The 57,671-nt window shown below is 71.5% G+C and carries 48 protein-coding genes (1 of these 48 running past the window's edge); 32 read left to right on the top strand and 16 right to left on the bottom strand.

Annotation, left to right across the window (positions count from 1 at the left end; translation table 11 throughout):
- Positions 1-401: the 3' portion of a YdeI/OmpD-associated family protein gene (locus VMV22_08700; protein ID HUY22408.1), read on the top strand. It extends 628 nt beyond the left edge of the window; 401 of the gene's 1,029 nt are visible here — the last part of the coding sequence; the start codon falls outside the window, past its left edge; it ends in the stop codon at positions 399-401.
- Between the two features lie 300 nt (positions 402-701).
- Here VMV22_08700 and VMV22_08695 read toward each other — a convergent pair whose 3' ends face one another.
- On the bottom strand, positions 702-2,147 hold the full coding sequence (locus tag VMV22_08695) for an alkaline phosphatase family protein (GenBank protein ID HUY22407.1): 1,446 nt from the start codon (positions 2,145-2,147) through the stop codon (positions 702-704).
- Between the two features lie 1,624 nt (positions 2,148-3,771).
- On the opposite strand from VMV22_08695, the gene VMV22_08690 reads away from it, so the two are divergent.
- Together VMV22_08690 and VMV22_08685 are read left to right on the top strand one after the other, a co-directional pair.
- A complete protein-coding gene (locus tag VMV22_08690) occupies positions 3,772-4,731 on the top strand; it encodes a G1 family glutamic endopeptidase (protein HUY22406.1) in 960 nt (319 codons plus the stop codon).
- 469 nt (positions 4,732-5,200) lie between these two features.
- Positions 5,201-5,482 (top strand): 2TM domain-containing protein, encoded by a 282-nt coding sequence (locus VMV22_08685; protein ID HUY22405.1) that lies wholly within the window; start codon positions 5,201-5,203, stop codon positions 5,480-5,482.
- Between the two features lie 4 nt (positions 5,483-5,486).
- Here the strand turns inward: VMV22_08685 and VMV22_08680 are convergent, their stop codons facing one another.
- Positions 5,487-5,735: a DUF4177 domain-containing protein gene (locus VMV22_08680; GenBank protein HUY22404.1), complete on the bottom strand. Its 249-nt coding sequence runs from the start codon at positions 5,733-5,735 to the stop codon at positions 5,487-5,489.
- Positions 5,736-5,775: 40 nt separating this feature from the next.
- A complete protein-coding gene (locus tag VMV22_08675) occupies positions 5,776-5,934 on the bottom strand; it encodes a hypothetical protein (protein HUY22403.1) in 159 nt (52 codons plus the stop codon).
- A gap of 136 nt (positions 5,935-6,070) precedes the next feature.
- Here VMV22_08675 and VMV22_08670 point away from each other — a divergent pair, with 136 nt between their 5' ends.
- The 8 genes from VMV22_08670 (at position 6,071) to VMV22_08635 (ending at position 12,723) form a co-directional block, all read left to right on the top strand.
- Entirely contained in the window at positions 6,071-7,057 is a 987-nt protein-coding gene (locus VMV22_08670; protein ID HUY22402.1) for an alpha/beta fold hydrolase, read from the top strand.
- Between the two features lie 93 nt (positions 7,058-7,150).
- Positions 7,151-7,297, top strand: coding sequence for a hypothetical protein (locus tag VMV22_08665; GenBank protein HUY22401.1), 147 nt, complete (start codon positions 7,151-7,153; stop codon positions 7,295-7,297).
- The gene (locus tag VMV22_08660) at positions 7,294-7,383 is read left to right on the top strand and encodes a potassium-transporting ATPase subunit F (GenBank protein HUY22400.1); all 90 of its coding nucleotides are present in this window, start codon (positions 7,294-7,296) and stop codon (positions 7,381-7,383) included. The genes VMV22_08665 and VMV22_08660 overlap by 4 nt, the downstream gene beginning before the upstream one ends.
- The gene (gene kdpA, locus VMV22_08655) at positions 7,383-9,077 is read left to right on the top strand and encodes a potassium-transporting ATPase subunit KdpA (GenBank protein ID HUY22399.1); all 1,695 of its coding nucleotides are present in this window, start codon (positions 7,383-7,385) and stop codon (positions 9,075-9,077) included. Before VMV22_08660 ends, kdpA begins: the two co-directional genes overlap by 1 nt.
- Positions 9,078-9,085: 8 nt before the next feature.
- Positions 9,086-11,164 carry a potassium-transporting ATPase subunit KdpB gene (gene kdpB, locus VMV22_08650; protein ID HUY22398.1) on the top strand — a complete coding sequence of 693 codons (2,079 nt, stop codon included), beginning with the start codon at positions 9,086-9,088 and terminating at the stop codon, positions 11,162-11,164.
- Positions 11,164-11,715 carry a potassium-transporting ATPase subunit C gene (locus VMV22_08645; GenBank protein HUY22397.1) on the top strand — a complete coding sequence of 184 codons (552 nt, stop codon included), beginning with the start codon at positions 11,164-11,166 and terminating at the stop codon, positions 11,713-11,715. The genes kdpB and VMV22_08645 overlap by 1 nt, the downstream gene beginning before the upstream one ends.
- Positions 11,712-12,026, top strand: a complete 315-nt coding sequence (locus tag VMV22_08640) for a hypothetical protein (GenBank protein HUY22396.1) — start codon at positions 11,712-11,714, stop codon at positions 12,024-12,026. The genes VMV22_08645 and VMV22_08640 overlap by 4 nt, the downstream gene beginning before the upstream one ends.
- A 1-nt stretch (position 12,027) precedes the next feature.
- On the top strand, positions 12,028-12,723 hold the full coding sequence (locus VMV22_08635; GenBank protein HUY22395.1) for a hypothetical protein: 696 nt from the start codon (positions 12,028-12,030) through the stop codon (positions 12,721-12,723).
- Positions 12,724-12,828: 105 nt separating this feature from the next.
- Here VMV22_08635 and VMV22_08630 read toward each other — a convergent pair whose 3' ends face one another.
- Together VMV22_08630 and VMV22_08625 are read right to left on the bottom strand one after the other, a co-directional pair.
- Positions 12,829-13,515: a response regulator transcription factor gene (locus VMV22_08630; protein ID HUY22394.1), complete on the bottom strand. Its 687-nt coding sequence runs from the start codon at positions 13,513-13,515 to the stop codon at positions 12,829-12,831.
- A complete protein-coding gene (locus VMV22_08625) occupies positions 13,516-15,003 on the bottom strand; it encodes an ATP-binding protein (protein ID HUY22393.1) in 1,488 nt (495 codons plus the stop codon).
- Positions 15,004-15,180: 177 nt separating this feature from the next.
- On the opposite strand from VMV22_08625, the gene VMV22_08620 reads away from it, so the two are divergent.
- Positions 15,181-16,374: a universal stress protein gene (locus tag VMV22_08620; GenBank protein HUY22392.1), complete on the top strand. Its 1,194-nt coding sequence runs from the start codon at positions 15,181-15,183 to the stop codon at positions 16,372-16,374.
- 46 nt (positions 16,375-16,420) lie between these two features.
- On the opposite strand, the gene VMV22_08615 is transcribed toward VMV22_08620, so the two are convergent.
- Positions 16,421-18,352: a PAS domain S-box protein gene (locus tag VMV22_08615; GenBank protein HUY22391.1), complete on the bottom strand. Its 1,932-nt coding sequence runs from the start codon at positions 18,350-18,352 to the stop codon at positions 16,421-16,423.
- A 94-nt stretch (positions 18,353-18,446) separates the two neighbouring features.
- The gene (locus VMV22_08610) at positions 18,447-21,185 is read right to left on the bottom strand and encodes a bifunctional [glutamine synthetase] adenylyltransferase/[glutamine synthetase]-adenylyl-L-tyrosine phosphorylase (protein ID HUY22390.1); all 2,739 of its coding nucleotides are present in this window, start codon (positions 21,183-21,185) and stop codon (positions 18,447-18,449) included.
- Between the two features lie 103 nt (positions 21,186-21,288).
- Between VMV22_08610 and VMV22_08605 the strand changes: the two genes are divergently transcribed.
- From VMV22_08605 to VMV22_08595, 3 genes are all read left to right on the top strand, one after another.
- Entirely contained in the window at positions 21,289-23,175 is a 1,887-nt protein-coding gene (locus VMV22_08605) for an NAD+ synthase (GenBank protein ID HUY22389.1), read from the top strand.
- Complete coding sequence (locus tag VMV22_08600) at positions 23,168-23,914, top strand: hypothetical protein (GenBank protein HUY22388.1); 747 nt, start codon at positions 23,168-23,170, stop codon at positions 23,912-23,914. The genes VMV22_08605 and VMV22_08600 overlap by 8 nt, the downstream gene beginning before the upstream one ends.
- Before the next feature lie 197 nt (positions 23,915-24,111).
- Positions 24,112-25,050 carry a sigma-70 family RNA polymerase sigma factor gene (locus VMV22_08595; GenBank protein ID HUY22387.1) on the top strand — a complete coding sequence of 313 codons (939 nt, stop codon included), beginning with the start codon at positions 24,112-24,114 and terminating at the stop codon, positions 25,048-25,050.
- A gap of 153 nt (positions 25,051-25,203) precedes the next feature.
- Here the strand turns inward: VMV22_08595 and VMV22_08590 are convergent, their stop codons facing one another.
- Genes VMV22_08590 through VMV22_08580 form a run of 3 tightly spaced genes read right to left on the bottom strand, consistent with a single transcriptional unit; the run spans position 25,204 to position 27,394 of the window.
- Positions 25,204-26,001 carry an HAD-IB family hydrolase gene (locus VMV22_08590; GenBank protein HUY22386.1) on the bottom strand — a complete coding sequence of 266 codons (798 nt, stop codon included), beginning with the start codon at positions 25,999-26,001 and terminating at the stop codon, positions 25,204-25,206.
- Positions 26,002-26,048: 47 nt separating this feature from the next.
- Positions 26,049-26,711, bottom strand: a complete 663-nt coding sequence (locus VMV22_08585; protein HUY22385.1) for an NAD-binding protein — start codon at positions 26,709-26,711, stop codon at positions 26,049-26,051.
- Positions 26,708-27,394 carry a TrkA family potassium uptake protein gene (locus VMV22_08580; protein HUY22384.1) on the bottom strand — a complete coding sequence of 229 codons (687 nt, stop codon included), beginning with the start codon at positions 27,392-27,394 and terminating at the stop codon, positions 26,708-26,710. Before VMV22_08580 ends, VMV22_08585 begins: the two co-directional genes overlap by 4 nt.
- Before the next feature lie 130 nt (positions 27,395-27,524).
- Here VMV22_08580 and VMV22_08575 point away from each other — a divergent pair, with 130 nt between their 5' ends.
- From VMV22_08575 to VMV22_08545, 7 genes are all read left to right on the top strand, one after another.
- Positions 27,525-29,942 (top strand): amino acid permease, encoded by a 2,418-nt coding sequence (locus tag VMV22_08575; protein ID HUY22383.1) that lies wholly within the window; start codon positions 27,525-27,527, stop codon positions 29,940-29,942.
- 196 nt (positions 29,943-30,138) lie between these two features.
- Entirely contained in the window at positions 30,139-32,487 is a 2,349-nt protein-coding gene (locus tag VMV22_08570; GenBank protein HUY22382.1) for a sodium-translocating pyrophosphatase, read from the top strand.
- A gap of 120 nt (positions 32,488-32,607) precedes the next feature.
- Positions 32,608-35,550: a type I DNA topoisomerase gene (gene topA, locus VMV22_08565; GenBank protein HUY22381.1), complete on the top strand. Its 2,943-nt coding sequence runs from the start codon at positions 32,608-32,610 to the stop codon at positions 35,548-35,550.
- Entirely contained in the window at positions 35,547-36,209 is a 663-nt protein-coding gene (gene tmk / locus VMV22_08560; GenBank protein HUY22380.1) for a dTMP kinase, read from the top strand. Before topA ends, tmk begins: the two co-directional genes overlap by 4 nt.
- On the top strand, positions 36,179-37,330 hold the full coding sequence (locus VMV22_08555; protein HUY22379.1) for a hypothetical protein: 1,152 nt from the start codon (positions 36,179-36,181) through the stop codon (positions 37,328-37,330). Before tmk ends, VMV22_08555 begins: the two co-directional genes overlap by 31 nt.
- A gap of 394 nt (positions 37,331-37,724) precedes the next feature.
- The gene (locus tag VMV22_08550) at positions 37,725-38,117 is read left to right on the top strand and encodes a hypothetical protein (GenBank protein ID HUY22378.1); all 393 of its coding nucleotides are present in this window, start codon (positions 37,725-37,727) and stop codon (positions 38,115-38,117) included.
- Positions 38,118-38,228: 111 nt separating this feature from the next.
- Positions 38,229-39,980: a signal peptidase I gene (locus tag VMV22_08545; protein ID HUY22377.1), complete on the top strand. Its 1,752-nt coding sequence runs from the start codon at positions 38,229-38,231 to the stop codon at positions 39,978-39,980.
- A 45-nt stretch (positions 39,981-40,025) separates the two neighbouring features.
- On the opposite strand, the gene VMV22_08540 is transcribed toward VMV22_08545, so the two are convergent.
- The 5 genes from VMV22_08540 to VMV22_08520 all read right to left on the bottom strand — a co-directional run bounded on the left by VMV22_08540 (position 40,026) and on the right by VMV22_08520 (position 48,724).
- Complete coding sequence (locus VMV22_08540) at positions 40,026-40,331, bottom strand: flagellar FlbD family protein (GenBank protein HUY22376.1); 306 nt, start codon at positions 40,329-40,331, stop codon at positions 40,026-40,028.
- Complete coding sequence (locus tag VMV22_08535; protein HUY22375.1) at positions 40,328-40,624, bottom strand: hypothetical protein; 297 nt, start codon at positions 40,622-40,624, stop codon at positions 40,328-40,330. Before VMV22_08535 ends, VMV22_08540 begins: the two co-directional genes overlap by 4 nt.
- A complete protein-coding gene (locus tag VMV22_08530) occupies positions 40,615-42,060 on the bottom strand; it encodes a hypothetical protein (protein ID HUY22374.1) in 1,446 nt (481 codons plus the stop codon). Before VMV22_08530 ends, VMV22_08535 begins: the two co-directional genes overlap by 10 nt.
- On the bottom strand, positions 42,035-44,101 hold the full coding sequence (locus VMV22_08525) for a flagellar biosynthesis protein FlhA (protein HUY22373.1): 2,067 nt from the start codon (positions 44,099-44,101) through the stop codon (positions 42,035-42,037). Before VMV22_08525 ends, VMV22_08530 begins: the two co-directional genes overlap by 26 nt.
- A gap of 246 nt (positions 44,102-44,347) precedes the next feature.
- Entirely contained in the window at positions 44,348-48,724 is a 4,377-nt protein-coding gene (locus VMV22_08520) for a glycosyltransferase (protein ID HUY22372.1), read from the bottom strand.
- Between the two features lie 291 nt (positions 48,725-49,015).
- Here VMV22_08520 and VMV22_08515 point away from each other — a divergent pair, with 291 nt between their 5' ends.
- Genes VMV22_08515 through VMV22_08475 form a run of 9 tightly spaced genes read left to right on the top strand, consistent with a single transcriptional unit; the run spans position 49,016 to position 56,193 of the window.
- Positions 49,016-49,360: a flagellar basal body protein gene (locus VMV22_08515; protein HUY22371.1), complete on the top strand. Its 345-nt coding sequence runs from the start codon at positions 49,016-49,018 to the stop codon at positions 49,358-49,360.
- A complete protein-coding gene (gene flgC, locus VMV22_08510) occupies positions 49,357-49,761 on the top strand; it encodes a flagellar basal body rod protein FlgC (protein HUY22370.1) in 405 nt (134 codons plus the stop codon). The genes VMV22_08515 and flgC overlap by 4 nt, the downstream gene beginning before the upstream one ends.
- Positions 49,762-49,766: 5 nt before the next feature.
- On the top strand, positions 49,767-50,054 hold the full coding sequence (fliE, locus tag VMV22_08505; GenBank protein HUY22369.1) for a flagellar hook-basal body complex protein FliE: 288 nt from the start codon (positions 49,767-49,769) through the stop codon (positions 50,052-50,054).
- Positions 50,055-50,079: 25 nt separating this feature from the next.
- Positions 50,080-51,675, top strand: coding sequence for a flagellar basal-body MS-ring/collar protein FliF (fliF, locus tag VMV22_08500; protein ID HUY22368.1), 1,596 nt, complete (start codon positions 50,080-50,082; stop codon positions 51,673-51,675).
- A gap of 2 nt (positions 51,676-51,677) precedes the next feature.
- Complete coding sequence (gene fliG / locus VMV22_08495) at positions 51,678-52,682, top strand: flagellar motor switch protein FliG (protein HUY22367.1); 1,005 nt, start codon at positions 51,678-51,680, stop codon at positions 52,680-52,682.
- A 16-nt stretch (positions 52,683-52,698) separates the two neighbouring features.
- A complete protein-coding gene (locus VMV22_08490) occupies positions 52,699-53,316 on the top strand; it encodes a FliH/SctL family protein (protein HUY22366.1) in 618 nt (205 codons plus the stop codon).
- Positions 53,313-54,647 (top strand): FliI/YscN family ATPase, encoded by a 1,335-nt coding sequence (locus VMV22_08485; protein HUY22365.1) that lies wholly within the window; start codon positions 53,313-53,315, stop codon positions 54,645-54,647. The genes VMV22_08490 and VMV22_08485 overlap by 4 nt, the downstream gene beginning before the upstream one ends.
- Positions 54,644-55,111 carry a flagellar FliJ family protein gene (locus VMV22_08480; protein ID HUY22364.1) on the top strand — a complete coding sequence of 156 codons (468 nt, stop codon included), beginning with the start codon at positions 54,644-54,646 and terminating at the stop codon, positions 55,109-55,111. The genes VMV22_08485 and VMV22_08480 overlap by 4 nt, the downstream gene beginning before the upstream one ends.
- Entirely contained in the window at positions 55,108-56,193 is a 1,086-nt protein-coding gene (locus VMV22_08475) for an NlpC/P60 family protein (protein ID HUY22363.1), read from the top strand. Before VMV22_08480 ends, VMV22_08475 begins: the two co-directional genes overlap by 4 nt.
- A gap of 97 nt (positions 56,194-56,290) precedes the next feature.
- On the opposite strand, the gene VMV22_08470 is transcribed toward VMV22_08475, so the two are convergent.
- Entirely contained in the window at positions 56,291-56,545 is a 255-nt protein-coding gene (locus VMV22_08470; GenBank protein ID HUY22362.1) for a hypothetical protein, read from the bottom strand.
- A gap of 310 nt (positions 56,546-56,855) precedes the next feature.
- On the opposite strand from VMV22_08470, the gene VMV22_08465 reads away from it, so the two are divergent.
- A partial coding sequence (locus VMV22_08465) for a heparin lyase I family protein (GenBank protein ID HUY22361.1) occupies positions 56,856-57,671 on the top strand: 816 nt, incomplete at its 3' end.

Genomic DNA, 57,671 nt, shown 5'->3' with positions numbered 1-57,671 from the left:
GACATTTGGATACACGTCATGACCGACATCAACAGTTCTCGGTGGCATCGACTTCTGTTCGCGGGTGCCCCCGAACGGCAATCGGGGCCGCTTGGATGGTGATAGGGCTCGCCCTGACCCGATACCGTGGCCTCGTGAGCAGCCCGCGAGTGCCCGGTGGGGTGGTGCACGAACTTCCAGGAGATCTGCGCATGGCGCTGATCGCCAATCCCACGGCACTCGATGCCTGGAAGGACATCACGCCTCTGGCCCGCAACGAGTTCATCTGCTGGGTGGAGGATGCCAAGCAGGAGATGACCCGAGAACGCCGCATTCGCCGGACCCAGGAGGAGCTGGAGGAAGGCCAGCGTCGGCCCTGCTGCTGGCCAGGGTGCAAGCACCGCGAGCGCACCGGCAGATAGCAGTCGACTGGGTGCCCCCTACTGCCGGTCTGTGCGCTCCCCCTTGGGGCGGTCTACACCGCCCGATAGCGCGCTCTGAGGCCCATCCACCGCCGGAGATCGACGGGCCGTCAGACCTTGAGCGGCAAGTGCACGGACACGGAGGCGAAGGGGCACCAGCCTGGTGGCCACCTCACCAGGATTTTCCGCCCGCCACCTGGGGTCCCTCTCGCTCATTGCGTACTCCTCTGGGGCCCTCGACACGACCGCGGGCGCGACGAGGGGGTCTCTCGTCGCCTCCACGCGGCTTGCCCGACGTGTTCATCGAGGCGAGCCGGTGAGGGTGGTCCGTGGATGGACGGACAACATGATCGGAGGCCGAGGTGTCTGGGCAAAGTTGAAGTCGCTGACGACGTCGCCAAGTATCGCCACGTTCTCACGCACTGTCGGCCGAGGGTCCGGGCGCCCGTCGGTGCGCGGATCGAGTCGCTGGCCGTGGAGGAAATCATCTTCGATGAACTTGTCGTAAGCGTCGAAGCTCAGCACTTGGTGGTCGATGTAGCCTTTCTTGGCATACGGACTGATGACCATTCCGGGCACGCGTAGTCCGTACCCGTTGGCGTCGACTGTCGGAGGGACGACGTTGTCGTAGAATCCTCCCCAGTCGTCCCACGCCAGGAAGATGGCTGAGGAACCCCAGTTCTTGCTCCGCATGACGGCGTCGATGAGGCTCGTCACATAGGATTGACCGGCGCTCACGGCACCCGGGGGATGCTCGCTCACGGCTCCCGAAGGCACTACCCACGACACGGCCGGAAGGGTGCCGCTGCGAGCCCTGGCGTAGAAGTTGTCGACCGATTGGATGTTGCCGAGCTGGCCGTCCGCCTTGACCGTGTCGAAGAACGGGAGCGGATTCCAGATGCCGGGCGTGTTGGCATTCTGGTTGACCGGGCCGCACGACAGGGCCGAGTCGTTCTCACAGTCCGGCTCCGTGCCCGACACGAGGTAGTACCCCCAAGAGACGTGCCGCTTGTAGAGCAGGTATGTGAGATCAGTCCAAGCGTAGATGGGCTCTTGACGCGTGGCGCCGTTGTACATCGCCGGGCCCGCTGGGGGTGTCGTCGGGGCTCGCACTTCGTTGACGCAGCTGCCGGGATTGCCGTGCTGGGTGCAATACGCCGACCACTCCGAGACCATGAAGAGGTGTGCGGGAAGGCTCCACGAGGCGTCGGGCTCGAACATGTGGTCCTGGAGCACGAAATCCTTGGCGTAGGTCCAGTAGTTGGGAATGTCGCTCTGGGTGTGGTAGCTCATCGCGTCCGGTTCTTGGGTGGGTTTGAGAATGCTCGCGCAAGCGGGGTCGGTCACGGCAGTACACCCGTGTTGCGCCGTGAGGACCTGATCGACGAAACCGTTCATGTTGCCGCCGGCAATGTCGGCGACGGCGTTTGCCTGGCCATGCGGTCCCCCACCGTTGACGTCGGCATGGTCGACGAAGGGAACCACACACTTTCCGTTGCGCTGGTCAGGCGAACATACCGTGGGAACCCCGTTCTTCATGGGAATCCCGTCGGCACCTGGGAAGGTGCCGAAGTACGTGTCAAAGGACCGGTTCTCCTGCATGATGATGATCACGTGGCGGATCTTGTGGATACCCGCCGCCACCAGGTACGTGCCGTTCGGTCCTCCGGATACCTTTTCCGTCGGCGCGGCCTGCGGTGATGCCCCGCACGACACGAGTAGTGCCAAAAGGATGGAACCGGTCACATGAGGTAGCAAATGTCGCCTAGAGAGTCTTGGACGCACTGTCCTCCCTTCGCAAGCTGGTGGGCTCCCGTCGCGTCAGCCTATTTCTGTTGGTTTCGTCCGGCTCCCCGTCGGCTCGGCGCCTCTCCCTTCCGAGCGCACATCACCTGAGTGGCGTTCCGGTACTCGAACCCACGCCCCCCAGCCTCACACTCGCACCACGCGTTCCAGACCCCGGTCCTGCCAGTCGGACCGAGGATATGCCGGTTGTGCTCGGGGCGAGGATGAGACCCGACCAGGTCCAAGCGCTCGGAATTCTCCGACCCGGCGATAACGGGTGAGCGGCCCGAGTCCGGGGCGCCCCACCACGGCTCGTTCCGCCCGGCCCACTTTGTTCCATGAATCAGTACGAATGAGACGGATACTGGCGTCTCAGAGCCCTCGTCGGTTCGGGCCCCAAGGCCCCAGAGTCGAGGAGACAGTGTCAGCGTCCGAGCAGCCACCGAGCACACCGCACGGTGTAACGGGCTATCCGGATACCCAATGACCGCGCCCTGACGGTCAAGCGCCATTCGTCTCCCTCCGGGCCAACGCCTGCCATCGTCTTGCCGGTGCGAGGGTAGGCAGAGGTCATGACCCTCTGCGGTGTCGGCTCGTCCTCGGAGCGTTCTCTCCTGTCGGACATGACGTATAGGTGGTGGTCCGTGTCGACCTCACTACCGGGCGCGTGCCTCGGATCCATCGTGCGTGCGAGCGATTGTGGACTCGGCTTCGGGTGGACTGGAGTTCCAGTCACTTTCGGTGTTTGTGGCCGTGACGACCGCGATGACCGCGATGACCGCGATGGGCCGAATGCCCGGTGCGGTGAACTGGATGTGCGGGCGTCGTCACAGGGGTGGACGTCGGAGTAGAGGTCGTGACCTTCTGCGTTGGGATCGATCTGGGCACGGTTGTCGTCGGCAGGAGAACCCCCGCGGGCGGCGGCGGTGCAGCCCCCGTGGTCGTCGGAACTCGGATCGGCGCGGCCACCCGCGTGGTCGTCGTGAGTGCGTCAATGGTCGGTTTCGTAGCGAGTCTCGGAAGCGGCTGCGGTATGGCGGGAACGTGTGATCTGAAAGCCGTCGTCTTGTGTTTCGTCGTGGTCCCGGTGGGCGAGCATCCGAGCAGGAGAAGGGACGATCCGCCCAAGACCGCTCCGAGGACGAGAGCTTTCCGCAGTTGCATGCCCACCACTTCAACTCCCTGGACTCTCAGAAAGGGGTCCGTTTGGTTGACCCGAGCCTCGCAGGATCGGGGATGACCCACCTGGCGCCGCGTTACCTGTCGCCGTCCAGGCGGACGTCGGCCGTTCCGATGACCTGCGGAATCACCTCCTGCGATCCGCGCCGGAGGATTCGGTAGCCCTCGTCCAGGACCTCCGCTATCTGGTACCCGTGGGCCCACTGACCCGCCTGATACCGGGTACGGACTTCCACATTGTCTCCGGCAACGACCCGGGGACGTGCCGGAGTCGACTCCCTCGAGCCGTTCTGCACCATCCGACCTCCTCGCGTTGATGACGAATCGTGGGCCGGTCGCCGCCGCCCCTGTGTCGAGCGCGGAGCCCCTGTTGCCAATCATCTAAGCGGTCGAACCTGAAGAGACGATGAAGGTGCTTCTGACGGTCCGGCCTGGCGAATCTGCCTTCAGCGGACCCAGCCGGGATTCGTGGCGCAGTCCCGCCTACGATGTCGGCCACCAGGATGTCCGTCGATCGAGGAATCCCTCTGGGGGGACGAACATGAGGCAAAGAGCATGCCGTGCCGTTGCAGCTGGCGCAGTTGCCCTCGTCGGGACCGTTGCCCTGGGTGGTGCGGCCACCGGTTCCCCGACAGGAGGCGCGTCTGGTCTTCGAGAGGCGCACGCTCCTCGCATTCCGGGTCCGGCTCCGAAGGCGGTGCCCGGTGCGGCGGCAGTCAAGGAGTGGACGTCGAGGAACTGGTCTGGGTATGCCGTCACCGGTACCGGGTTCACCAGCGTGACGGGCAACTGGCATGTTCCGCAGGCTCAGGCGCCGACCAAGAAGCGCCACTACCGGAGGGGCACGTTTTCGTCGTCTTGGGTCGGGATCGATGGCTACAACAACAGCAGCCTGATCCAAGCAGGCACCGAACAGGACTGGCTGAACGGGCACGCCTTCTATCGGGCGTGGTGGGAGATCTTGCCTGCCCCAGAGACGCCGATACGCTCGTTGGCCGTCAATCCCGGCGACGGCATCACGGTGTCGATCACCCAGGGCGCTCCCGACTGGACGATCACCGTCACCGACACGACCACCAACCGGAGCTTCACGACGACGCAGCTCTATGTCGGGCCAATGACCTCCGCGGAATGGATTCAAGAGGCGCCGACCATCGGACGGCACGTGGTGACACTGACCCCTGACAGCACGGTGGTGTTCGATTCCGGCACCGTCGACGGAGGGAACCCGGGCCTGCTGGCCTCGGAGTCAGGTGCGATGTTCAAGGGTCGACACCGAATCTCGACCCCGTCTCTGCCCGACACCGACACTGACGGTTTCGCAATCGCCTACGGCAGCGCGGCCCCGGGTCCCCCGGGTTCGTAGGCAGGTCGTCGCTCGTGGGCTTCATCGTGCGAAAGTTCCTCGCCATGCTCCGAGTGCGACGGGAGCAACGGAGAAGGGCGCGCGGTCAATAGGGCGGGCATCGCGGAGGCCTTGGCTACCGACTACCCGGGTGTGGCCGTTTTCGAGCGCGGTCCACGAGCGCAGTCCACGATGCGCTGTCCACGGACGGGCGTAGAGCCAGATGTCCGTCCTACCCAGTGAGGATGCGGCCAAGGGTTGCACCAACGGCTCGATCCCGGTCCGGACGACCATCGGGCTCCTCGCTCGTGGCGCGTACGCGTGTCCTGGTCAGGGCACAGAGGTCGAATTCAGTCCGTTCGGCCCTGGCGGGCGCCCGCTCCGGAGATCCACGGTGACGGTAGGAGCAGTGCTGCGAGCCAACGTGCGGTGCTGCCTGGCCATGAAGGGAGGGCCGATGACGGATCTGCAGGGAGCCGAGAGAGCACCTGTGGCCGAGTCCGCACCTCACACGGCAGCGCCGTCGCCGGAGCGGGACGAGGCACGCAAGCGGCTCGAGGCCCGGCGCGACCTGTTCGGGCACGTGGTCGCCTACCTGGTGATCAACGCGTTCCTCGTGGCGGTGTGGGCGTTCACGGGGGCCGGGTACTTCTGGCCGGGATGGGTGCTCGCCGGCTGGGGTGTCGGCCTCGTCTTCCACATCTGGGACTACTTCCGCCGGCCGATCACCGAAGCGGACGTCGACGCTGAGTTGCGCCGCCGTCAGCGCTGATGCGCTACTCGGTCGGGCGCTTGAAGATGAACTGCCAGCCCGTCACGTAGGCGTTGCCGCCGGTGCCGGTGGCCACGCGGTCGACCAGCTCCCAGCCGTCCTTGCCGAGCTCGTTCAGGATCTCGCTGATCCAGGCGACGCCGCCGGCGGTCCGCTTCTCGAGTTCGTGACCGGGGACGCGCATCGTCAGGGCCCAGAGCTGGGAATTGCCGTCGAAGCCGGCCGAGATGTGGGCGTACTCCCAGGGTGTCACCGGCTCAGCGCTCGCTTCCGCGGTCGGGCATCGGATGGGTTCAGAGGAGGAGCAGGATGGTCGCGCTCGTGTCCTGCGCCGCGGGGTCCTCGGGATGGCCGTCGTCGGGCTCGCGGTGGGCGTCGTCCCCGGCCGCGCCGACCGGCAGGTCCATGCGCCTCGCCGATGCGGCGAGGACCTTTCCGAGCGTCGATTTCATTGGCAGCTCCCCCCCGAGATGCCTTGCGTGAATTCTCAGGCTACCGGAACCCCATTCGTTACGGAATGGCGGGTGGAGATGCCCCCGGGGACCTTCGACCCTGGGCGCAGTGCGGCCCGAGCGCCAGGGTGGACGTATGGCTGGGGCACGGACCGTTGCCGGCGACGTGGGCGGGGGTGGCCTCCACGATCGGTACCAGGAAGGCCGTGAGGCCTTCTGGCTGTCGTGGAAGGACGTCGAGGTGGCCGGGCGACCGGCTGCCTACGGCGAGGCCGGCGAGGGCACCCCCGTGGTCTTCCTGCACGGCTGGGGCCTCGACCACCGGGTCTACAAGCGGGCCCTGGCCCGCCTCGTGGCCGCCGGTGTGCGTGTCGTCGCGCCCGCCCTGCCGGGCTTCGGAGGCACGGCCTCGCTACGGGCGCGGTCGTGGTCGCTGGCCGGCTTCGCCTCGTGGCTGGCGGAATTCCTCGACGCCGTCGGCGTCACCGAGCCTGCGCTGATCGTGGGACACTCCTTCGGCGGCGGCGTCGGGATCGTGTTCGCCCACGACCATCCCGAGCGCGTCCGGGGCCTCGTGCTCATCAACTCCATCGGGGCCTCGGCGTGGGCCGGGCGGGGCCACACGGCGCGCACCATGGCCCAGCGGCCCCTGTGGGACTGGGGCCTGCACTTCCCCGGCGACCTCTGGCCCCTCGCCCAGGCACGGCGCGTCCTGCCCGTCATCCTCGCCGAGGCGGTGCCGAACCTCGTCCGCGATCCCCGGGCCTTCTGGCGCGTGGCCGCCCTGGCCCGCGACGCCGATCTCACGGGCGAGCTCGAGGAGCTGAAGAGCCGGCGGCTCCCCGTCGTCGTGCTGTGGGGGAAGCGGGACCGGATCATCACCCGCGACGCCTTCGAGGAGATGTGCGAGGTGCTCGGCGGACCCCACTCGTTCACGGTGGAAGGGTCGCACGCCTGGCTCATCGCCGACCCCGACACCTTCGGCGAGGTGATGACCAACGTCGTCGACATCGCCATGCGCTCCCGCAGGCTGGGCCGCAAGGGCCGCCCCGTCAGGGAGCTGCCCACCTTGGTGGGCCGCCTCGGCCGGCCGCGACCGGCGGCGGGGCGATCGACGACGTGAGCCGCCCGGCGACCTGAGGCACGCTGGGACCCGAGGGACGCGTCACGCGTCCCAGGTCGGGAGTCCGGGGTGCGTCCGGGGTGCGTTCACATCTTGTTCACGCCCGGGAGGTCGCGTTCACAGCACGTTCACCCCGTCCGGCCGGACGCTCTCCCCATGGGTGACTTCATGGCTGTGCTCGGCATCGTCCTCTTCGTGGCGGCCATGCTCGGGCTGATCTGGGGGCTCGAGCACGTATGAGCGCCGTCCAGGTCATCCTGCTGGCAGTCTCCATCGTCGTCTTCATCTACCTGGGCGTGGCGCTGTTCAAGCCCGAGTGGTTCTGATGGGCTACTTCTGGACGATCACCGCCCTGGTGGTGACCCTCGGCCTGGCCTGGCGCTACCTCGGCTCCTACATGGTGGGCGTGTTCGAGGGCCGGGTGACGTTCCTGGCATGGGCCGAGCGCCCCGTGTACCGCGCCCTCGGGGTCGACCCCGAGGCCGAGCAGTCCTGGCAACGCTACGCCGGCGCCCTGGTCGTCTTCTCGGGCGTGGCGATCCTCTTCACCTACGTCATCCAGCGCATCCAGGGGAGCCTCCCCTTCAACCCGCAGCACCTCGGCGCCGTGGCCCCGGCGCTGTCGTGGAACACAGCGGTGTCGTTCGTCACCAACACCAACTGGCAGAACTACGCCGGCGAGTCGACGATGTCGTACTTCTCGCAGATGGCCGCGCTCACCGTGCAGAACTTCGCCAGCGCCGCGGTCGGCATCGCCGTGGCCGTCGCCATGATCCGCGGGTTCGCCCGCAAGGGGTCGCCCACCATCGGCAATTTCTGGGTCGACCTGGTCCGCTGCATCTTCTACATCCTGATCCCCATCGCCTTCGTCGCCGGCCTGATCTTCGTGGGCCAGGGAGCCATCCAGACCCTGGCGGGGCCGGCGACGATCCACAACGCCCTCACCGGCACGACGCAGGTCGTCGCCCGGGGCCCCTTCGGGTTCCAGGAGGCCATCAAGCAGCTGGGGACCAACGGCGGCGGGCCCCTGAACGCCAACGGGGCCCATCCATTCGAGGACCCGACCGGCGCCACCCACTTCCTGTCGTACTTCCTGCTGCTGTGCATCCCGTTCGCGCTCACGTACACGTTCGGGAGGATGGTCGGCAGCGTGCGCCAGGGCGTGGCCGTGCTCATGGCCATGGTCATCATCTTCGGCGCCTGGGTGGGCTTCTCCTCCTACGCGGAGTCCCAGCCCAATCCGGCGGTGGCCGCCGCCCACGTCGTGGCCCAGCCCCAGGGGAACATGGAGGGCAAGGAGGTCCGCTTCGGGGTCCTGCCCACGACGCTCTACAACGTCGCCTCCACCCAGACCTCCACCGGGAGCGTCTCGGGCGCCAACGACTCGTTCACCCCCATGGGGGGCTTCGGGCTGCTCACCGGCATGATGCTGGGCGAGGTGTCGCCGGGAGGAACCGGCAGCGGCCTCTACACCATCCTGCTCTTCGCCCTCATCACCGTGTTCATCGGCGGGCTGATGGTGGGCCGGACGCCGGAGTACCTGGGCAAGAAGATCCAGTCGCGGGAGGTGAAGCTGGCAGCCTTCGGCGTCCTCGTGATGCCCGTCACGGTGCTCGTCGTCACGGCGGTGGCGGTGTCGATCCATGCCGGGCGGGTGGCGCCCGGGAACGGGGGTCCCCACGGGTTCACCGAGATCCTGTACGCCTTCACCTCGCAGGGCAACAACAACGGCTCGGCCTTCGGCGGGCTCTCGGGCGACACCGCCTTCTACAACGTCATGGGCTCGGTGGCCATGCTGCTGGGGCGCTTCGTCATCATCATCCCGGTGCTCGCCCTCGCCGGGGCCCTGGCCGAGAAGAAGATCGTGCCCGCCGGCGAGGGCACCTTCCACACCGACTCGCCGCTGTTCGTCGGCCTGCTCATCGGCGTGATCCTCATCGTGGGTGGGCTGACGTTCTTCCCCGCCGTGTCCCTCGGCCCCATCGCCGAACAACTCCTGCACGGAAAGCTCTTCCGATGACGACCGTCATGGCACAGCCGCAGCCGCCGTCGCCCACCGGGGCGCGCGGTGTCGCCCAGGCCCGCAGCCTGTTCGACACCGAGATCCTGGGGCAGGCCCTGGTGGGCTCGCTCGAGAAGCTCGACCCCCGGGTGCAGGTCAGGAACCCCGTCATGTTCGTCGTCCTCGTGGGCACGGTGGTGACGCTCTTCGAGGCCATCGCCCACCCCGGCATCTTCACGTGGAGCATCACCATCTGGCTGTTCCTGACGGTGATCTTCGCCAACTTCGCCGAGGCCATGGCCGAGGGCCGGGGCAAGGCCCAGGCGGCCACGCTGCGGCGCATGCGAGCCGAGACCGAGGCGCGCCGGTTGCGCCCCGACGGCGCCGAGGAGCGGGTGGCGGCGTCCGCGCTGGCCAGGGGCGACCTCGTGGTGTGCGAGGCCGGCGACGCCATCCCCTCCGACGGCGAGATCACCGAGGGCGTGGCGTCGGTCGACGAGTCCGCCATCACCGGCGAGTCGGCCCCGGTCATCCGCGAGTCCGGGGGGGACCGCTCGGCGGTCACGGGCGGCACCAAGGTCCTGTCCGACCGCATCGTCGTGCGGATCACCGCCGAGCGCGGCCACACCTTCCTCGACCGCATGATCGCCCTCGTCGAGGGGGCCAACCGGCAGAAGACTCCCAACGAGATCGCCCTCACCATCCTGCTCGCCGCGCTCACCCTCGTCTTCCTGCCGGTGGTGGTCGTGCTGCAGCCCTTCGGCCTGTTCTCGGGCCTGGTGTCCGGTCACGGCCGCATCGGCGCGGTCGACGTGGTCATCCTGGTGTCGCTGCTCGTGTGCCTCATCCCCACCACCATCGGGGCGTTGCTCTCGGCCATCGGCATCGCCGGCATGGACCGCCTGGTCCAGCGCAACGTGCTGGCCATGAGCGGTCGGGCCGTCGAAGCCGCCGGCGACGTGCAGACCCTGCTCCTGGACAAGACGGGGACGATCACCCTCGGCAACCGCATGGCGTCGGGGTTCTTCCCCGTGGGCGACCGGACCGAGGAGGAGGTGGCCGAAGCCGCCCAGCTCGCCTCCCTCGCCGACGAGACGCCCGAGGGTCGTTCGATCGTGGTGCTGGCCAAGGAGCGCTTCGGCATCCGCGAGCGCGCCCTGGGTGCCGGGCACAGCTTCGTCCCCTTCACCGCCACCACCCGGATGTCCGGGCTCGACACCGACGGGCGCCGCGTCCGCAAGGGGGCCACCGAGTCGGTGCGCCGCTGGGTGGGGGAACAGGGAGGCGCCGTCCCCGACGGGCTCGACGCCGTCGTGGAACGCATCGCCCGGGCCGGTTCCACGCCGCTGGTGGTCGCCGACGGCCCCACCATCCTCGGGGTCATCGAGCTCAAGGACGTCGTGAAGGAGGGCATCCGGGAGCGCTTCGACCACCTGCGAGCCGTCGGGATCCGCACGGTGATGATCACCGGTGACAACCCGCTCACCGCCGCGGCCATCGCCCAGGAGGCCGGTGTCGACGACTACCTGGCCGAGGCCACGCCCGAGGCCAAGATGGAGCTGATCAAGAGCGAGCAGGAGGGCGGGAAGCTCGTCGCCATGATGGGTGACGGCACCAACGACGCCCCGGCGCTGGCCCAGGCGGACGTGGGCGTGGCCATGAACACCGGCACCACGGCCGCCAAGGAAGCCGGGAACATGGTCGATCTCGACTCCAACCCCACCAAGCTGATCGACGTGGTCGAGGTGGGCAAGCAGCTGCTCATCACCCGGGGGGCGCTCACGACCTTCTCGATCGCCAACGACGTCGCCAAGTACTTCGCCATCATCCCGGCGCTGTTCGTGTCCGTCTACCCCCGGCTCAACTCGCTCAACATCATGAAACTGCATAACGCCCACAGCGCGGTGCTGTCGGCCGTCATCTTCAACGCGCTGGTGATCGTGGCGCTCATCCCGCTGGCGCTGCGCGGGGTGCGGTGGCGACCGTCGAACGCCAGCGCCATCCTGCGCCGCAACGTGCTGATCTACGGCGTGGGCGGGGTCGTCGTGCCCTTCGTCTTCATCAAGCTGATCGACCTGATCCTGACAGCCACCGGGGCCTACTGATGCTCGTCCACCTCCGCCGTTCGGTGGTCCTCTCGGTCATCTTCCTCGTCCTGGTGGGCCTGGCCTACCCGCTCGCCGGCACGGGCCTGTCTCAGCTGCTGTTCAGGCACCAGGCCGACGGCTCGCTCACCGCTGACGGCTCGACGCTCATCGGACAGGCCTGGTCCGGGCCCAAGTGGTTCCAGGGCCGTCCCGACGGCACGGTGGTGACGACCGGCCCCGGCGGGGTCGTGGTGTCGGGCACCTTCCAGGGTGGCCCGCGGTCGAAGACGGTCCGCGACGCGGTGGCCAAGCAGGCCGGCGTGCTCGAGAAGGAGGGCATCGTGCCCACCAACGACCTCGTCACCACCTCGGGCAGCCTCGTCGACCCCGACATCTCGCCGGCCGACGCCTACGCCCAGGTCGACGCGGTGGCGGGTGCCCGGGGCCTGTCGCCGGCCACGGTGCGCCGGCTCGTCGCCACCCATGTCCACACCCGGGAGCTCGGCTTCCTCGGCGCCGACTACGTCACGGTCCTGGAGCTGAACGAAGCCCTCGCCCGCCTCCGGTGAACGGGAGCCTCCCGCCGTCGCCCGAGTCCTGGGGCGGCCGGCCCATCATCCGGTGCGTCGCCGACGCCGAGCCGCGTCACCGGGTGGTCGTCACCGGCACGGTGGGCACCGTCGAGATGCGGCGGTGGCGCGGCGTGCAGACGTGCACGGCGCGGCTCGACGACGGCACGGGCCGGCTGACGCTCGTCTTCACCCGGCCCGACCCTTTGCCCGGGTTGGCGGAGGGGATGCGCTGCACCGTCGAGGGCACGGTGCTCACCGGGGAGACCGAGCCGACCGTGTGGGATCCCGTCTACCGGTTCGAGATCTGAGATGCCCGAGGCCCGCGTCCGGGATCGGGGTGCCTTGCACGTCTACCTGGGCTCGGCACCGGGCGTGGGGAAGACGTACGCCATGCTCAGCGAGGGGCGGCGCCTGTCCTCGGCGGGGGTCGACGTGGTGGCGGGGTGGGTGGAGACACACGGCCGGGTCGACACCGGCGCCATGCTCTCCGCCTGCGAGCGGGTGGCGCCCGTGCCGGTCGCGCACCACGGCTCGACGTTCGACGAAATGGACGCCGACGGCATCACAGCGCGCCGGCCGGCCGTGGTGCTCGTCGACGAGCTGGCCCACACCAACGTGCCCGGGTCCCGGCGCGAGAAGCGCTGGCAGGACGTCGACGCGCTCCTCGCCGTGGGGATCGGCGTGATCACGACGCTGAACGTCATGCACATCGAGAGCCTCTCGGCGTCGATCGAGCGGATCACCGGCGTCCTCCCCCACGAGACGGTGCCCGACGCCTTCGTCTCCTCGGCCGACCGCATCGACCTCGTCGACGTCAGCCCCGAGGTGCTCCGGCGGCGGGTGGAGGAGGGGAGCGTGGTCGCCCCGGAGGCGTCGGCTGCGGCGCTGGGCGGCCTGTTCAACGCCTCGACCCTCGCCGCGCTGCGGGACCTGGCGACGCGCTGGCTCGACATCCGCGGCCTGCTGGTTCCCCCCGTGACCTCCTCGTTCCTCGACGCGCCGTGACGAGGACGGAGACGGGGACGGTGTGATCGACGCGCCGTGACGAGGACGGAGACGGGGACGGTGTGATCGGGTGCCGTGACGAGAAACGGCGAGGGTGTGATCGGGTCAGGCGCCGCCGTCCACGAGCTGGTAGCCCACACCCGGGTGGGTGCGCAGGAAGCTGCCGTGCTCGTCGCCGAGCTTGCGGCGCAGGCGGTAGGCGTACACGCGCAGGTACTGCGTCTCGGTGCCGTAGTGGGGGCCCCACACGTGCTCGAGGATCATGCGGTGCGTGCAGATCTTGCCGGCGTGGCGGGCGAGGTAGGCGAGCAGGGAGAACTCGCGGGTGGTGAGCTCGACCGCCGCTCCCGCCAGGCGTGCCTCGTGGTGGACGAGGTCGAGCTCGAGCGGGCCCACGGTAAGGTGCTTGGCCTCCTCGTCGTCGCGCCCGGTGGCACGGTGGCGCAGGGCGACGCGCAGCCGGGCCTCGAGCTCGCCCATGCCGAAGGGCTTGGTCATGTAGTCGTCGGCGCCGCCGTCGAGCGAGGCGATCTTGCGGTCCTCGGTGCCGTCGGCGGAGAGCACGATCACCGGCACCTCGCTCCACTGGCGGATCCGCCGGCACACGTCCATGCCGTCGAGGTCGGGCAGGCCCAGGTCGAGGACGATGACATCGGGCGCGCCCACGGCGGCCCGGGAGATCCCCTGCTCCCCGGTGGTCGCCACCTGGACGTCGTAGCCGAGGGCGCCCAGGCCGATGCGCAGCACCCGCAGCAGCGCCTGGTCGTCGTCGACGGCGAGGACCCTGACCATTCAGGGGACCACGGCGGCGACGGGCGCGACCGGCAGGGTGAAGATGAAGCGCGCCCCGCCGCCGGGCGCGTCCTCCACCCAGATGTCCTGCCCGTGGGCGGCGACGAAGGCCCGGGCGATGGCGAGACCCACCCCGGTCCCACCGCTCGCCCCGCCCCGGGTGAACGTCAGGAAGACGTTGGCGCGCTCGGCGCGGGGGATGCCCGGCCCCTTGTCCTCCACCACGACGTGGACGAGGCCGTCCTCGTGCCGCCCGGCCGACACCGTGACGGCGGTGCCCCGCGGCGCGTGGCGCACGGCGTTGTCGAGGAGGTTGGCGAGCACCTGCCCGATGAGCAGATGGTCCACGTCGACGAGCGGCAGGTCGGCGGGGATCCGCAGCGTCACCTCGGCGTCGTCCATGACGTGGCCGAGGCCGCGCCGCGCCTCGGTGACGAGGTCGACGACGGCGATGGGCTGGTTTCGCAGCTCGAGCGCGCCGGCCTGCACCCTCGACAGGTCCAGCAGGTTGGTCACGAGGCGGTCGAGGCGGTCCGCCTGGGAGTCGATGAGCTCGAGCAGCTCGGCGCGCTGCTCGGGCGCGACCTCGACGTCGGGGTTGCGCATGGTGGACGCCGACATCTTGATCGTCGCCAGCGGGGTGCGCAGGTCGTGCGAGACCGCACCCACGAGCGCCCGCTGGAGGCGGTCGACCTCCTCGAGCAGCTCGGTGCGCAGGGCCTGCTCGCGCAGTTGGGCGCGCTCGAGCGTGAGGGCCATGTGGTTGGTGAACGTCCGCAGCAGCTCCTGCTCGTGCGGGCTGAGCGCGGCCCCGCGGATCCGCAGCAGGCCGACCGGCCGGCCCGTGGCCGTGAGGGCCACGGTCTGGGCGCGGTCGTGGCGCGACCCGTCGCCCGCAGCGCCCAGGCTGGTGGGGACCCCGGGCGCCGGGGCCACGCGGCGCAGCTCGGCGTCGGAGATGGGCTCCCCGGCCGACGCCACGACGTCCAGCTTGCTCCCCACGGGCAGGACGAGGGCCACGCTGCGCAGACCGAAGGCGTCGTGGACGGTGGACACGATGAGCTCGAGCACCTCGGGTAGGGGCCGGTCCTCGATGAGGAGGTCGGTGAGCTCGAACAGGCGCTGGATACCCTGCTCGCGCTGACCGGCCTCGGCGCGTGCGGCATCGAGGCGGGCAACCAGACTCGCCACGAGCACCATCACCGCGGCGTACACACCCAGTGCCACCCAGTTCTCCGTGGCTCCCACCGACAGCGTGTAATAGGGCGGGATGAACACCAGGTCGTACACGAGGAAGCCGGTGACCACGCCGACGACGCCCGCCGCGAACCCTCCCACCACCACACCGGTTACGACCGGGACCACGAGGACGAGGGCGGTGGTGGCGATGCTGACGTGGCTGCGCAGCGGCACCATGACGGCGACGAGCACCCCCATGACGGCGAGCGCGGCGATCGAGCCCATCACCGCGCGCCGTGTCGTGCCCATCGGTCCTACCTTCTGCCCCTCGACCGTCCACGTTACCGGCGCCGCGCACCGGCTCCCCGCGCACCGGCTCCCCGCGCACCGGCTGCCCGCGAACCGGCTGCCCGCGAACCGGCTGCCCGTGAACCGGCTGCCCGTGAACCGGCGCAGCACGGGCCGGGCACCGGGCACAATGGGCCGATGAGCGACGAGGCGGACCGGTCCCACCCCGGGCACGCCGGACGACGGACGGGTGGCGAGGCGGTCGAGCCCGACGCCGTGGGCCCCACGGGCCGGTTCCGCATCTACCTGGGCGCCGCAGCGGGTGTGGGGAAGACCTTCGCCATGCTCGACGAGGGGTGGCGGCGCCACCGCCGCGGCGCGGACGTCGTCGTCGGCTTCGTCGAGACCCACGGGCGCCCCCGGACCGCCGAGCTCATCCGCGACCTGGAGGTGGTGCCCCGCCGGGTGGTCTCCTACCGCGGCACCCAGTTCGAGGAGATGGACGTCGACGCCGTCCTGGCCCGCACGCCCGCCCTGGCACTGGTGGACGAGCTCGCCCACACGAACGTCCCGGGCTCGGGGCGCAACGACAAGCGCTGGCAGGACGTCATCGAGCTGCTCGACGCCGGGATCGCCGTGATCACCACCGTCAACGTGCAGCACCTCGAGAGCATCGCCGACGCCGTGGAGCGCATGACGGCCACCCGGGTGCGCGAGCGCGTGCCCGACTGGGTCGTGCGTCGCGCCGACCAGCTCGAGCTCATCGACTCCTCACCCGAGGCGCTGCGGCGGCGGATGGTGCACGGCAACATCTATCCGGCCGAGAAGGTGCCCGAGGCGCTCACGCACTTCTTCCGCACCGAGAACCTGGTGGCGCTGCGAGAGTTGGCGCTGCGCTTCGTGGCCGACCAGACCGAGGACGAGCTGCTCGCCTACCTCCACGAGCGCCACCCCGACGCCGTCTGGGAGACGAGGGAGCGCATCATGGTGGCGGTCACCGGGGCGCACGGCACCGACGCCGTCATCCGTCGTGCGGCGCGCATCGCGGCCCGGACCAAGGCCGACCTGCACGCCGTGCACATCGTGGCGGCCGAGCAGAGCCGCCGGGGCGGGCCCGCCCTCGAGGCGCTGCACCAGCTGGTCGACGACCTCGGCGCCGAGTGGCACGAGCTGAACCGCGACGACCCGGCGCGCGCCCTGGTCGACTTCGCCCGTGAGAACCAAGTCACCCAGATCGTCATGGGCTCGAGCCGTCGGAGCCGCTGGGAGGAGCTCACCAAGGGGTCGGTGGTCCAGCGCGTGCTGCGCTTCGCGGCCGACTGCGACGTCGACGTCCACGTCATCGCCCGGCGCGACGTGGACCTGGCGGAGGTGCCCGAGCCGGCCGAGTAGCGGCCAGGCGGTGCTCTCGGGGGCGCGCGGCGGCGCACCCCTCGGGTCAGGGTGCGAACGGCACCCGCCAGCGCAGCCGTGTCCCCCGCTCGTCAGCGGGCCCGACCGTCATCGAGCCGCCGCGCGCCTCGGCGCGGGTCCGGAGGTTGGCGAGGCCGCTCGACCGGGTGGTGTCCCCGATGCCGTCGCCGTCGTCGGTGATGGTGATCGACAGCTCGTCGTGGGCGTCGACACGGACCTCGACCCGGGTGGCGTTGGCGTGGCGCGCCGTGTTGGACAGCGCCTCGCGCACGACCGCCAGCACGTCGGGGACGAGCTCCTGGGAGACCTTGGTGTCCACGGGGCCGTCGAATTGCAGGCGGGGCTGGAAGCCCAGGGCGGGGACCGCGGCTGCGGCCACGTCGAGGATGCGCGAGCGGGCGCTCGCTTCGCCCTTCTCGGTGGCCCGCAGTGACAGCGAGAAGATGGTCGAGCGCACGTCGCGGATGGTGGCGTCGAGCTCCTCGACGGACTCGCCGATCCGGTCGAGCACGGCGGGGTCGGTGATCGAGTGCGTGGCGGCCTGCAGCGACATGCCGACGGCGAAGAGCCGCTGGATGACGTGGTCGTGGAGGTCCCGGGCGATGCGCTCGCGGTCACCGATGAGGGCGAGCTGCTCCCGGTCGGACTGGGCGCGGTCGAGCTCGATGGCGAGCCCGGCCTGCTGGCCGAAGCTCTCCACGACGCGGATCTCCTCGGGGCTGAAGGGGGCGTTGCCGGCGAGGCGCACCACACCGAGGACGCCGCCGACCCCGTGGGCCGTGTCGATGGGGGCCACGAGGATGGGCCCGATGCCGCGGGAGGCGGCGAGGCCCTGGTCGATGCCGATGGCGGCCGACGGGTCGTCGATCGCGATGGAGCGGTTGGACGTGAACACCCGGCCCTGCAGCGAGCCCTCCAGGGGGACGAGGTCGCCCCGGTACTCCTCGACGGGCGCCCCGTGGGCGGCGATCACCTCGAGCATGGTGTCGTCGTCGGCGACCACGCTGACGGTGATGCCGTCGGCGTCGGCGAGCTCGGACACCCGCCGGGCGATCAGCGCCAGCCACTCGTCGAGGTCGCCCCCGCCGAGCATCGACAACCGGACCTCGGAGATGGCGCCCAGCCAGCGTTCGCGGCGCTGGCCGTCGACGAGGAGGCGGCGCAGCTCGCGCTCGGCGCGCTTGCGCACGGAGATGTCGCGCATCACCGCCGACATCCCGGTGGGCCGGCCCGACGGGTCACGCACGAGCGACAGGGACTCGGCCACCTCCACCTGGCCCCCGTGCCTGTCGAGGCGCAGGGTGTCGCGGGTCGGGATGTGCACGCCCCCGCGCGCCCGGGCCATCTGCTCCTCCACCTCGGCGCGCAGCCCCTCGGGGACCAGGCGCCACACCGGCCGGCCGATGACCTCGTCGGCGCGGTAGCCGAGCAGGCGCTGGGCCCCGGGATTCCAGCTCGTGATCGTGCCGTTCAGGTCGGTCGACACGATGGCGTCGTCGGTCGACGACACGATGGCCGCCAGCCGCGCCTGCGCGTCCCATTCGGCACGCCGCCCCGTCAGGTCCCGCACGGCGGCCAACGTCAGGGCCCGCTCGGGCATACCGAGCGGGGCGAGGCTGATGTCGACGGGGAACTCGGTCCCGTCGAGGCGCGTGGCCCACAGCTCGACGGCCGCCCCCATGGGGCGCTGGCTGGAGCTGGCCATGTACGAGGACCGGTGCCGGGCGTGGCCGGCCCGGAGCCGCTCGGGGACGAGGACGTCCACCGCCACCCCCTGCAGCGCGCCGGGAGGGTAGCCGAACATGGCCTCGGCGCCGGGGTTGGCCGCCACGATCTGCCCCGCTGCGTCCACGACCAGCGCAGCGTCCGGCATGAGGCGGAGCACCGCGCCCACGAGCTCGTCGGGCGTGGCGTCCGGGTCGCGGGCACGCTCGACGTCCTGCTTGCGGGTCGCCATGGTGCTCAGGACCGGCCTGACGTCTGCACTGTCCGCATGCTAACGCCGGCACCCGTGCGCTCGTCTGTCCGCAGGGTGCCCTCCGGGACCGGGTTCAGGCGTCCTCGATGCCGTAGAAGGCCCGCTCGACCACGCGGCGGGCCCGCCGCGTGACCCGGCGGTAGTCGTCGCGCAGGTGCGCCGGGGTCGTGCCCAGGCTCCGGGCGAGGCGGGACAGCTGGTGGGCCTGGGTGGGGAGCGCGTCGCCCGGCGAGGTGCCGCCGGGGAGGGCGCCCACCAGGTGCCAGCGGTTGCGGGTCCGCTCGCAGAAGCGGTAGGCGTCACGCAGGGCGTCGACGTCGGCGGGCGCCAGGGCACCGTCGGCCGCGAGGGCCTCGAGCGCGGTCATGGTGCTCGTCTCGGCGAGGCCGTGCCGCAGCTGCAGCAGCTGCACCGTCCACTCCACGTCCGACAGCGACCCGCGCCCGAGCTTCAGATGGAATTGGGGGTCGTCGCGCGCCGGGATGCGCTCGCGCTCCATGCGGGCCTTCATGCGACGGATGGCGGCCACGTCGGCGTCGGTGAGCGGTGGGTCCCACACGAAGTCGCGTGCCAGCGCCATGAAGCGCGCCCCGAGCTCGCGGTCGCCGGCGACGACCCGGGCGCGCAGCATGGCCTGGCGCTCCCAGGTCTGGGCCCAGCGCTCGAAGTAGGCGGCGTAGCCGTCGAGGTCGCGCGCCAGGCGGCCCTGGCCGCCTTCGGGCCGCAGCCCGAGGTCGACGGCCGCCACCCGCTGCGCCGGGCTCGGCCCGTGCATGAACCGCAGCAGTGCCTCGGCCACGGTCTCCCCGGCCGCGTCCCCGGCGCCGTCGTAGACGAGCAGCACGTCGAGGTCGCTGGCATAGGCCATCTCGCCACCGCCGAGGCGGCCCATGCCCACGATCGAGAACGGCATGTCGGGTTGCACCACCTCGAGGGCGACCTCGAGGAGCGCCTCGCCCAGTTCGGCCAGCGCCTGGCCGGTGGCGACGATGTCGGCCACGTCGAGCAGGTCGCGCGCGGCGATGCGCACGTGCTGGTCCTGGCGGATGCGCACCAGCTGGGCCCGGCGCCACGTCTCGTCGTCGTCGCGACGCAGGCGCTCCCCGGCCTCGGCCACGAGCACCGGGCGCGGTGTCGGGGCCAGCGCCTCGTCGTCGCCGATGGTGGCGATCAGCTCGGGGTTGCGCTCGATGGCCTCGGCGAGGATCAGGCTCGACCCGAGCAACAGGCACAGGCGCCGGGCGGCCTCCGAGGACTCCCGGAAGGTGGAGACGACCAGCGACCGCTGGTGGGCGCCGAGGGTCAGGTTGCGCAGCCCCAGGAGGCCGAGGTCGGGGTCGGGCGCGAGCGACAGCCAGTCGAGCAGCAGCGGCAGCAACTGGGCCATGAGCCGCGAGCTGCGCGTCAGGCCGCCCGCCAGTTCCTCGACGGCGGCGCGGGTGCGGGCCACGTCGGCGAAGCCGAAGGCGTCGAGTCGCCGGGCCACGGCGTCGGCCGACATGACCGTTCCCACCCCGCCGTCCTCGCCGGTGGTCTCCACGGTGGCGAACGCCTCGAGCAGGGGGCGGAAGAAGAGCCGCTCGTGGATCGCCCGGACGTCGCGCTGGCACCGGCGCAGCTCGTCGTCGAACCGCGCCACGGCGGGTGCCGAGGGATCGTCCTCGAACCCCATGACGAGCGCCAACCGTCGGCGGGCGACAGGATCGGCGGGGACCGAATGGGTCTGCTCCTCCTCGACGAGCTGGAGCCGGTGCTCGACGGTGCGCAGGAACCGGTAGGCGCGGGCCAGCACGGTGGCGTCCCCCCGGGCCACGTAGCCGGCGTCGGCCAGGTCGTCGAGCGCCCCGAGGGTCGAGCGGTCCCGGATGCCGGGGTCGTTGCGGCCGTGCACCAATTGCAGCAGCTGTACGGCGAATTCGATGTCGCGGATCCCGCCCGGACCGCGCTTGATCTCGCGTCCGGTGAGGCCGCGGCCGGCGACCAGCCCCTCGGCGCGCGCCTTCATCGACCGGACCGCCGCGATCTCGTCGGCGCTGTAGTTCCGTCCCCAGACCTGCTCGTGGGCGGCGCGCTCGAACTCGCCGCCGAGCCCGGCGTCGCCGGCCACGGCGCGGGCCTTCAGCAGTGCCTGGAACTCCCAGGTGGCGGCCCACCGGTCCCAGTAGGAGCGGTAGCCGTCGAGCGACCGGGTGAGTGGGCCGGCGCGGCCCTCGGGTCGCAGGTCGGCGTCGACGCGGAACGACAGCCGGGCGATCCGCAGGACGCGGCGCGCCACGTCCTCGTCGGGGCCGCGCCGCGTGACGAACAGCACGTCGACGTCGCTGGCGTAGTTGAGCTCGCGGCCACCGAGCTTGCCCATGCCGATCAGGGCGAGTGTCGTGCCGTCAGCGGCCGGTTCGTCGAGGGCGAGGGTCACCGCCGCCTGCAGGACGTCCTGGGCGAGGTCGGCCAGCGCCGTCCCGACGGCGTCGAGCGAGTCCATGCCGAGCAGGTCGCGCGCCGCGATGCGCAACAGCTCCAGGCGCTTGGAGCGGGCCAGGGCCTCGGGGCTCGACGCGTCGACGGGGCCCGGCCGGTCCAGCGCGTCGAGGACGTCGAGGGCGTCGGGGTCCGCCACGCACAGCCGGCCCAGGGAATTGCTGGCGCCCACCACGCGCACCAGCGCGACCGCCCGGGCGGTCGGGCCCGCCGGTGACGCCATGTCCTCGACGACCCCGGCGCGCTCCTCGGCGAGCCGTCGCAGGACGGCGAGAGCGGCGTCGGGCGCGGCCGAACGCTCGGCGAGGGCCTCCACCGCCTGGGGCACCGTCATGGCCCGGGCCTGCCGGTCACCTACGTGCTCGTCGGAGTGGCGCCGTTCCCACGACCGCAGCATGCCAGGCGGCGTGCGCGGGGGCCGCCGATAGGATTCGGCCGTGTCCCACCTTCGTGTGGCGCTGTGCCAACTCGACACGGTCGTCGGGGAGGTCGACGGCAATGCCGAGCGGATCATCGAGCACCTGGCCCGCGCCGAGGCCGACGGGTCCGACGTGGCCGCCTTCCCGGAGCTCGCCATCACGGGGTACCCCCCTGAGGACCTCTTGTTCAAGCCGGCGTTCGTCGCCGACAACCTGGCGGCGATCCACCGGGTGGCGTCGGCGACGGCCGCGTGCGTGGCGATCGTGGGGTTCGTGGACGTGGCCGGGCACGACGACGTCGGGGACGCCGTCACCCACGCGTCGGGCGCCGGAACCGTGGCGCGCGAGGCGGCGATCCGCGGCGCCCCCCGGCGGCTCCGCAATGCTGTGGCGGTGTGTGCGGGCGGCGCGGTGCGCGGCGTGTACCACAAGCGCCGGCTCCCGAACTACGGCGTCTTCGACGAGGAGCGCTGGTTCGCGCCGGGGACGGCGGGCTTCGAGCTCTACGAGATCGCCGGGGTGCCCGTGGGCGTGTCGATCTGCGAGGACCTGTGGTTCCCCGACGGGCCCGTGCGCGCCCAGGCCTCGGGGGGCGCCCGCCTGGTGGTGAACGTCAACGCGTCGCCGTTCTCGATCGGGCGGCGGTCCGACCGGCTGGCCGTGTCCCGCCAGCGGGTGGCCGAGGCGGGCTGCGCCATCGCCTACGTCAACCAGGTCGGCGGCCAGGACGAGCTGGTCTTCGACGGCGGCTCCTTCGTCATGGACCGCACCGGGGAGGTCGTCGCCGCGGCCGAGGGGTTCGCCGAGACGGTGCTCGTGGTCGACGTGCCCGTGCCGTCCGACGGCCCCGGCCCCGGCCCCGGCCTGCCGACGGTCCTCGTGAGCGCGGCGCGGCGCGACCCGGCGATCCGGGCCGCACCGCCGGTGCCGGCCCCCCTCGACGAGGAGGCGCAGGTCTACGAGGCCCTGGTGCTGGGCACGCGCGACTACCTGCGCAAGAACGGCTTCACCGACGCCGTGGTGGGCCTGTCGGGGGGCATCGACTCCTCCCTGGTGGCCGCGGTGGCCGTCGACGCGCTCGGGGCCGCCCACGTCCACGGCCTGGCGATGCCGTCGCGCTATTCGAGCCCCGGCTCGGTCACCGATGCCACCGCCCTGGCCGACCACCTCGGCATCGACCTCCGTACGGTGCCGATCGAGGCCGCCCACGAGGCGCTGGCGGGGCTCATCGGCACCGCCCTCGGCGAGGTGCCCACCGGGCTCACCGACGAGAACCTGCAGTCGCGCATCCGCGGCGTCCTGCTCATGGCGGTGTCCAACGCCCGCGGGTGGATCGTGCTCACCACGGGCAACAAGAGCGAGCTCGCCACCGGGTACTCCACGCTCTACGGCGACTCAGCCGGCGGCTTCGCCGTCATCAAGGACGTCCCCAAGACCCTCGTGTACCGCCTGTGCCGCTACCGCAACGCCAGCGCGGGAGCCGACGTCATCCCCGCGTCGGTGCTCGTCAAGCCGCCATCGGCCGAGCTGCGCCCCGACCAGCGCGACGACCAGAGCCTCCCGCCCTACGACGTCCTCGATCCGCTGCTCGACGCGCTGGTGCTCCACGACCGGTCGATCGCGGACGTGGCGGGCGCCGGCTACGACCCGGCGCTGGTGGCGCGCGTCGCCGCGCTCGTCGACCGCGCCGAGTACAAGCGACGCCAGTCCCCGCCGGGCGTCCGCATCACGGCCAAGGCGTTCGGCAAGGATCGTCGCATGCCCATCACCAACCGGTACCGGGACCACGCGCCGGCGACCGTCGTCCCGCCGGCCCCTGCCGCCACCGCCACCGCCACCGCGGCCGGCGCCGCCCCCGCGGGGGCAACAGTCGGCGCCGAGGACGAGGGGGTCGGCGGTGCGTGACCGCTTCGAGGCCGCCGCCCAGGCGCTCGGCGGCGGCCCCTTCGGGGGTGGGGCGTTCGGGGGCCGGGCGCTGTCGCTCGACGCCCAGGCGCGCGTGGTGGGTGCCTACCAGTGGATGGAGCGCCGGCTGTTCGAGGTGCTCGGGTCCTGGGCCGGCAACGAGCCCGTGCCCGAGGCCCAGGTGCTGTTCGACGTGACCGCCCAGCAGCACGCGTGGCATGCCGAGCTCTTCGCCGAGCGCCTCCCGGCACTCGACTCGGTGGACGCCGCCACCCTGACCGTGCCGCCGAGCGTCGAGGTCGACCGCATGTTCGCCGCCCTGGCGGGGGCGCTGCGCCCGGGCGAGGGCGAGCCCGCCGCCGGTGACGGCACCCTCATGGGTCGGGGCCCGGGGTCGGGGGCGCCGTCGGGTGGCACCCTGCTTCGCCTCGTCGGCCTGGGCCGGGTGGTGCTGCCCCGGCTCGTGGCCGGGTACGGCTTGCACCTGCGGCGCGTGTCGCTCGTGGCCGAGGCCCCCACCGGTCGGGCCCTACGCCTGGTGCTGCGCGACGAGGTCGAGCAGTGGCAGGCGGTCGAGACGCTCACCCAGGCGCTGCTGCGACGGCCCCACGACATCGCCGTGGTCACGGGCCACCAGCAGCACCTCGAAGGGCTGGTGGCCGAGACGGGCGCCGGGCTGGTGCCCTGGCCGGAGGGCGCCGGCGCTCTTGATGGGCCCGCCGGCCCGCCCCCTGCCTGACCAGGCACGGCCCGACCGGCCCCGGACGGGGCCGTGGGGAGGTCGGGGCCTTGACTCCGCCGGTAAACTGTCATCCACAGGCGTGCTGTGTCCGTGCCCCTGGACGCCGGTCGCCCCGGTCCCAGCCGCAGGCCACAGCTGAAGGCTCTCGACCACCGGCAGGGAGCGCCGGATGGTTCCGACGAAGGGTTGAGACGTTGGCGAAGGAGCGCGTCGAGCGCGACGAGGAAGATCTGGTCCGGCTCTACCTGACCGACATCGGGCAGTACCCCCTTCTGACCAAGGACGACGAGGTCCGCCTGGCCCAGACCATCGAGGGCGGCCGGGAGGCCGAGCTCGACCTCGCCACCAAGATCAAGGACCTCACCCCGGCCAAGCGCCGCGAGATGAAGCGCAAGATCCAGACCGGCGAGCAGGCCCAGCAGACCTTCGTGCAGTCCAACCTGCGGCTGGTGGTGTCCATCGCCAAGAAGTACCAGGCGTCGGGGCTCCCCCTGCTCGACCTCATCCAGGAGGGGAACCTGGGCCTGATGCACGCCGTGGAGAAGTTCGACTGGCGCAAGGGTTTCAAGTTCTCCACCTACGCGACATGGTGGATCCGCCAGGCGATCACCCGCGGCATCGCCAACACCGGCCGCACCATCCGGCTGCCCGTGCACGCCGGCGACACCCTGGCCCGCGTGCAGAAGGCCCAGGCGCGCCTGGAGCTCAAGCTGGGCCGCCCCGCCACCCTGGCCGAGCTCGGGGCCGAGGTGGAGATGCCCGAGGACAAGCTCATCGAGGCCCTGCGCTTCCGGGCCGAACCGCTGTCGCTGTCCGAGCCCCTGCGTGAGGACGGGGACGCCGAGCTGGGCGACGTGGTGGAGGACCGGTCAGCGGAGTCGCCCTTCGAGGTGGCCGCCACGTCGCTCCTGCCCGACGAGATCAACCGGCTCCTGTCGCCGCTCGACGAGCGCGAGCGCGAGATCCTGCGGCTGCGCTTCGGCCTCGACCGCGGCGAGCCGCGCACGCTCGAAGAGGTGGGCGAGCACTTCAACCTCACCCGGGAGCGGATCCGCCAGATCGAGGCCCGGGCCATGTCGAAGCTGCGTCACCCCTCGTCGGACACCGGCGCCCGCGACCTCTTGACGGTCTGAGGCCCGCCGTCGGCGGGTGCGCACCACCCTGGCCAGGGCCTGTGTGCACCGTCACCACCCCTGGGTAGGATCCCTGACGTGAAGAAGCTGCTGATCCTCGCCGTCCTGGTCGCCCTCGGACTCGTCGCCGCCCGGCGCCTGCGCGAGGCCTGATCACCCCGCGGCGCGGGGCGTCCTGTGCCCGTGCCGCCTCACCAGCACCGCAGCACCGGTGGCGGCGAGCGCCACGCCGGTCAGCGCGGCCGCCGTCGGGAGATTGGGGACGGGCACCCGGTCGCGTAGGCGCACGGGCCTCGTGAACTGCAGGGCCTCCCAGCCGCGGTCGCGCGCCAGGCGGGCGAGCACGCGGTCGGGGTTCACCACCACCGGGTGGCCGACGGCCTCGAGCATGGGGACGTCGGTGTACGAGTCGCTGTAGGCGTAGGACGCCGCCAGGTCGATCCCCTCGAACTGGGCCAGGTCGCGTATGGCCTCCGCCTTGAACGGCCCGTAGGCGTAGAAGGCCATCTCCCCCGTGTAGCGCCCGTCGAGGTCGACCACGGCCCGGCTGGCGATGGCGCCGTCGACGCCGAGGTACTCGGCCAGGGGCTGCACGATCTCCTCGGGCGAGGCGGACACGAGGTAGGTCTTGCGGCCCGAGGCGTGGTGCTGCTCCAGCAGCTCGAGCGCCTCGGCGTAGATGATGGGCTCGACCACGTCGTCGAGCGCCTCGCGCACGATGCGCGACACCTCGCCCTGGTCCCAGCCGCGGGTGAGCTTCAGGACCGATTCACGGATGCGGGCCAGCTTCTGCTCGCTCGCCCCGAGGTGCAGGTACACGAGCTGCGACGTCAGGGCCCGGACGACGGTGGCGCGCGAGATGAGGCCGCCCCGGTAGAAGTGGTGGCCGAACGCCGCCATCGACGCCCTGGCGATGATGGTCTTGTCCAGGTCGAAGAATGCCGCCTCCATCGCCCGGAATTGTACGGGGGCGGCACCGCCTGCCCGGACCGAGCCGCTCAACCCCCGACGAGCAGCTGCTGGACCGCCTCCTCGGCCTCACCGGTGACCAGGACCATGACCTCGTCGCCGGGGCTCAGCACCGTGTCCCCGCGCGGGACCACCAACCGGTCGTGGCGGACCACCGCCACCACCGTGGCGTCGCGCGGCAGCTCGAGCTCGGCCAGTGAGCTCCCCGCCGCGGGCGAGCCCTCGGCCAGGGTCACCTCGACGAGGTGGGCGTTGCCCCCCTCGAACTGCAGCAACCGTACGAGCGACCCGACGGACACGGCCTCCTCGACGAGCGCGGTGAGCAGCTGCGGTGTCGACACGGAGATGTCCACGCCCCACGACTCGTTGAACAGCCACTGGTTGCTCGGATGGTTGACCCGGGCGATCACCCGGGGCACGGCGAATTCCTGTTTGGCCAGCAGCGAGATCACGAGGTTGTCCTCGTCGTCACCGGTAGCGGCCACGGCCACGTCGACGAGGGCCATCCCGGCGGCGTCGAGGGAGCTGACCTCGCAGGCGTCCGCGGCCACGACGGTCACGTCGACCGTATGGCGCAGCCGCTCGACGACGTCGGGGTCCTTCTCGATGAGCAGGACCTCGTGACCGTTGGCCGCCAGGTCCTGGGCGATGGCCGTCCCGACGTTGCCGGCGCCGGCGATGGCGACCTTCACGCCGTGCCCCCGGGACGGCCGTCGGAGACGGGGGCACCGCCGTCGAAGACACGTTCGAGCTCTTCGATGGAGGGCTTCAGCACGGCGACGTGCAGGATGTCGCCCTCCTGGCCCACGAGGTCGGTGACCTCCAGGCGCGGCACGCCCGCCCGGGTCACGGCCACCAGCGTGGCCTTCGCTCCCATGCCGAGGTCGCGCAGCGCCTTGCCCGCCCACGTTTCGGGCAGCACCCGCTCGACGAGGACGAGCTGGCCCGAGGCATCGGTCCACTCCCCGGTCACCACCGAGGGAAGGAGCCGGCGCAGCACCTGGTCGATCGTCCAGGTGACGGTGGCCACCGTGGGGATCCCGAGTCGCTGGTAGATCTCGGCGCGCCGGGGGTCGTAGATACGGGCCACCACGTTGGGGATGCCGTAGTTCTCGCGGGCGATGCGGGCGGTCAGGATGTTCGAGTTGTCCCCGCTCGTCACCGCCGCCAGGGCACCCGCCTGCGCGGCGCCGGCGCGGTCGAGGTCCTCGCGGTCGAACCCCGAGCCCAGCACGGTCGTTCCGGGCCAGTCGGCCGGGAGGCGGCGGAACGCCCGGGCCTGCTTGTCGATCACGGACACGGTGTGGCCGTGCTCTCCCAGCCGGAGGGCGAGCCCCGACCCGACCCGCCCGCAACCGACGATGACGACGTGCACCGCACCATGCAACACGGCCTCACCCCGGCGGGCAACACGGCCTCACCCCGGCGGGCACCACGGCCTCACCCCGGCGGGCGACACGGCCGCCGGATCGGGGCCGCTCCCGGGGATGTGATTGGCTGAAGGCGTGAGCGATGTGCCCGCAGCGGGGGAGACCGACCCCGGCACGCCCGTGGCGGGGGCCCCGGCCCTCCCGCACCGCCCGAAGGGGCGCGACGTCGCCCCCTCGGCCCTCCCCTCGCCCGACGCCGTCGACCTCCCGGAGAACGCGCGCTACCGGCTGAAGAACGCCGTGCTGGGGCCGCCGCTGGCCACCGAACGCCAGGCGGTGGAGCGCCTGGGCAAGCCCACGGCGCTGGCCGTGTTGTCGTCGGACGTCATCTCGTCCTCGGCGTACGCCACCGAGCAGATCCTGTTCCAGCTCGTGCCGTGGATCGGCATCGCGGCCTTCTCCCTCGTGGTCCCGGTCAGCATCGCCGTGGTCCTCGTCCTGATCTTCGTCACCTTGTCGTACCTCGAGGTCGTGAAGGTCTATACGAAGGCCGGCGGCGCCTACGTGGTGGCGCGTGAGAACTTCGGCCTGAACATCGCCCAGATCGCCGCGGTGGCGCTCCTCATCGACTACACGCTCACCGTGGCGGTGTCGGTGGCCGCCGGCGTCGCCGCGCTGACATCGGTCTTCCCCAACCTGACCGGCGCCACGGTGGAGATCGCCATTGGCTTCGTCGTCCTGATCGCCTACGGCAACCTGCGCGGGGTGCGCGAGGCGGGGCGCACCTTCGCGGTGCCGACGTTCTTCTTCATCGCCAACATGGTGCTGCTCATCGTCATGGGCACGGTGAAGGCGGTCCTCGGGCAGCTCCACGCCCATCCGCTGCACCAGGCCGGGGGGATCGCGGTGGGCCACCGCGGCACGGGGCTCCTCCTGGGCGCGTCGCTGTTCGTCGTCATGAAGGCGTTCGCCTCCGGAGGCTCGGCATTGACGGGCACCGAGGCCATCTCCAACGGCGTGAGCATCTTCCGCCCCCCGGAGTCCCGCAACGCCCGCATCACCCTGGTGGTCATGGCCGTCATCCTGGGGTCGCTCGTCCTCGGCGTCGCCGGGCTGGCCGCCGTCGTCCACCCGGTCCCCTTCAGGGCGGGGACCCCGACGGTGCTGGCCCAGGTGGCCAAGTACGTCTACGGCCCGGGTGCCTTCGCCCACGTGCTGTTCGTGCTCCTGCAGGCGGGGACCATGCTGATCCTCGTCCTGGCGGCCAACACGAGTTTCACGGGCTTCCCGTTCCTGGCGAGCTTCGCGGCCGACGACTCGTACCTGCCGCGCCAGCTCACCCGGCGCGGGCACCGCCTGGTGTTCTCGACGGGGATCATCGTCCTCACGGTGGCGTCGATCGTGCTGCTGCTCGTCACCGGGGCCCACGTGGACAGCCTCATCCCGCTCTACGCCATCGGCGTCTTCACGGGCTTCACCATGGCCGGGGCGGGGATGGTGAAGCACCACCTCACCTACCGCGAGCCGCACTGGCGGCGCGGGGCGGCCATCAACGGCACCGCGGCCGTGCTGTCGTTCGTCGTCGACCTGATCTTCGCCACCACCAAGTTCACCGAAGGGGCCTGGGTGGTGGTGCTGCTCATGCCCCTCGGCGTGCTCGTGCTGCTGCGCCTGCACCGGCAGTACACCAAGGAGGACGAACAGCTCGAGGAAGGAGCCGCCGCCGCGTGCGAGGCCCCGGTGCTCCGGCGCCACATGGTGCTGGTGCTGGTGGACCGCCTGGACCTGGCCACGGCGCGCGCCGTGCAGTACGCGCGCACGCTGTCGCCCGACGAGCTGCGCGCCGTGCACTTCGCCGTCGACCCGCGCGACGCCGCCGCCCTGGAGCACGACTGGAGCCGCCTGGGGCTCTCGCGGCTGCCGCTCGACATCATCGAGTGCCCCGACCGGCGCCTCGCCCGCGCCGCGCTCGAGCTGGCGGCGCAGAGCACGAGCGACGGCAACACCGAGCTCACCGTCCTGCTGCCCCGGCGCGGTTTCGCAGCGGGGTGGCGCCGGCTCCTGCACGACCGCAGCGCCGACCGCATCGCGGCGGCGGTCGGCCACCTGCCGCACGTCAACGCCACCATCGTGCCCTTCCAGCTGACCGGTGGATGGCACCGCCCGACCCGCCGCGGCCTGCCCCGGGCGGCCGCCCCCCGCCCGACGCGCATGGCGCCTCGCCTGGGCGACGTGCTCGGCCCGACGGTGGACGGGACCACCCCGATCGGCGAGGCCCAGTGGCGCCAGCGGGTGCGGGTGGCGGGCCGGGTGCGGGCCGTCAGGGTCCCCACCGGCGGGGCCACCGCCAACCTGGAGTGCACCCTGGTCGACGGCAGCGGGGCCATCCTGCTGGTCTTCCAGGGCCGGCGGCGCATCCCCGGGATCCAGCAGGGCGCGCGCCTGGTGGCGCAGGGCATGGTCGGCGCCTGGGAGGGGCGTCTGGCGATCCTGAACCCCGACTACGAGCTCATCGCCGGGCCCGACACCGCGCCGGTCGACCTCGGCGTCTGACCGGCCCGCCGGGGAGCCGTCGGGCGAGCTTCCTTGCCCGTTGTCGCGTGGAGTCGGTATCGTCAGCCCCCGTTCTCCGGGGGAGCGTCTCGTCCCGAGACGCGTCCGACCTGGAATCCGACAACCGACCGAACCCGCCTCGCCCGCCGAGGCTCGCCCCGGGGCCTCGGGCCCATATGAAGGGAGCAGCAGGCACATGACCCACTTCCTCGCCGCCGAAGGGGGGTACCAGGGCTTCGTCCTGTCGAGCACCGAGAAGGTATGGCTGGTCGTCGCCCTGGTCGCCGCGGTCTTCGGCCTCGTCGTGGGCCTGGTCCTGATGCGGGGCGTCCTGCGCGCCGACCAGGGCACGACCAAGATGAAGGAGATCGCCGCCGCCATCCAGGAGGGGGCGGTGGCCTTCCTCCGGCGCCAGTTCCGGGCCATCGCGCTGGTGCTCGTGCCCCTGGCGATCCTGATCTTCTTCACCGCCACCAAGGTGACCCGCCCCAACGGCACGACCGCGCTGTCGTTCGCCAGCGCCGGGGGCTTCCGGGTCCTGTGCTTCTTGTTCGGAGCCTCGCTGTCGGGGCTCACCGGCTTCATCGGCATGAGCCTGGCGGTGCGGGGCAACGTCCGCACCGCCGCCGCCGCCCGCGACGGCAAGCTGCCCGGGGCCCTGCGGGTGGCCTTCCGCACGGGGGCGATCACCGGCATGCTCTGCGTCGGCCTCGGCCTGCTCGGCGCCACCGTCATCGTGTTCGCCTTCCAGAACTCGGCCACGGCGGTGCTTGTCGGGTTCGGGTTCGGCGCATCGCTCATCGCCCTGTTCATGCGAGTCGGGGGCGGGATCTTCACCAAGGCGGCCGACGTGGGCGCCGATCTCGTCGGCAAGGTCGAGGCGGGCATCCCCGAGGACGACCCCCGCAACGCCGCCACCATCGCCGACAACGTGGGCGACAACGTGGGTGACTGCGCCGGCATGGCGGCTGACCTGTTCGAGTCCTACGTCATCACCATCGTGGCCGCCATCATCCTCGGGTTCGCGGCGTTCCGGTCGCTCGGCGGATCGTTCGCCGCCCACTCGGCGCGCGCCGTGGTCTTCCCCCTCATCGTGCCCGCCATCGGCATCGTGGCCTCGGCCGTCGGCGTGTACGTCGTGCGCGCCCGGCCGAAGGACAAGAGCGCCATGGCCCCCATCAACCGCGGCTTCTGGACCGCGGCGGCCCTCACGATCCTGGGTGCGGGCCTGGTAGCGGGCCTCTACCTCCACTACATGAAGGCGTTCTACGCCGTGCTCACCGGTGTCGTCCTGGTGCTGGTGGCCAGCCAGATCACCGAGCACTTCACCTCGACCGAGCGCAACCCCGTCCACGAGATCGCCGAGTCCGCCCGCACCGGCCCGGCCACGACCACCCTGGCCGGCATCGCCATCGGGCTCGAGTCCACGGTGTGGGCCATCATCGCCATCGCCCTCGCCATCGGCGTGTCGGTGTGGCAGGCCAACGGGAACATCGAGCTCAGCCTCTACCTGGTGTCGCTGACGGGCATCGGCATGCTCTCCACGGCGGGCATGGTGGTGTCCGAGGACAGCTTCGGGCCGGTCTCCGACAACGCCGCCGGCGTGGCGGAGATGTCCGGTGAGTTCACCGGCGAGGCCGAGCGTGTCATGGTGAGCCTCGACGCCGTGGGGAACACCACCAAGGCCATCACCAAGGGTGTGGCCATCGGGTCGGCCGTCATCGCCTCGGTGTCGCTCTTCGGCTCGTTCGTGGAGACCATCGTCACCCAGCTCGGCCTGCACGTGACCCCCGCCAAGCTGTTCTCCGACCCGCACACGCAGATCAACGTGTCGATCCCGACGACGTTCATCGGCATGCTCATCGGCGGCTCGGTGGCGTTCCTCTTCTCGTCGCTGGCCATCCGGGCCGTGGGCCGCTCGGCGGGCACCGTCGTCCAGGAGGTGCGCCGCCAGTTCCGGGAGCACCCCGGCATCATGGACTACACCGAGAAGCCCGAGTACGGCCGGGTCATCAGCATCTGCACGGCTGCCGCCCAACGCGAACTGGTCACGCCGGCGCTGCTGGCGGTGCTGACCCCGGTCATCGTCGGGTTCGGCATCAATTACTTCGCCCTCGGGGCCTTCCTGGCGGCGGCCATCCTCACCGGCCAGCTGATGGCGAACTTCCTGTCGAACTCGGGCGGCGCGTGGGACAACGCCAAGAAGTACATCGAGGACGGCCACGAGGGCGGCAAGGGGTCCGAGGCCCACAAGGCCGCCGTCATCGGCGACACCGTCGGCGACCCCTTCAAGGACACCGCCGGCCCCGCGCTCAACCCGCTCATCAAGGTGATGAACCTGGTGTCGCTGCTCATCCTCCCCGCCGTGATCACGCTGCGGCACCACACCGGGGCCCGCCTGGGCATCGCCGCGGGGGCCCTGGTGGTGCTGGCCGGCGCCATCGCCTTCTCCAAGCGCAAGTCCGAGGGCTTCGGGTCCGAGGAGCACGTCGAGCAGACCATGCCCCCGAGCGCGCCCGTCACGGCCACCGCCGTGGAGGCCTGACGCCCCCGGAGGGTAGGCTCGGTCTCCGGGTGAAAACCCTGGCCACAGGCACCGGGGACGCAACGGGTGCCGGGAGCGGTTGACACCGACGAGCGCCAGCCCGCACGCTCAACCTCGACCATGCCACCCTCCGCCCGCTCCCAGACCGCCAGTGCCCGCTCCGGGCGCAAGCCGCTCGTGATCGTCGAGTCACCGGCCAAGGCGCGCACCATCTCGGTCCTGCTGGGGCCCGACTTCGTGGTGGAGTCCTCCGTCGGCCACATCCGCGACCTGCCCCGTCGGGCCGACGAGGTGCCTGCCGCCTACAAGGGGGAGAGCTGGGCCCGCCTCGGCGTGGACGTCGACAACGGCTTCAAGCCCTTGTACGTGGTGGCCTCGGAGAAGAAGTCGGTCGTGGCCCGGCTCAAGGCCCTGCTCAAAGACGCCAGCGAGCTCTATCTCGCGACGGACGAGGACCGCGAGGGCGAGTCGATCGCGTGGCACCTCTCCGAGGTCCTGTCCCCGCAGGTGCCGGTGAAGCGGATGGTCTTCCACGAGATCACCGCGGCCGCCATCCAGCGGGCCGTGGAGGAGTGGCGCGAGCTCGACCGCCGCCTCGTCGACGCCCAGGAGGCCCGCCGCATCCTCGACCGGCTCTACGGGTACGAGGTGTCCCCCGTGCTCTGGAAGAAGGTCATGCCCCGCCTGTCGGCCGGCCGGGTGCAGAGCGTGGCCACGCGCATGATCGTCGAGCGCGAGCGCGCCCGTATGCGCTTCCGCGGCGCCACGTGGTGGGACATCGAGGGCGTCTTCGACGCGCGCGGCCAGGGCTTCGCGGCCACCCTGGTGGCCGTGGGCGGCACGACGGTGGCGACCGGTCGCGACTTCAACGAGACCGGCGAGCGCACCCGCGCCGACACCGTCCTGCTGGCCGAGGCGGACGCCGTGCGGCTGGCCCAGGGCCTCGCCGGCCGGCCCTTCACTGTCCGCTCGGTGACCGACAAGCCCTACCGCCGCTCCCCGGCCCCACCGTTCATGACCTCGACGCTGCAGCAGGAGGCCGGCAGGAAGCTGCGCTTCGGCGCGCAGCGGACCATGCAGGTGGCCCAGCGCCTCTACGAGCAGGGCTGGATCACCTACATGCGCACCGACTCCACCACACTGTCCGACGAGGCCCTGGCCGCGGCCCGGGCGCAGGCGGCCGCGCTGTACGGGCCCGAGTACGTCCCCGGGTCCCCGCGGCGCTACGAGCGCAAGGTGAAGAACGCCCAGGAGGCGCACGAGGCCATCAGGCCGGCGGGCGAGGTGTTCCGGACGCCCGACGAGGCGGGCGGCGCCCTCAACGGCGACATGCTGCGACTCTACGACCTGATCTGGAAGCGGACGGTGGCGTCGCAGATGGCTGACGCCACCGGCACGAGCGCGCAGGTGCGGTTGGTGGGCACACCGGCAGGGGGGACGCCCGCCGACGAGGCGGAGTTCGCGGCGTCGGGGACGGTGATCGGCTTCCCGGGCTTCCTGCGCGCCTATGTCGAGGGGTCCGACGACCCCGACGCCGAGTTGGCCGAGCGCGAGGTGCAACTGCCGGCGCTGGCCGAGGGCGACACGCTGTCGGCCCGCGAGCTCGAGCCGCGCTCGCACGCCACCCAGCCGCCCGCCCGCTACACCGAGGCCTCGCTCGTGAAGGCGCTCGAGGAGCTCGGGGTGGGGCGCCCGTCGACGTACGCCAGCATCCTCGGCACCATCCAGGACCGCGGCTACGTGTGGAAGAAGGGCACCGCCCTCGTGCCGTCGTTCACGGCGTTCGCCGTCGTGGGCCTGCTGGAGCGCTACTTCGGTGACCTGGTCGACTACGGCTTCACCGCCGCCATGGAGGACGATCTCGACGAGATCGCCCAGGGGGCGCGCGAGGCGCTGCCGTGGCTCACACGCTTCTACTTCGGAGGCAACGGCCACGGGCACGGGGCGCCGGGGGCGTGGGCGCCGCCGGCTGCCGCGGGTGGCCCGGCCGCCGCCGACGCTGCCCCCACCGGCGGCGTGGCGGCCGCCGACGGCCACGCCCGACGTGGGCTCAAGGAAGAGGTGGCGTCGCACCTCGGGGAGATCGACGCCCGCGAGGTCAACTCGATCCCCATCGGCGCCGACGCCGACGGGGAGCAGATGGTGGTGCGGGTCGGCCGGTACGGGCCGTACCTGCAGCGCGGCGAGGACAGGGCGTCGATCCCCGAAGACCTCCCCCCCGACGAGCTCACCGTGGAGCGCGCCGAGGAGCTGCTGGCGGCGCCGTCTGGCGACCGGTCGCTCGGCACCGACCCCGGCAGCGGGCTCGACGTGCTGGTGCGCTCGGGCCGCTTCGGCCCCTACATCCAGCTGGGACCGCTGGTCGACGGGGGCGACCGGCCCCGGACGGCGTCGCTGTTCCGGACGATGACGCCGGACGCCGTGACGCTCGAGGAGGCGCTCCAGCTGTTGCGCCTGCCCCGGACGGTCGGCACCGACCCGGCGTCGGGCGAGGAGATCCAGGCCCTGAACGGCCGGTTCGGGCCCTACGTGAAGAAGGGCACCGACACCCGCAGCCTCGACACCGAGGAGCAGCTGCTCACGGTCACCCTCGACGAGGCCCTCGCCCTCTTCGCGCAGCCGAAGACCCGCCGGGGTCGCGGGGCGGCGGCGGCGCCGCTACGAGAGCTCGGCGCCGACCCCGAGACGGGCCAACCCGTCGTCGTGCGGTCGGGCCGCTTCGGACCGTACGTCACCGACGGCACCACCAACGCGTCGCTGCGCAAGGGCGACGAGCCCGAGACGATCACCATCGAGCGGGCCGCGGAATTGCTCGCCGACCGCCGGGCGGCGGGTCCTCCGGTCAAGCGGGCCGGGCGCGCCGCCAAGGCGACCAAGAAGGCGTCGAAGTCGACCAAGGCGACGAAGTCGACCAAGGCGACCAAGGCGACGAAGAGGGTGGCCACGTCCACCAAGAAGGCCTCCGGCGCGACGAAGAGGGCGGGCGCCGCCAGGAAGACGGCGGGCGCCGCCGGCGCGGCCGTCGCCGGGGCGGCGTCGCCGGGGACGCCAGACGCCGGGTGAGCGGGCGCGGCCGGCTGATCGCCCTCGAAGGGGTGGACGGCTGCGGCAAGTCCACGCAGGCGGCGCGCCTGGCCGGCGCACTGGGGGCGTTGTCCACCGCCGAGCCCGGGTCGACGGCACTCGGGAAGGGCCTGCGGTACCTGTTCCTCGACGCCGAGCTGCCCCCGGTGTCGCCCCGCGCCGAGGCGCTCCTCGTCGCCGCCGACCGGGCGCAGCACGTGGACGAGGTGGTGGCGCCCGCGCTCGAGGGTGGGCGCTGGGTGGTGACCGAGCGCTTCTCCGGGTCGACGCTCGCCTACCAGGGCTACGGCCGGGGGCTCGACCTCGACGAGCTTCGCCGCCTGGTGGCATGGGCGGCGCGCGGGATCGCACCCGACCTGACCGTCCTGCTGGACGTGCCGGTCGCCCAGGCGCGCCACCGGCGCCAGGCGGCCGCCGCCGACCGGCTGGAACGCCTCGACGACGGCTTCCACGAGCGCGTCCACGCCGGCTACCTGGCGCTGGCGGCGGCGGACCCCGAGGGATGGGTGGTGGTGGACGGGACCGGGGACGTCGACACCGTCGCCCGCCACCTCCTGGCCGTGGTCGTCGAGCGGCTGGGCCCGACTCCGGAGCCGGCGTCAGCCCCGTGGTCCCCGCCGCCGCCGTCGTCGTCGTGAGTAGCACCCTCGACCCCGACACCCTGCCGGCGGCGTCGCTCTTCGCCGACGTGGTCGGCCAGGCCGACGCCGTGGCACACTTGCGCGCCGCGGGCCGGCGGCCCGTGCACGCGTACCTGCTCGTGGGGCAACCCGGGCTCGGGCAGCGCGCGCTGGTACGGGGTTTCGCGGCGGCATTGCTGTGCCCCCACGGCGGGTGCGGCGTGTGCGAGGTCTGCCGCCGGGCGCTCACCGGCGTGCACCCCGACCTGGTCGAGGTGGAGCGCAGTGGCGCCTTCGTGAGCGTCGACGACGCCCGCCGGGTGGTGCGCCTGGCCCAGCGGCGCCCGCTGGAAGGCCACCGCCAGGTGATCGCGGTGTCCGACATCCACCTGGCCCGCGTGGCGGCGCCGGTGCTGCTGAAGACGCTCGAAGAGCCCGCCGGCCAGACGGTCTTCGTGCTCCTCGCCGAGGCCGTTCCCGCCGAGCTCGCCACGATCGCCAGCAGGTGCGTGCGCATCGAGCTGCGCCCCGTCCCCCCCGCCGCCATGCAGGAGTGGCTCCGGGGGCAGGGCATGGCCGCCGACCTCGCTGCCGAGCTGGCCGAGGCGGCCGGGGGCAGCGTCGACCGCGCCCGGCTGCTCGCCGACGACGCCGGATTCGCCGCCCGACGGGCCCTGTGGCGGTCGGTGCCGTCGCGTCTCGACGGCACCGGGTCGGCGGCGGCGTCGCTGGCGGCGGAGCTGCTGGCGTCGGCCGAGGAGGCAGTCGAGCCCCTGCGCGCCCGGAACCGCGCCGAACTCGAGGGGCTGGGCGCAGAAGCGGAGCGGCGCGGCGAGCGCGGCGTTCCGCGTCGCAAGGATACCGAGGACCGGCACCATCGCGAGGAGCGGCGGTGGCGGATGGACGAGCTGCGTGCCGGGTTCGCGGTGCTGGCGGGTGCCTACCGCGACCGGCTGCTGGCATCGGCAGCGCCGGTGCCGGCCCGGGCCGAGGAGCGGGCCCGGGCCGAGAAGCGCGTCCGGGAGCTCGTCGGCGCGGTCGCCACCGTGGAACGGTGCTCGGCGGAGCTGGTCCGCAATCCCAACGAGACGTTGCTGCTCGAGGCGCTGCTGGTGCGCCTGTCGGCGGTCACCGGTTGATCGGCGTCGTCGGCCCTGGAAATCGTCCTGCCCAGCTGGAGGCCTTCGGCTCTGGAGCCACCCGCGGGGCGCTTCGCACGATGCGGCGTCGTGCCCGGGGGAGCGCGGCGACCTGCGGACCCGGCGGCCCCGCTGGCGGTGCGGGCGGCCCCGGGGGCCCGGGTCGGACCCGGCGACGACATATGGCCAGGTGGCGGGCAATCCCCGCCCCGCGGGACGGGACATGTCGACCTGACCGTGTGACCCGATGCCAGCCGTTCCCGGCCGGCCCGCGCTCAAGAGTTTTCCGTATGTTGCCGATTGACGTCGTGCACATGGACGTGCACCAGGAGGTGGGGCGGGCATCCGTCGCACCAGGCCCCACGGGGCTGGCTCATGGACGAGAGGAGTAGCAATGCGACGGAACAGGAAGACCCTCATTGCCGCGGTCGGGGTCGGAGCGCTGGTCCTTGCCGGCGCAGCGGCATTCACCAACAGCCTGGCGTTCAGCAACTCGAACACCACGGTCGCCTACGGGTCCGAGAACGTCACCGGGGCCACCGTGACCTCCATCAGCTACGGGCTGAGCACGGACGGCACGACCGTCAACTCGGTCACCTTCGTTGCCACCGGCGACACGAGCGGCTCGGAAGGTGACGTCGGCTTCACCACCGGTTCCGGCAACCAGCCGACGTCGGTCTGTGGCGCGGGTACCTACGACAGCGGTGCCAACACCACGACGTACATCTGCAGCGGCCTGACCCAGGCGGTCTCCGGCATCACGGCGACCGACATCGTGGTCCACTAACGGGAGCACCCGACCGGGGGTGGTGCGGGCCGTGCGCGGCCCGCACCACCCACATCGGGAGCTGACATGGGCGGCCGACGGATTCGACGCATCGGCGCCACCCTGGTCACGGTGACCAGCATCGCGCTCATCGTGGCGCTGGCCACCGGCGAGGTGACGCTGGTCACCACGCACGGGGTGAGCATGCTCCCGAGGTTCCACACCGGGGACCTCGCCATCATCGTCCCGAACGCGGCTTACCATGTCGGCGACATCGTCGGATACCACAGTCCGCTCCTCCACATCGTCGTGCTCCACCGCATCGTGGCGGAGCACGGCGGCCTGTTCACCTTCAAGGGTGACCACAACCACTTCCTCGACCCGGTGCGGCTCCCGGCGTCGGTCATCAAGGGTCAGCTGTGGGCTCGCATTCCCCAAGCCGGCACCGTCCTCGGGTGGGTCCGTTCCCCGATCGGCCTCGCAGGCCTGGCGTTCTTCCTGGTCGCCTTCGGCGTCCTCGGCGGCAGGGCATCGCGCCGACGGACGGGGGGTCACGGCGCCCGGTCGGGCGCCGATGTGGCCGGTGGCGCGGCGGCGGCCGGTGGCGCGGCGGCGGCCGGTGGCGCGGCGGTGGCTGGTGGCGCGGCGGCGGCCGGTGGCGCGGCGGCGGCCGGCTCCGGCGCTGGGGTGGCGGCCGTGAGGACGGGTCGCTCCGCCTCGGGGTCCGGCCCGAAGCATGCCGCCCCCAGCGAGGCGCGGGTGGGGTGCGCGCCGGTCGTCGTCCCGCTCGCCGTGGCCGGGATTCTCGGCCTGCTGACCGTGGTGGCGTGGGTGCAGCCGACCTCCCGGCCGACCGAGCGCGTTGCGGCCTACGAGCAGCACATCAGGTTCTCGTACACCGCGAGGGCGTCCCCCGGGACCGCGTACCCGACCGGGTCGGTGGTCACCGGGGACCCCGTGTTCCTGCGCCTCGTCGGGACACTGCACGTGGCAGTGCACTATGCGTTCGACGCGGTCTCGCCGAGCGCCTCGACGCGCGCTCGGACCACCGTGGCCGGCACCATCGGCGCGCGAGCAGCGCTCCAGGGTCCGGGGGGGTGGAGCGGGCAATTGGCCGCCGTGGCCCCCGTCCACTTCTCCGGCCGGACCGCGAGCGCGATCATCGCCGTGAACCTCTCGAAGATCGCCGCGCTCGAGAAGGCGTTCACCTCCGAGACGGGGATGTCGCTCGGGACGACGGACATCGTCGTGACGCCGGCGGTGCACGTCGGCGGGTCGCTCGCCGGGGCCCGGGTCAGCGACTCGTTCGCCCCCCCGCTCACCTTCCAGATGAGCGGCCAGGAGCTCAACCTGCTTTCGTCCAGCCCGGGTGGCACCCCCGCCGTCTTCCCGCAGCTGACCCCCGAGCTCGCCGGGTCGGTCGGGCTCCCGGCCCGGGCGCCGGCCCACATGGCGATCCTCGGTCGTTCGATCGCCGTCACGACGGCCCGCCGCGTCGGGATCGGCGGGGTGCTCGCCGCCCTCGTGGCCACCCTCGTCGGGTGGAGGTGGACCCTGCGCCGCCGGCGATTGGACCAGCCGGCCCGCATCCGAGCAACGCTCGGCCATGACCTGATCACGGTGTACTCGAGCCCGGCGGCCAATGCCGGTCGGGTCGTGGACGTGGGAACATTCGACGCGCTTGCCCGTCTGGCCCGGCGCTACGACTGCATGGTCCTCGAGCTCGAGCACGCCGACGGGCACGCCTACTACGTCGAATACGGCAGCGCCGTGTACCGCTGCGGCGCTGAGCCTGGTCCCGACCGCGCCCGCTGGTCCATCGACGACCCGGACCGGCCGGCGGACCTGACGTTCCACGTCGAGGCCCTGCGCTCGGTGTCCTGAGCAGCGGTCGTCCGCCACCCGGGCCAGGCGCCATGTCCGGGCCTCTCAGGGTCCCGGGGCGAGCGGGTCCACCGAGTGGTCACCCGGGGCGTGATGCTCGGCGTCGTGGACGACACGAAGATGGGCGGGGCGGACGGTCGCGCCGTCCTCCACCATCCGGGTGGCGAGTGCCAGCGTCGTCGCCTTCACTGCCTGGACCCTCTCCACGATCTCGTCGATCGTCTCCTGCACCACGTGCTTGGTGCCGTTCGTGAGCGTGATGACGGTGTCGGGCGTCTCCTCGACGCGTTCGATCAACTCGGAGTTGACCGCGATGCGGTCACCACTGTGGAACCGTGTCAACACGATCATCGCTCAGCCTCCCCTGACGGGCCGCCGCGCGGTGTCCCGGGGTCCCCGTCGGCCGGACCCGTGCGACGCGCGTTCGCCAGCATCTTCATGACGTGGCTGCGTCGTGACTCGGTCGAATAGCGGTCGATGATCGAGGTGAGGATCGACCCGCCGACCCAGCAGATGACGATGGCGATGAGCAGCCTCGTCCCGGCGGTGACGGCGGTGATGTTGCCGTTCAGAACCCCGGGGACCATCGGCAGGCAGATGGCCACCGCGCCGGCCAATACGAGCTCCGGGCGTCTTACGTGCATGGGTCTATCCGATCGACGATGGTGGCCGTCCAGCGAGCTGCGCTGGCGGGCCGGCCGTCGAGCCGGGCTACCGGGATCCCGGTGCCGAGCGCGGCGGCCGGGCTCACGGTGGCGTCGACGTTCTCGAGCGCGAGGGCATCGATCCCACCGAGGCCGTCCGCCCAGGCGGTGATGTCCTCGGCCTTACACGTGGAGTCGACGAGGCCCCACACGGCGGTGGGCCGCAGCGAGGAGATGACGTGGGCTGCCCAGGACAGGTGGCCACCGGCGAGCGGGGCGTCGACGACGACCACGGCGGCCGTCTGGTTGCGACGCCAACCCGGTGCGAGTTCGGCGGCCTCGTCGGCCGAGCGCACGAGCAGCGGGCCCGGCACCACGGTGTCGGCTTGCGGGTCGAGGGAGGCGACGGGCACCTCCGCCGGATCGCCCCCGACCTCGACGGCCACGGCGCCGGCGAGCTCGCGGGCCCGCAGCCCCGCACCGACCACGACGAGCAGGCTGCCGGCGCGACGGGGAAGCGGCGGGGCCTCGACCAGGCGCCCCAGGGCGTCGAGCAGGAGCGCCTCGAGCACGCCCCCGAGTCGCAGCCCTTCGGCGACGTAGCCCACGGCGGCCTCGTCGAGCCCGACGCGGCGCAGGGCGGCCACCGTGGCTCCGTCCGACTCGGGGCCGTTGGTGGCGAGGAACATGGCCGCCTCGCTGGCGATGGTGCCGGAGGTGACGTCCCGCGGCCCACCCCCGCCCGCTACGGCCCGGCTGTGCCCTGCGGCGCGCGCCGCCCCGAGGTAGTCGGAGGTGGTGTCGTCGATGGTCGGCGTCGCGTCGAGGGTGGTGGCGATCCGGCACAACACGGCGTCGAAGGAGTCGCTGCCGTCGCCCGGTTGCGTGCTCGCGACCGCGGCCGTGGCGGGCGGGCCCGCGGCTGGCGCGCCCGTGGCCGGCCCGCCCACCGCCGCTCGAGCCGGCCCCGCGGTGACCGGGGTCGCCATGCCGGGGGACTGGTGCATGCCGACGATGTCGGTCACGTCGTCGGTGGCGTCGGCCAGGGTCGTGAAGATGTCGGTCCGCTCCTCCCCGACGGCCGGTATCTGGGCCGTGGGATCGGGCTCGTCCATGGGGACCGCGGTGGGGGCCGGCGCGGGAGCGCTCACCGGACCGCTCACGGGACCGCGGCGGCGCGTGCGCCGGTTCGGGCGAGCGTGCGCGGGCTGGCGGCTGCGCTGTGCCGTGGGCGACGGGGAGACGCCGGGCTCGATGACAGCTGCGGGCACCTCCACGACCACCCGGTAGTGCTCCTTGGCGAAGAACCCGGCCACTCCGCCGACGCGGATCTTCTCGGCGCCGCTGATCTTGGCGTCCGAACCGACCTCGCGGCGGACCTCGTCCAGCAGCCGCTGGACGTCAGGGCCTTCAAACGACTTCAGCTGGGGTGACACTGACGACTCCTATGCGCTCGAGCTTGACCTGTGGGCCGAGCTCATTGACGGACAGCACGCCGAGGCGTGGCAGGGCAGGGGAGAGCAGGCGACGGAGCGACGGGCGCAGGCGCGACGCGCAGATGAGGACGGCCTCGCGGTTGTTCTCCTCGGCCTGGCGCGCGATCGCACCCACCTCACGGACGAGCGTCTCGACGACGTCGGGCTCGAGGACCAGGACCGTGCCGGACTCCCCGGGGCGGACAGCGTCGGCCAGCTCTCGTTCGAAGCGGGCATCGAGACTGATGATCGGGAGGGTGCCGTCCTTCGCGTAGGCGGCGGTGATGGCCGGCCCGAGCGCCCGGCGGGCGGCCTCCAGCAGGGCCTCGGGCTCCTTGGCCTGGCGAGCCTGCTCGGTGACCGCCTCGATGACGCGTACGAGGTCGCGGATGACGACCCCCTCGGCCAGCAGACCGCACAGGACCCGATGGAGGTCGGTGAGCGACACCTGGGCCGCCCCCATCTCCTCGATCACCGCCGGGTCGGTGCCCTTCACCGAGTCGAGCAGCGTCTTCACCTGCTGGGCCGACAGCAGCTGCCCGGCATGGCGGCTGGCCACCTCGCCGAGGTGGGTGGTGATGACCGAGGACCGGTCGATGACGGTGGCCCCGGCCACGAGGGCCTGTTGGCGCAGCTCGGCCGGCACCCACTTGGCCGGGAGCCCGAACACCGGCTCCACGACGGACTCGCCGGGCACCAGGTCGAGCCCGCCTCCGATGGCGAGGAAGCGACCCGCCGGCGCGGTACCCGTGGCCACTTCCACGCCGTGCAGCCGGATCGCGTACGAGTCGTTGTCGAGGTGCACGTTGTCCCGGGTGCGCACGGGGGGGATGATCAGCCCGCGTTCGGTGGCGAGCTTGCGGCGCAGGCCCTTCACCCGCTCGAGCAGGTCCCCGCCCTTGGCCTCGTCGACCAGGTCGACGAGGGTCGCCGACAGCTCGAGCTCGAGTGCCTCCACCCGCATGTCGGCCGCCAGCGCCTGGGGGCTGTCGGGGGCGACCGTGACGATGTCCGGCCCGTCCGAGGCTTCGAGGGACTCGGTGTGAACGGCCGCTCCCACGCGGTCACCGGTGAACCACAGCAGGCCGCCCACGATCAGGAAGGCGAGATGCGGTAGCCCCGGCACGATGGCCATGCCTGCCATGACGACCCCGGCGATCTTGATGGCCCGGTGCTGGCGACGGACCTGGCCGATGAGGTCGGTGCCGAAGTCCTGGTCGTCGGTGGCGGCTCTGGTGACCACGAGCCCGGTCGAGATCGACAGCAGCAGGGCCGGGATCTGCGAGACGAGACCGTCACCGACACTCAGGAGGCTGTAGGTGTGGGTGGCGTCGGTGATCGACAGGTGCCGCTGGGCGAGGCCGATGGCCAGGCCACCGATCAGGTTGATGGCGGTGATGACGATGGCCGCGATGGCGTCACCCCGGACGAACTTGGCTGCACCGTCCATGGCCCCGTAGAAGTCGGCCTCGTCAGCGGTCTCCTGGCGCCGGCGCTTGGCCTCGTGCTGGTCGATCAGCCCGGAGCTCAGGTCGGCATCGATCGCCATCTGCTTTCCGGGCATGGCGTCGAGGGTGAAACGGGCGGCGACCTCCGCGACCCGTCCGGCACCCGTGGTGACGACGACGAACTGGATCACGATGAGGATCAGGAAGACGACGAGGCCGACGATGAGCTGTCCGCCCACGACGAAATTCCCGAAGCTGTTGATGACCGATCCGGCGTAGCCGTGGAGCAGGACCAGCCGTGTCGCCGACACGTTGAGTGCCAGGCGGAACAGCGTGGCGACGAGGAGCACTGCGGGGAAGACCGAGAAGTCGAGCGGCTTCTTGACGTGCATGGTCATGAGCAGCACGACCATGGCCCCGGCGATGTTCACGCTGATGAGGACGTCGAGGACGAACGTCGGCAATGGCACGACGAGCATCACCACGATGGCGATGACCGCGGCGGGGACGCCGACCATTCCGAGCCGGTTCGACATGACACGCCGGTTCGACATGACACCTCACGGGACGAGCGTACGGGGATCGGCCGATCCGTGGCCGTCTGTTCCGCGCCGTCCTGGCGTCGTGCTCAGGTATCGGCGGAAGTAGCGGCCTGCTTGAGGATTCGGGCCGGACGACAGGGCCCCTGGCCTGGGAAACCACTCTCCGCACCGGTTTTCGCCCGACACCGCGCGAACGTGTCGGGAACGCGGCCCCGGCGGCCGCGGGCCGGGTGTGGTCGCGGCGCGTCGTGGCCGGCGTCAGGCGGACGCTGCCACCGCGCGTCCGCGGGCAGGTGCCGACGCCGGGACGTCCGGGAGCATGTCCCGGACGCCTTGGCGCATCCGGTCGATGCCGAAGTGCTTGGCGACATGGGCACGGCCCGCTTGCCGCAGCCGTTCCCACAGGGCGCGGTCGGTGTAGAGCCGGTGCACGGCGTCCGCAAAGGCCTCGGCGGTGTCGGCGACGAGCACGTGCTCGCCGTCGACGAGCCCCATGCCCTCGGCGGCGATCGAGGTGAGGACCACGGGGAGCCCCGTGGCGAGGGCTTCGCCGACCTTGCCCTTCATCCCTGCCCCGTAGCGCAGGGGTGCCACCGACACCCGGGCCTCGTGGAGGAACGGCACGGTGGAGGGAACCGTGCCGGCGACGGTGATGCCGGGACCCGCGAAAGTCGCGGCCTCTCCCCGCGGGTCGTTGCCGATCACGGTCAGCTCGGCTCCGGGGTGCCGTGCGGAGAGCGCCGGCCCGATCTCCTGCTTCCACCACGACAGTGCATCGGCGTTGGGCGGGTGGTTGAAGTTGCCGACGAAGAGGCAACCCGTGCGTTGCTCGAAACCCGGTCCGCACGCCACCTCGGCATGGGCGTTCGGCACGATGACGATATCGGCGTCGGGAATCTCCGACCGCACGGCCTCGGCGTCGTCGTCGGTGACGCACACGATCCGGTCGGCCTGGCGGTAGACGGCCAGCTCGCGCCGTTTGGCCTCGGCGACCTCCGACGTGGAACCCCCGGTGAGCATGGCGGCCCGCTGGAGGCGGACGAAGTGGACGTCATTGGTGTCCACGACGAGCGTGGCCTCGGGCGCAAGCCGGCGCACGTGCTCGATGACACCTTCCGCCGTCGTCCAGGGGCTGACGACCACGACATCGAAATGGCGGCGGCTGAACAGGGCCTCGAAGGTGGGCCAGACCGCCGACGCGTGGCCGGGCCCGTGGTCCACCGCCTCGCGCCGGTCCCCGCCGAAACACGGGATCCCCAGGCGACCCACGGCGTCGGCGTAGGTCCTGCTCCCACCGGCCAGTGCATAGAAGGTCACGGCATGGCCCGCGTCGCGCAGGCATTGGAGCAAGGTGAAGGTGCGCAGCCCTCCCGACGCCCGGTCGAAGACCGGCATGAACGGGTCCAGGACGAGCACGGACCGGGCCTCGGAGGCCGCCGTGCGGGCGACGTCCACCGACGGCGCGGCCCGGACGGGCAGTCGTTCGCCGGGGCCGAAACCGCCCTGTGGCCGGTGTGCCCACCGCTCCACATGGTCGGGTCGAACCGCGGGCCGGTGCACGAGCTCGTGCGCCCACTTCTCGGCGAACTTGGCGGCGTTGCGCTCCTGGTAGACCTTGAGGCCCTGGGTGACGTCGGTCCCGGCCGTGCCCCCCTCGACGTGGACGACCTTCGACGCCGGCTCGAAGAGCACCCTCCAGCCCGCCGCCCGCAAGGCGAAGGACAGGTCGGTGTCCTCGTAGTACGCCGGTGCGTAGCGGTCGTCGAAGCCACCGACGTCCTCGAACGCGGTCCGACGGACGAGGAGGCATGCACCCGACGCATAGTCCGGCGCGCGGCGGCAGGAGAACTCGGGGGCGTCGGGCTCGGGGCGTCCCTTGCCGTAGACCCAGGGCTGGCCCGCAGCGAAGACCAGGCCACCGGCGTCGTTCAGGCGCCCGTCGGGGTAGAGCAGCTTGGGCTGCACCGCCGCCAGCATCGGGTCGTCGTCGAGGGCGGCGACGAGGGGCTCCAGCCACCCGGGGAGCAGGACGGTGTCGTTGTTGAGGAAGAGGATGAACTCACCGCGCGCCAGGGCGGCTCCTTGGTTGCAGGCCGGACCGAAGCCGGTGTTCTCCTCGTTGCGCACGACGCAGAAGCGTGCGTCGGAGGCGCCGGCCAGCTTGACCGTGGCGTCGGTGGAGCCGTTGTCGACGAGGATCACCTCGTAGAGGGCCGCCTCAGTCGTGGCCTGCAGGCTCTGGAGGCAGTTGAGTGTCAGCCCGGCCCCGTTGAAGCACGGGATCACGATGCTGACCCGCGGATCGGGGAGGTCGGTGCCGGCCGGGGCGGGGTGCTGCTGTTGCGCCGACTCGGCCACGGCGAGGAGCTCGGGACACAGGGCGGCGGCCTCGGTGAGGATGGCGTCGCGCTCGAGCGGCCGGGCCGCACCGAGCGCCGCCACGAAGGCGTCGCGCCCCCGGGTATCCCCGAAGGCCCGGACCGCGGTGGCCGCGGCCCGGGCGCGCACCGGCGGAGAGGCCGAGCCGGTGGCGATGGCCACGAGCGGGCAGGAGGTGGCGAAACCGGCGGCACGCATCCGTGCGGACCACGCCAGCGCCCGGTCGACCGGGAGACGACAGGCCAGTGTCGCCGCCGTGGCGAGCACGGTCCGTCCATCGTCCATCGTCCGGAAGCACGCCTCCAACACCGCGTCAGCCGTTTCGGGGATGAGCTGGAGGACCTGGGCCAGGAACTGCGGCGCCTTGCCTGGCGGTATGGCAGCGGCCAGCTCGTCGTAGGAGCGCCCCGCCCGGTTCAGGCAGTCGACGAGGATGGCGAGGTGGACGTCGATCACTCCCTGGTCGACCAGCACCTCGAGCAGGACGTCGGCGGCATCGCTCGGCCGGTGGAGGCCTTCGAGCGCCTTGGCCCGGTCCACGGCGAGCGTGTGACGGCTCACCTCGAAGCCGTCCTCGTCGAATTGGCGGGACTCGACCCGCTCGAACAGGTCGAGCGCCAATTGGAACTCTCCCTGGGCGAGCCGGACCCTGCCCTCGGAGATGTCCGCCTGTGCCGTCATCGCCGAGATCCCTCGCAGGTCACCGATCCACGCCAGCGCCCCGTCGTAGTCCCCGAGGATGGTCAGCGCCTCGATGGCGGTCCGTGTGGCCAGCCGGCGGGTGATGAGGTTGGTGGTGTGCTCGAGCGCGTCCCGGCAGGAGTCGAACGCCTCCTGGACGCGCCCGGCCGTCAGGAACGAACGGCCGAGGCTCGTGAGCGAGAACCCCATGTCCCAGGTATCCGCCGCAGCCACCTCGGCCTGGGCGACCCGCAGGTTCCGCTCGGTCTTGTCTCGGGTTCGCATGGCCTCGTCGAGGTAGCCCGTGTGCAGGATCCTGGCCCCTTCCAACTTCACCTGCTCGATGCCGCGGTGGTCGCCGCGCCCGGCGATCTGCTCGTGGAGCCGGCCCGTCCATTCACACCGTGCCCGCCGGAACAGGCGGCAGGCCGAATGCGTGAACCCGGCCCCGACACCCGTCCCCGTCAGGTTGTCGATCGGGACGGAGAAGCCGTCGACGTTGGGCGCGGTGTTCTCGAGAAGGCGGCGCAGACCGGCGACGTCGTCGCACACGAGCGTCTCGTCGGCGTCCAGCCAGGCGATCCAGTCCCCGGAGCAGTGCTCCAGGGCCGCGTTGCGGGCCCGGGAGAAGTCGTCGTCCCAGTGGCCATCGATGACCGTGGCCCCGAGCTCGCGTGCAACGCGTACGGTGGCGTCGCTCGACCCGGTGTCGTAGACCACCACCTCGTCGACGAATCCCTCCACCGAGGCCAGACAGGTGGCGATGTTGGCCTCCTCATCCTTGGTGATCATGCACGCCGAGACCCTCGTGCCGTCGCGTGAGGACCGGCCGGCGCCGAACCGGGACTCGAAGCGCCCCCGGTTCGTCTCCTGCTCTGCGTACCAGTCGAGCCCGTTGGCGTCGAAGGTCTGGTGGCCGTCGTGGTGGACGAAGGACTCGTGGGCGATGAGCAGGCGGTGCCCCGAGGCCAACACCCGCCGGCAGAGGTCGTCGTCCTCGTACCCGCCGATACCGTATCCGGCGTCGAAGCCGCCGATCTCCTCGAACAGGCTGCGCCGGACCGCCAGGCAGAACCCGACCAGCCGCTCCGTGTCCGACACCTGCGAACGGTGCTCCTGGGCCCATGCCCGGGCGAAGCGCCGCATGCCCGCCATGTCTCCACGGAGGTAGGACGCCCCTTCGGCGACCTGCGCCCCGGAGACGAAGTTCGAGCGTGGGCCGGTGGCCCCGACCGAGCGGTCCTCGTCGAACGGGACGATGAGCGGGTCGAGCCACCGCCCGGCCAGCACGGTGTCGTTGTTCAAGAAGACGAGAGTGTCGTTCCGGGCGATGGCGGCGCCGTCGTTGCAACCACGTGCGAAGCCATGGTTCTCTTCGTTGGTCACGACGTCGATCCACGGGTATCGCGTCAACCGACGGGGGGTGGCGTCGGTCGACCCGTTGTCCACGACCACCACCTGATCGCGCACTCCCAGTGTGGGTCGCAGCGACTCGAGGCAGTCCTCGGTGGAGCTCCACGCGTTCCAGGCGAGGATGATGATGGTGGCGGGGGAGCGGTGCACGGGCTGATGCATCGGCACCACACCACTGCCGATGTAGAGGAAAACCCCTCCCCAAGGTGGGCGCTACGCGCCGTGGTCGAGTGCCGGCACCGCCCGGGCGGGCGAGCGCCTGCGACCAACACGGATCGTGGCGGCCCGGGGATTTTCCCCGCCAGATCTCAAGCAAATCGCGGAAGCGGCCGACAGTTCCTCCGTCGCGGGTCATGGAAGGCTCGGTTCACAACCGCCCAGGACGGGCTCATCGAGAGGCTTCAGCCGGAAGGTTTCCGGCCGAGGTCCGCAGAGTTCCTGGGAGGTCGAGCGATGGACGGGATCGTGAACGCGCTGCAGTTCGCCGTCGACGGCGTCGCACAGCAGCAGCAGGCCACCGCCAACAATCTCGCCAACGCTGACACGCCGGGCTACACCGCCCAGGACGTGAGCTTCGAAGCCAGCCTCCAGCAGGCCATCGACGCACCCGGTGGCGGCACCGCCAGCGTCATAGTCTCCGCCGACCCCGCCACCGCTGCCTCCGACGGGAACAACGTCGACACCGGCAAGCAGCTGGTCAACGGCCAGGAGGAGACGTTGCAGTACCAGACCATGGTCGACATGCTCAACGCCCAGTTCCGCCTGATCTCGGGCGCCGCCGGCGGGACCTTCCAATGAGCCTGTTCGGGAGCCTCGGCATCTCGGGGTCCGGCATCGATGCCGCCCAGACGTGGCTCAACACCGTCGCGGGGAACATCGCCAACATGAATGACACTTCCCCGACCGACCAGGCCACATACGGGGAGCAGACCCCCGTGTTCGTCCCCACCGCCACGCCCGGCCAGGTCGGTGACGGCGTCACCGTGGCCGGCATCCAGGAGGGCGACACCACCGGGATCATCCAGTTCGACCCGACCAATCCCCAGGCCGATGCCAAGGGGGAGGTGCGTGTGCCGGACGTGCAGCTCAGCTCGCAGATGGTGGACATGATCCAGGCGCAGACCGACTTCCAGGCCAATACCGCGGCGCTCGCAGACGCCAAGACCGCCTACCAGTCGGCGCTCACGTTGGGGACGTGACGGTCATGATCCCCGCGATCCCGCCCATTCAGCCCCTTCCCCCGACACCGGCCGGGGGGGCGACCGCCGGCTCGGGTGGTGGCTTCTCGCAATCGATCTCCCAGGCAGTCGACCAGGTCCAGCAGAGCCAGAACACCGCATCGATGGCCGAGGCACAAGCAGCCGCCGGTCAAGGAAGTGTGACCGACGCCATGATCAAGGCGACCCAGGCCTCGTTGGAGACGCAGGTGACGGTGGCCCTGGTCGACAAGGGCGTCGCCGCCTTCACCGACATCATGAACATGCAATTCTGACATGGCACTCGTCCCGTCCAGCGAAATGACCCGAGCCCGCGACGGCCTGAAGCGCTTCGCGTCGGAGTTCACATACGGCCAGAAGGCTGTCACCGTCGTCGCGGCCATCGCGCTGGTCGTCGGAGCCGCGGTGTTCATGTCCTTTTCGGCGAAGCCCAACTACACGCCACTGTTCACCGGCCTGAAGTCTGCCGATGCGGCGAACGTCGTCTCCAAGCTCACGTCGGACAAGGTGCCGTACCAGCTGGCCGACAACGGCACGACGATCATGGTTCCCGCCAGCGACGTCGATCAGGAGCGCATCACGCTGGCGCAGGCAGGGCTGCCGGCCACCAGCACCGTCGGACTGTCGCTGCTCGACAAGGAGGGAGTGACCACCTCCAACATGACCCAGCAGGCGGACTACCTGCAGGCGCTCCAAGGCGAGCTCGAGCAGACGATCGACTCGATTCAGAACGTGACCAGCTCGCAGGTGAACATCGCCATGCCGGCCAATCAGGACTTCGCGCTGAGCAACAACTCCCCGACGGGGGCGTCGGTGCTCGTGACCATGCGAGCCGGCCAGACGCTCACCGACGGCGAGGTCCAGGCCATCGTCCACCTCGTCGGCTCGAGCATCCCCAACCTGCCGTCGAGCGGCGTCACGGTGGCCGACTCCAACGGGAACCTCCTTGCCGGGCCCGGCGTCTCCCAGGGCGAAGGCGGCGCCAACAGCCAGACCGACGCCTACGACCAGGGGGTGCAAGCCAAGGTCGAGGCGTACCTGGCCGCCGCCCTGGGGCAGAGCAATGCGGATGTCCAGGTCAACGCCACGCTCTCCTACGACCAGGTCTCCACCACGACCCAGAACATCATCCCGGGCCCGACGGGCCAGCCGCAGAGCTTCTGCACCCAGACGTCGCAGAGCAACCAGTCGTACACGGGCAGCGGGACGCCACCGGGCGGGCCCGCGGGGACCGTGACCACCACGCCGGCCACCGTGACCACGACCCCCGGTGGGGCCACGACGGGCACCGGTAACGGCAACTACGTCAACACGCAGAACACGCAGACGTGCGAGACGAACCAGGAGACCAAGACCGTCCAACAGGCGCCGGGGACCGTCGTCAACCAGTCGGTGGCGGTGCTGGTGAACTCCAAGGCCATCCCCAAGGGACTCAGCCTCACCGCCCTGCAGGGTGGGGTGGCCGCCGCCGCCGGCATCGACGCGGCCCGCGGCGATCAGCTGGCCTTCAGCTCGATGCCCTTCGACACCGTCGGCGCCCAACAGGCGGCCAAGGCCGCCGCGGCCGGGGCCACGGCCGCACAGAAGCAGGCCATGACGTCGCTGATCCGAACCGGGGTCGTCTTCCTGGTGATCGCCATCGCACTGTTCCTGCTGTGGCGCTCCGCCCGCAAGGCGCGGCGCGCCCAGCCGGCTCAGGTGCTGGGCCCCTCCGAGCTCGCCGCGTTGTCGCGCTCGTGGGCCGACGAGCCGACCGGGCAGCTTCCGGCGGTCGTCCCCGACGTGCTGTCCTCCCGGGAGGCGGTCGACGCCAACCGTTTCATCGACAGCCAGCCCGACGACGTCGCCACCATGCTGCGCTCGTGGCTGTCGGACACGAAGACGTTGAGTAGCTGACAATGCCCACCCTCACCGGATCCCAGAAGGCGGCGGTCGTGTTGGCGCAGCTCGACAGCAGTCGGGCTGCCAAGGTGCTCAGGGTCATGAGCGAACAGGAAGTCGTCGACCTCATGTCGACGTTGGCCACGCTCCCGACTCTCGCAGTCGACGAGGTGCGCGGTGTGCTCAACGAGTTCACCACGCATGCCACGGCGACCGTCCAGGTCGGGCAGGGTGGCGTGGACGTCGCCCGGAAGCTCCTCCGGGAGCGCCTCGGCAGCGCCAAGACCGAGGAGGTCCTGGACCGCTTCGTGCAAGCGAGCTACTCGCACCCCCTTTCCTTTCTCCACCGGATCGATCCCCAGCAGATCGCCAGCTTCGTGGGGAACGAGCATCCCCAGCTCGTCGCCCTCGTCCTGTCGCACCTGCCGGCGGACTCTGCCGCCAACGTGATCGCCAAGCTCGAGGAATCGACACGGAGCGAGGTTGCACGGCGGATCGCCACCATGGGGCGGATCTCACCCGACGTCGTCCAGCAGGTCGCCGAGTTCCTCGAGCAGAAGCTGGCTGCTGTGTTGCGGACCGGAGTGACCACGGCCAACGAGACCGGCGGTGTGGCGTCCATCGTGGCCATCCTCAATCAGACCGAGCGCGCGTCGGAGCAACAGATCCTGGCCGAGCTGGAGCAGAGCGACCCAGAGCTGGCCGAGCAGATCCGCAACGAGATGTTCGTCTTCGACGACATCGCCAACCTCGACGACCGGACGCTCCAGCGAATTCTGCGCAACGTCGTCCCCAAGGATCTTGCCACCGCACTCAAGACGGTCCCGGACGGTTTTCGCGACAAGTTCCTCCGCAATCTGTCCGAGCGCGCCGCGCAGGACGTCCTGGAGGAAGTCGACCTCCTCGGGCCCACGCGGGTGTCGCAGGTCGAGACCGCCCAGAGCGCCATCGTCAAGATCGTCCGGGAGCTCGAGGCATCAGGCGAGATCGTGCTGGCCAGGGGTGACGATGAGTTCGTCTAGCCGCGTCATGAGCCGCGTGCTGCGAGGCGAGGCCGGCCGTCAGGCGGCCGCCGAGACCTTCGGCCACCAAGCGCTCGACCCCAGCGGGAGCATGCCGCCGGCCGTCGACCCCTTCGTCAGCGAACGGGCGGCTGCCTACCAGGAGGGGTACGAGGCGGGGCTCGCCGCCGCCGCCGCCGGTCTCGAGGCGGCGAGGGCGGAGCGAGCGATCAGCCTCTCCGCCGCCCTCATCACCGCGGCGGCGTCGGCGAGCCTGCAACGCGAGGCGGCGGTGGCACAGGCGCAGCACGAGGCCGTGGCGCTGGCGTTCGAGCTGGCCGAGGCGCTCCTCGGCCGTGAGATCAGCTTCACGCCGTCCGTGAGCATCGAGGCCGTCAAACGGGCCGTGGCGCTCGTACCGCGGGGTGAGGACCTCGTGGTGCGCCTCCACCCCGACGACGCCATCACCCCCGATGAGCTGCAGACGCTCGTTCCCGACGCCACCGTCAAGGTGGTCGTCGACCCCGACGTGGAAGTCGGGGGCTGCGTCGTCGACGCCGGGCCGTGCCGGATCGACGCCCAGATCGGCCCGGCCATGGAGCGGGCCCGGGCCCTCATCACGTCCGTCGGACAGGGAACGGGGGGGCCGGCATGACCACGGTTCCGCACCCTCTGCACGCATCGTTGCAAGCGGCGGTAGCACCGCGACGCACCGGCCGGGTCACCCGCATGGTCGGCCTGCGCATCGAGGTCGAAGGCGTCGCCGCGGCCGTCGGTGAGGCGGTGCGGATCTGGCGGGGGGGCGGGGTCCTCGACGCCGAGGTGGTGGCGGTCCAGGGATCGGCTCTCGCCTGCATGCCGCTGGGCGACGTGAGCGGCGTGCGCTACGGCGACACGGTCGAGGCACTCGGACGGCCCCTGCCCGTCGTCGTCGGGGAGGGCTTGCTCGGCCGGGTGCTCGACGGTTTGGGCCGGCCCATCGACGACCGACCGATGCTGTCGGAATGGCAGGAGATCGGCATCGACGGGGCTCCCCCCCACCCCTTGCGACGCGAATTGGTGGACCGCCAACTGGCGCTCGGGATCAAGGCCGTCGACACCCTCATTCCCTGCGGCCGCGGCCAGCGGCTCGGCATCTTCGCCGGATCGGGTGTCGGCAAGTCGAGCCTGCTCTCGATGGTGGCTCGCGGGACCGACGCATCGGTGTCGGTGCTCGCGCTGGTGGGCGAGCGGGGGCGGGAGGTCAACGAGTTCATCCAGCGCGACCTCGGGCCGGAGGGTCTTGCCCGTTCGGTCGTGATCGTCGCCACCTCCGATGAGCCGGCTCTCGTCCGGATCCGGGCGGCGTTCACTGCCACGAGGATCGCGGAATGGTTCCGCGACCAGGGCAAGGACGTCGTCTTGATGATGGACTCCCTGACGCGCTTCGCCATGGCGCAACGAGAGGTCGGACTGTCGGCCGGCGAGCCCCCGGCGACGCGCGGGTACCCACCCTCGGTGTTCACGCTCATGCCCAGGCTCCTCGAGCGTGCCGGCGCGGCAGAGACCGGAAGCATCACCGGCCTCTACACGGTCCTCGTCGAAGGCGACGACATGAACGAGCCGATCGCCGACTCCGCCCGCTCTCTCCTCGACGGCCACATCGTCCTGTCGCGACGGTTGGCGACCGCCAACCACTTCCCCAGCATCGAAGTACTCGAGTCGATCTCGCGCGTCGAGCCGGCCATCCTCACGCGCCAGCAGCGGTCACTGACCAGCGAGATCCGCCGCCTGCTGGCCGCATACCGTGAGGCCAAGGACCTCATCGAGATCGGCGCCTACGTCACGGGCTCCAATCCGCTCGTCGACCGCGCTGTCAGGCAGAAGGAGCAGATCGACGGATTCCTGTGCCAAGACATCACCGAGACTGCCCGCGCCGATGAGTCCTGGACGGCACTGGCCGACGTGCTCGCGTCCGATGTCGCTCCCGAGGCGGTGCCGGCATGAAGCGCTATCACTTCGCTCTCGAGACCGTGCTCCGAGTGCGACGGATCCAAGAGGAAGCTGCCGGGATCGCCCTCAGCCTGGCGAATCGCGAGCTCGAGCGCGCCAGGCGCAACCACCGACGGGCGCTGGCGTGGTACGAAGCGTTCGAATCGGAGCCCGGACAGCAGGATCTCACCTCCTTCCGCCGCGATCGCGACGAGGCCGAGCGACGGGCGTCAGCCGTGGTGGCGGCACTGCACGTGGTTGTCATCGCGTCTGGTGATGTCACGGCCCGTCATGCCGACTGGGCTGTCGCCGCCCAGCGCGTGGCCGCGCTCGAGAACCTCGACGAGCGCCGGCGCGCCGAGTGGCGCGTCGAGGAGCAGCGGGCCGAGATGGCAGCCATCGACGAGTCCGCGATTGCCGGGTGGCTCGCAGATGTCGGCGCGGCCGAGGCTCGCCGGGGCACGGGAGCACTCGCGTGAGCACCATCGATTCCTCGGTGATCGTCGCCCGGCTGCAGGCCGTCGACGCCGCCGTTTCGTCGATCGGTCCGGCGCTGCAGCAGGCTGCGGCGACCGGCGAGTTCGCCGACGTGCTCTCCAACGCCAATGCTGCCCTGGCGGCCGCCACGAGTCCCGCCACCAGTCCCGCCACCAGTCCAGCCACCTCCGCCGCCACGACGGGCACGGCCCTCACCCCCTCGGCGACCCTTCTCGGGCTCTCCGGTGGGGGAACGGGCGCGACGGGAGCCGGCTCGGGTGTGACCGGCGCGTCGATCGTCGCCGACGCCGAGCAGTATCTCGGCGTGCCGTACCAGTGGGGCGGCACGGACCCCGCGAAGGGCCTCGACTGCTCGGGGCTCGTCCAGCGCGTCTACGGCGACCTCGGGATCTCGCTTCCCCGCACGAGCCAGGAGCAGGCCACCATCGGGACGCCGGTGGCCAGCATCGCCGATGCCCAACCTGGTGACCTGGTCTTCTTCGAGCCCGGCGCGGGCGGTCCGGGTCATGTCGGCATCTATGTCGGGAACGGGCAGATGATCGACGCGCCTCACCACGGCACGAGCGTCCAGATCCAGGCGGTGGGGCAGCCCAGTGCCATCCGCCGTGTGTTGCCGGCCTCCACCGACCCGGGCCTGTCGACGCCCGGCGCGTCGGGTGCCATCCCCGCGAGCCTGGGGGTGCCCGCCAACCTCGTGGCCCTGTTCACGTCGGCGGCGGCACGACACGGCGTGCCCGCATCGCTCCTGGCCGCGGTGGCCAAGCAGGAGTCGGGGTACAACGCCGGTGCTGTGAGCCCTGCCGGCGCCGAGGGGATCATGCAGCTCATGCCGTCGACGGCCCGTGGTCTCGGCGTCGATCCGCTCGACCCCGCGCAAGCCGTCGACGGTGCCGCTCGGCTGCTCGGCAATTACCTCCAGCAGTACCGGGGGTCCGTCCCGCTCACCCTCGCCGCCTACAACGCCGGCCCCGGGGCGGTGGCCCGGTACGGCGGGGTCCCGCCGTACGGCGAGACCACTGCGTACGTCCACAGCATCATCGGAATGCTCGGAGGCGTGTCGTGAGCCCGATCGACAGCCCCCTTCTGGCGGCCGTCACACCCGAGGAACCCCGTGCGGGGCGGAGGCACGGCAACGTTCCCAATCCCGACGACGGCTTCGCTCATGCGTTCTCGACGGTCGCCGACACGGGGCCCCAGGCAACGAGGTCCTCGGCGCGCCCCGATTCCACGACGGCCCCGAAGGGACCGGCACCGTCCTCCCCGGCATCGGTGAGCGATGCCGGAGCGGCGTCCGGGGTGGCGGGGGTACCGCCGCCGGCACCCCAGGGCGCCCCCCGGGCACCCCAGGCACCCCCCCGGGGATCGGCGCCCGGCGCCGACGCAGGCGCCACCGGGTCGGCGTCTCCCAAGGTCACGGGTCAACCTGTCGGCGCGTCGGGACACGATCCCGGTGGCCCGGGAACGGACGTTCCGACGCCGGCTGCCCAGCCTGCCACCGACGCGGCCGCCTCGCTGCCGGACGTCGCGACGCGATCGTCCGGAACGGTGGTCACGGCCGGCGCAGCGCAGGTCGGAGAGACGTCGGGCAGCGCGGTCGGGGCGAGCGGTCCAGCTGCGAGGTCGACAGACCCGGGGACGAACCAGGCTACGAGCCCGATTCTCTCTTCGACCCCGACCCCGACGCCGACCCCGACGCCGACCCCCACGCCCGGCTACGGCATCGGTATGAGCGGCGCCATCACGCAGAGCTCGCTGAGGGGCACGCCGTGGCAGAACGCGCAGTGCGCGCCGACCACGCCGTCGAAGTCACCGCGCTACCGCGGGACGGCCACCTACGACCCGACCAACCAGCCGCTCACCGGCCAGTCGTCCTACCTGTTCTCGCTGCCGACCGATCCGAGCCCCTCGACCTACCCCCTCGAGGCCTGTGACGTGATCAGCGCGAGCAAGCCGCTCGCGATCGGCGCCGACGGCTACTACGGGATGATGGTCTACGTCCCCAAGGGCTGGAGCATCCCGAACCGGGCGTTCAACGGGATCGAGATCGCGGAGCTCCACTTCCAGAACGTGGACGGCGCCCCGATCTCGCTGCAGCTGCACCCCGACCACGTCACGCTCGCGCTCGAGACCGGCGCCTGCAGCAACCACGCGACCACGAGCCCCGGCTGCGTGATCCGCTCCAACGCGGACGCCAACTGCAAGAGCACCACGACGTACACCTGCCTGCCGGGCCAGTACGCGATCCCGATCGGCGCGTTCGTCCAGGGCGCGTGGAACGAGATCATCCTCCACGCCAACTGGGAGACCAGCTACACCGGCCAGATCCAGACCTGGTACAAGGTCAAGGGCGCCTCGAGCTGGACGCAGTCCTCGAACCTCAGCAATATCCCGACGATCCAGTACGACGCCACCAGGGGCAGCGCCTACACGGGCTACAACGACATCCTCGAGGCCTACACCGCGGCGCTCAGCGCACCGGTCACGGTCTCGCTCGGCGGGTACACGAGCGGCACCTCGTTCGCGACGGTCGCGGGGCAGATG

It is taken from the genome of Acidimicrobiales bacterium, assembly GCA_035531755.1.
Classification (GTDB): domain Bacteria; phylum Actinomycetota; class Acidimicrobiia; order Acidimicrobiales; family UBA8190; genus DATKSK01.
The sequence above is the reverse complement of the archived record's forward strand: the minus strand, read 5'-3'. Positions and strand labels throughout refer to the sequence as shown.

Bases quoted from the DNA above. Each gene is read 5' to 3' on its own strand.
- VMV22_08525 (HUY22373.1), bottom strand. From the start codon at position 44,101: ATGTCGAACCGGCGTGTCATGTCGAACCGGCTCGGAATGGTCGGCGTC.
- VMV22_08485 (HUY22365.1), top strand. From the start codon at position 53,313: ATGACCACGGTTCCGCACCCTCTGCACGCATCGTTGCAAGCGGCGGTA.
- VMV22_08570 (HUY22382.1), top strand. From the start codon at position 30,139: ATGACCCACTTCCTCGCCGCCGAAGGGGGGTACCAGGGCTTCGTCCTG.
- VMV22_08625 (HUY22393.1), bottom strand. From the start codon at position 15,003: ATGGGCACGACACGGCGCGCGGTGATGGGCTCGATCGCCGCGCTCGCC.
- fliG (HUY22367.1), top strand. From the start codon at position 51,678: ATGCCCACCCTCACCGGATCCCAGAAGGCGGCGGTCGTGTTGGCGCAG.
- VMV22_08690 (HUY22406.1), top strand. From the start codon at position 3,772: ATGAAGGTGCTTCTGACGGTCCGGCCTGGCGAATCTGCCTTCAGCGGA.
- VMV22_08670 (HUY22402.1), top strand. From the start codon at position 6,071: ATGGCTGGGGCACGGACCGTTGCCGGCGACGTGGGCGGGGGTGGCCTC.
- VMV22_08630 (HUY22394.1), bottom strand. From the start codon at position 13,515: ATGGTCAGGGTCCTCGCCGTCGACGACGACCAGGCGCTGCTGCGGGTG.
- VMV22_08620 (HUY22392.1), top strand. From the start codon at position 15,181: ATGAGCGACGAGGCGGACCGGTCCCACCCCGGGCACGCCGGACGACGG.
- VMV22_08675 (HUY22403.1), bottom strand. From the start codon at position 5,934: ATGAAATCGACGCTCGGAAAGGTCCTCGCCGCATCGGCGAGGCGCATG.
- VMV22_08590 (HUY22386.1), bottom strand. From the start codon at position 26,001: ATGGAGGCGGCATTCTTCGACCTGGACAAGACCATCATCGCCAGGGCG.
- VMV22_08520 (HUY22372.1), bottom strand. From the start codon at position 48,724: ATGCATCAGCCCGTGCACCGCTCCCCCGCCACCATCATCATCCTCGCC.
- VMV22_08660 (HUY22400.1), top strand. From the start codon at position 7,294: ATGAGCGCCGTCCAGGTCATCCTGCTGGCAGTCTCCATCGTCGTCTTC.
- VMV22_08550 (HUY22378.1), top strand. From the start codon at position 37,725: ATGCGACGGAACAGGAAGACCCTCATTGCCGCGGTCGGGGTCGGAGCG.
- VMV22_08535 (HUY22375.1), bottom strand. From the start codon at position 40,624: ATGCACGTAAGACGCCCGGAGCTCGTATTGGCCGGCGCGGTGGCCATC.
- VMV22_08635 (HUY22395.1), top strand. From the start codon at position 12,028: ATGCCCGAGGCCCGCGTCCGGGATCGGGGTGCCTTGCACGTCTACCTG.
- VMV22_08515 (HUY22371.1), top strand. From the start codon at position 49,016: ATGGACGGGATCGTGAACGCGCTGCAGTTCGCCGTCGACGGCGTCGCA.
- fliF (HUY22368.1), top strand. From the start codon at position 50,080: ATGACCCGAGCCCGCGACGGCCTGAAGCGCTTCGCGTCGGAGTTCACA.
- kdpA (HUY22399.1), top strand. From the start codon at position 7,383: ATGGGCTACTTCTGGACGATCACCGCCCTGGTGGTGACCCTCGGCCTG.
- fliE (HUY22369.1), top strand. From the start codon at position 49,767: ATGATCCCCGCGATCCCGCCCATTCAGCCCCTTCCCCCGACACCGGCC.
- VMV22_08645 (HUY22397.1), top strand. From the start codon at position 11,164: ATGCTCGTCCACCTCCGCCGTTCGGTGGTCCTCTCGGTCATCTTCCTC.
- topA (HUY22381.1), top strand. From the start codon at position 32,608: ATGCCACCCTCCGCCCGCTCCCAGACCGCCAGTGCCCGCTCCGGGCGC.
- kdpB (HUY22398.1), top strand. From the start codon at position 9,086: ATGGCACAGCCGCAGCCGCCGTCGCCCACCGGGGCGCGCGGTGTCGCC.
- VMV22_08540 (HUY22376.1), bottom strand. From the start codon at position 40,331: ATGATCGTGTTGACACGGTTCCACAGTGGTGACCGCATCGCGGTCAAC.
- VMV22_08615 (HUY22391.1), bottom strand. From the start codon at position 18,352: ATGGCGACCCGCAAGCAGGACGTCGAGCGTGCCCGCGACCCGGACGCC.
- VMV22_08480 (HUY22364.1), top strand. From the start codon at position 54,644: ATGAAGCGCTATCACTTCGCTCTCGAGACCGTGCTCCGAGTGCGACGG.
- VMV22_08610 (HUY22390.1), bottom strand. From the start codon at position 21,185: ATGACGGTGCCCCAGGCGGTGGAGGCCCTCGCCGAGCGTTCGGCCGCG.
- flgC (HUY22370.1), top strand. From the start codon at position 49,357: ATGAGCCTGTTCGGGAGCCTCGGCATCTCGGGGTCCGGCATCGATGCC.